The organism is Paenibacillus sp. FSL K6-1318 (assembly GCF_037976905.1).
In the GTDB taxonomy this organism is placed as follows: domain Bacteria; phylum Bacillota; class Bacilli; order Paenibacillales; family Paenibacillaceae; genus Paenibacillus; species Paenibacillus amylolyticus_A.
Map to the genome: position 1 here is coordinate 5,102,171 of NZ_CP150270.1, position 57,671 is coordinate 5,159,841.

The following is a 57,671-nucleotide window of genomic DNA, read 5'->3' on the forward strand; positions in this document are numbered from 1 at the left end:
ACCGTCCAGCACGGTTCATGAGGCCCGGATCTATTTTCTCCGGATAATTCGTTGTACCGATCAGGAAAATGCCTTCTTTTGACGTAGCTCCATCCAGTGTATTCAGGAAAAAGGAACGGACTTCATCCGGCATCGAATCGATGTCCTCAATGATCAACACCATCGGTGCCAGCCGTTTGGCAGCCTCGAACACTTCACGCACCGATTCACTGTTGGTATACTCCGTAATCTGCCAATACGCAGCCGGTCCCGGAATACTTCCAGCAATGGATTTCACCAATGTGGTCTTGCCGTTTCCCGGATGCCCATACAATAAAATGCCTCGTTTGTACGGGATATCGTAATCTCTGTAGAATGAACGATCCGCTTCAAAGAACTGATCCAGCGAACGGAAGATATCCTGCTTGATCTGTGCCGAAAGAACAACATCCTCTCTTCCCACGGAACGAGTAATGGATTCGACATGACGATCGCTGCCATTTCGGGCATCGGTGTATACCGTCACTTTTTTCATATTTTGCTGACGTTCCCGCTCTCGGACACTACCCAGAAATTGCTTCATTTCCTCATCACCGATGGCAAAGACAAAGTCTTCACTGTAGATCCCGTTTTCCCGGAAAAATGGAACCCGCACAAGTGCTACGCCCCATTTCGGATAGGCAAATACGTTGTTGCGAATGGAGTAATGCACACCATAAGTCGGCACATCGCCATCGTCGTCGTAATGCAAGGTCTGAAGCTCCAGATCCTCGAATATGCGGGCTACCAATTCCACTTCGTCACTGCCATTTTGCAAATCTTCCCGGAGTAACTCCCAGTATTCATTGTTCGGGTCAGAACTCGCATAAAGCTTGTATTCAACCCCATAGCGCTGATGGAGCGCCTCACTAATTCCACGGATCAGCCTTGAATAGATGGCGTACCCTTCCACTCGAATTCGGGTATCATGTTGTTCATCATAGGTATAGATCGCCTGCGTTGGATCCGTTTGTTTTTCGTTTATTGTCATTATTTCGCTCCCTTTACCGCTACAAGCGGTTTGCATTTGGCTACAACCTGAGCCAGGCCTGCGCCGGTAACACTGTCTATAATTTCATCTACATTTTTATAAGCCTGAGGTGATTCATCGATAATGGATTCAAGTGAGCGTTGGTTTACCACGATCTCATCTTCTGTACCCACGCCTAGTGCCGAAGCAAAATCTTCCACGGAAACCAATCGTTTCGTTGCTGTCCGCGAACGGATCCGACCTGCACCATGACATATTGAATAATAATTATCAGCACCCTGTGGCTGACCCACCATGATATATGAAGCAGTTCCCATGGAACCGGGAATAAGCGCCGGATGTCCTGTTGCCAGATATGGCTTTGGATTGTCCGGGTGACCTGCCGGCAACGCACGTGTCGCACCTTTACGATGCACAAAAACGGAACCTTGGTCTGCGTGGGATTCCTCCCAGGCATAGTTGTGCATCAAGTCGTATAATGTACGGAATTCACATTTGGAGCCAAACACATCCCGGAATGCTTCGCGAATAGCATACGCAATCAGGTGACGATTGACAACAGCGTAATTCAATGCAGAATACATCATGTTTACATAATGACGACCTTCCGCATGCTCCAGTGGAGCAAAGACCAGTCTCGGATCGGAAGTACCCAGGTTAAGCCGCTGCATGACTTTGGCAATTGCTGACGAACTCATCTGACTGACATAACCACCCCATGCACGAGAGCCGGAATGGATCATAACCACGACCTGTCCATCGTACAATCCCCAAGCTTCGGCGATTTCACGATTCTCTTCAGCGATCTCAATCGCCTGGATCTCGGCAAAATGATTCCCTCCACCCAGTGTACCGAGCTGACGATGCGAACGATGCCACGTCATATCAGGAACGTGATTTAACACATCCTCATCGTAACTGAACTTGCTGCTTTCCACATGTGTCATCGAGGTTGATTTTTTCGGTGTGTAGCTGTCCGGAATATACTTTTTGGGTAAACCATGTAGCCCTTTACGAACGATATGCTCCAGTCTGATATCCGAGTAATGACCTCGCTGGTTCGCCTCCATCGGCAATACTTTCTCAATGGCCTTGACGAGTTTGCGGCGGAGCTTGATGTCTTTCAATTCGTCCTTATGCAGGTTCGTCATATGCACTCGCATGCCACAGCCAATGTCACTGCCCACAATGGAGGGAGATACGTAGCCGCTCTGTGCATCCCACACGGCTGTCGTTCCAATGCATGTACCTACACCGACATGCACGTCTGGTGTGTAACTCATATAAGAAATTCCCGGAATCTGCAGATTATTGTTCGCCATCTCGAACACCTTGTAATCGAGCGAGGAGAAGAGCTGTTGCGCCGCATATACGGTTAGGTCGCCTGCAGGCAATTTCACTTCGTGCCGATAAGCACCTGCGAATTCGTTTGGATTGGTAAATAAATTAAATTCTGTATTCATAAAAGTGTATTATTCCTTCCTGTACGTTCAGCAAATTCGGTTTGCTGATTCATCTGTAAAATAAAAATAAAAAAAGCCATAGGCTAATCGCCCATGACTTCTACTAATGACAATAACGGAGAACAGAACAGCATGAACATGCTGTGTGCCTGTCATCCATTGCTATAATATAAGCGAAGAATGCATATCGATTATAAGCTGCTAAACGATATGCCTATCCCCTATGTCGACCGTATGAGGCCAATGAGACGATGAGCCGGATATGCAGTTGTGTCTAAGTTGCGCCCTGTTTGATTCAAATCATAACCAAGCATCATGTCTCTCGGCCTCCCTTCGTTAATGTTAGTCTTATATTAAGGGGACTCGATTTCATGTGTCAACCCTTTTCTTGGAAATTGGTCCATGGTGCAGATCACATATGTAAACAAAAACAGGAGACTGTCCTAGGACAGCCTCCTGTTTCTCTAATAATAATGATGTTGTTAGCGTAACATGATTATTACAGACCTGCTTGTTTTTCCAACTCTTCAACCGGATTCTCGTCTTCTTTTTCAGGAGCTTTGGAAGACAGGAACCAACCACATACCGCAATGGTGATCAGTACAATATAGAATCCGAATTTCCAAATTTTATTTTCCGGGAAATGCTCATCCAGAACACCCAATGAAGGGTGTGCGAGTGTAATAACTGCCAGCTTAACCCCTACCCAACCTACGATGACAAAAGCCGCAACTTCAAGCCCTGGACGGGAATGAAGCAATTTCACAAAGTATGTGGCTGCAAAACGCATGATCACAAGCCCGATGAATCCACCGAGGAAGATAACGATAAACTGTCCACCGTCAAGTCCGCCAATTGGAGGCAATCCACTTGGTGGCAACGCCACGGCCAAAGCAACGGCAGCCAAAATGGAATCGACTGCAAATGCGATATCTGCTACTTCGACCTTGAAAACGGTCATCCAGAAACCGGATTGTTTTTTCGGTTTCTTAGGCGTTGAATCAGCTGCTTCATCTGTCTTATTTCGACTACCCAGTATCTTTTTAACGATGTGGTTAATCGAGATATACAGGAGATACAGGGCACCGATCGCTTGTACTTGCCATACATCGACGAGGAAAGAGATCAGGAACAACGAACCTAAACGGAAAACAAATGCACCCATCAGACCATAGAACAACGCTTTTTTGCGCTTATCTTCAGGTAAGTGTTTAACCATAATTGCGAGTACCAATGCATTATCTGCTGCAAGTAGTCCTTCAAGAACTACTAAGACGGCAAGCACCCACCCATATTCCAATAATAATGAAACTTCCAACATTGACTCCTCCTTAATATCCTTATGATGTACAAAAAAAAGGACCTTTACCATCGCTGGTAAGGTCCTTTTATATCCACAAAAAGAGACCTTTACCGAGCATGAAAACTTGGTAAAGGTCTCGCTAACAACAAAATTGCTGCCAATAAAGCCGGGGATATGATCCCGAATTGACGACTTTACTGTAAAAGCTACTCCCCTTTAACAGGAATATGTAGTTTTAGTTGAAACAGGTTGTTTAACCTATACCCATAATATTTCATAACGTTAAATAAAGTCAAGCTTTATTTAGTTGACGGTATAACTTACGAAATACAACAAGATCGTAGATCATGTTCCCCAGCGGAATAAAGGAAACGAAGAATAGAGCAATTGGACGGCGCAGACGCCACTTCTGTGAAGTATACAAACTCACCATAAATAACAAGTACATTAAAAACAAAAAACCATATAAATTTCCAAACCATGTGACAGCCTGCGGCATAATCCCGGCATCTCTCAATGGAAAAGCAACAAACAGCAACAATACGTACGAAATGCCCTGCAACCACAACATTAGCCGGAAACGCCCCAGCATAGAATGTAACATCATTTTCCTCCTGCTTCTATACATGTAACGAACTCAATAGTTCCCGTACAGTATATCACAAAAGCCGAATATCTCCGCTTCAATCCATACAGCAGATTATTCCTGCACGCTCATATGGGTGGTTCACCGGCCTGTTCGCAGGAGCCAAATGCTTCTGCTGCTCATAGGATATATGACGAAGATTGTGACCGATGTCGGACAAGGAGGAGCCTGTTAATGAAAATAGCTATGGTTGCACCCGAGAAATTGCCTTTGCCCGGAAACGGATCAGTGGAAATATGCATCCTGGGGATTGCTCGCGAACTTGCACATCGTCATCAGGTGACCATCATAAGTCGTCAAATGGCAGGTCTCGCCACCACGGAGCTAATCGACGGTATCACCATTCAGCGTGTCCCTGCATCAAGTCCTGTTGGGTACACCAAAGCAGCAATACGTTTGTTATCCAAGCAGTCTTATGATGTGATTCAAGTGGATAACAGGCCCCGCAGCATGGCTGCCATAAAACGCGCTTTCCCTCGCACCCCGGTTGTACTCTACCTCCACTCGTTAACGTTCGCGCAACCTGGACCTGCGAGACTCGCATTGATGAAAAAAGCCGATTGGATTGCCGTTAACAGTCAATCCTTGAGACAAAGGCTAGGTCGCCGATTTCCGCTTGTAAAACGCCGAATGAGTGTTGTTCCACTAGGTGCAGATTTAAGCCGCTTCAGGCCTGCTGAGTCCAGTGAAGAACAGCTTCGCCTGCGTACACAATTTGGAATAACTAAACCATTCTCTATTTTGTATGTCGGCCGGCTCATTCCTGGCAAAGGTGTAGATGTATTAATACGTGCCATTGCCCTTCTTCAACAAGAGATGCCTGTTCAACTGGTTGTTGCAGGCAAAGGCCCTCCGTATTATGTTCGCAGACTTCGCGAGCTTGCTCGAAAACAAAACGTTCATATATCCTTCCGCGGTCAGATAAACCATGAATATATCGACCAGTTGTACAGGGCAGTCGATTGTCTGGTCTGTCCGTCTCAAGAACATGAAGCCTTTGGTCTGGTTAATGTTGAAGCGATGGCTTCAGGATTACCCGTCATTGCTTCTGATAACGGAGGTATTCGTGAAATTATTGAATCAGGTAGCAATGGATACCTTGTCACCTCTTATAAACGTCCCCAACGTTTCGCTTCTTGCCTGAACAAACTTGCAAGCAATCCGGCCTCTGCCGAATTGTTAGGGAAGGCTGGCCGAGATAGCGCAATGGCACATTTTAGTTGGGCTAGAACAGCCATACATCTGGAAGCCACCTATACCAGGCTCATCCGAGAATGAGCCTCCTTCCGTTTTACATTTTTTGATCCATTAGAAAGACACTCTTTAGGATGATTAAGCTTTTTCGCGAGATTGCCATCCGGTAATAAAAGAGTCCATTTGCGGAACAGGAATCTGACTCATCTCAATTAACTCCATAATAACCATGTCTCTCATCATGAAGCGCACTTTGGCACACGTTAGTTGATGAAAAACATCATAGAATGCCGTCCCGGTCCAACAACCATGCGGTACGACAAGCGGATCATTAACGATATAACCTACAGCTCCAATCGGGGGAATAACAACCTTAATCGCTTGATGGTCCAAACGATTATCTGGATCTTTGACGAGATACACGGTGTCCCCCACATGTAAAGCTTGCACTCCATGGAAATGGTCCATCCCATACATAGCTGCGAATAATTTGGTGCTCATATCACCTGCTCCTTTTCCTGTATTTCTCCAATATGAAAATTTCACAAAGATACTTCGTTGTCATAATGCTCCAACCACTCCACAAGTTGTCTGCGTATCTCTCTACGAAACTCACGAGGTTCAAGTACCTCTGCCTCGGGTCCGAATTGATATAACCATTTCAAAAATTCTCGGCTGCTATTCAGTGTCACTTCAAATAACAATCCCCCATCCGACATATCCGTCATTCGCGGGCGAACAAACATTTCTTCTTCTTTTATGTAGGGGGCTATTTTCTCAGAGAATCTTACCTTGAAATGGATATTCTCGTCGCCACGGTCAATAGACCATGTGTTCTTCATGTACTGCGTTATGTTGAAATCACCCTTGTCGAATGCGGCATGTGTTCTTGTCACATCCAGAAAGCGGCTAATTCGAAACAATCGAACCTTTTGCAGCAAATGACAGTATCCAATCAAATAAAAACGTTGATCACGTGGAATGAGATAATAGGGATCGATATCCCGGACTGTGATCTCATTTCTTGTCAGCGTATGATATTGAGTTCGAATCGTTTGCTGGCTTAGGATCGCTTCAATGATAGGAATCAGCAAATTGGGATCTTTTCCTTCCTCACGATAAGCTGGCGTGCCCATTCGAATAATTCCCGCAATATTCTCTACAATGTCACTGTTTCTTGATTTTAATTTGGTATGAGCCGACATGACCTTGTCAAAAGCTGAATCAAATTCAGCAGGCAACTTGGAAGTATCAACTACGGATGGAAGCATGGAGAAGACCATCGCTTCCTGTTCAGTAAAGTCTAACGGATACATCGCAAACTCACCAATAAATCGGTATCCTTTGCCGTATCCTTCGTTCATAATCGGGGCGACCCTGTCCAAAATCCGGAGATCACGATATATCGTGCGTACAGTTGTACCGCATTTCACCGCCAACTCCTTGGCGGAAATTCCGGGATTTGCTTGTATAGCCTGAAGTATACGCAGCAGACGAATTAATTTCTCTGTCATGTAGTTTCTCCCCTTCGATATTTTATCGGCAAGGAAAACTAGTTCCTTTAGTACAGAACTAAATCTTTAGTCCCAATATTATTTTCGCACTTTCACCGTTTGTATATAGTTCAATTGCACTCTTACCCCCTTTTAATATACATTCTCTTACTTGCTTGCGTAAAACATTAACCCAAAAGGCCTTATACCTAAGCCTGAAAGCCTATACAATTTTCTAAAAATAATACAAAAAAAGCCCTGATCTCTACAAAGAGACAAGGCTTAATTCGAAATTACTTGTTATGCAACTGTAATAATTGATCCATCACATTCACCATATGCTCACAAAGTTCAGGAATATCTCCCATCTGGTCCTCATTCACACTGCGGTCAAAATATACGTGAGCCGTGACGTTATACGTACTAGGCTGTTCATCAAAGATATATAGGATGTTCTGGCACACCCTCTGCTCAGGCCAGCTCTGCTGCAATATCGAACGAATAGCCGGACACTGCGTCTCAGGCTCCTTCACAATCATGCCAAACCGAAGTTCCAGACGGCAACCCGGATGTGCACCAGGCGTCTCCAGAATCTCAGCTGCAAGCTCCTCAAGGGAACTGCTGAGTACGACCTCGCCTGTTACTTCCAAGCGATCCCTGAGACAGAATTGTAACATGAACTCTCTGGACATTACCGCCATCTCCAGCCGATCTTTACGCCCCGTAATCTGAATACGCTCATCCAGGTTATCCATATCATAGAGATGATTCTCAAACCCGACTTTCAGATTGTCATACACCGTTGGATCAAACATTGAAATAAACCCACTTTCTTATCCTTTAACATGTATTGTAGTACATTCTCATTTTTCATGCGACCTTCGAAACCTCTTGTTCTGGACATTAAAAAAGCCCAGTCACTAGGACTGGGCTTTGGTTAAGCAATGGATCTGGTGAGATCCCTGAGCTTGGTTTATTCTTCGGTAGCTTTTTCTTCAGCTGCTGGTTCAGCTTCCTCAGCAGAAGCTGTTGGCTCTTCCTCAGCCGCTTGTGGCGGCATGACGGACGCGATGATGGATTCAGGTGATGTTACGAGTGTCAAACCTTTATCCAGTTTGATATCCGCAGCAGTCAAGCGATCACCAATGTCCAATCCGCTCACATCAACCTCAATGGAAGTTGGCAGATCCGCAGGCAATCCTTCTACTTCCAATTGTGTTTCTTGTGTCTGGAATACACCGCCAGCTTTCGAACCGGCTGCTGTACCCTGGAAGTCGATCGATACACTTACGCTGATCGGCTTGTTCTTGGAAATTTGCAGAAAGTCTACATGCAACAAACGTCCGTTACGCTCTTGCTGATCTTTGATCAGCACCGGAACCGTTTTACCACCCTCAACATTCAGGTTGAACATTTCGGAGCGGCCTGTGCGTGCCACTTTCAGCATTTCTTTTTCATCTACATGTATGGAGGCACCTTCTTGTCCCGGGCCGTATACGACAGCGGGAACTCGTCCACCTTGTCTTAACAGGCGCAGTGCTGCACCTTTCTTTTCAGTTCTTGGCGTTGCTGTAAGTTGAGCCATTTTTCCGTTGGATTTCATGATTGAACATCCTCCTTCAAGGGATCACTACATTATATTTGTTGGAAAGCGCTAAGGCTTCTCTGGTAGACCATAATGGTCTTTTTTTCTTTGGCCGAATCGTGGGCCATATCTATATTTACCCCAATGATAGAGGATCTCAAACACGAAACAGGACATTTCTTTATTTTTTGGCAAGCTATGCTACGTATAATCAGACTAAAAAAGCAGTCGGAATCTCTTCCAACTGCTGGTTTATCAAGGGTTTTGACGAAATACCTGATGATGTTATTAAAAAGAAAATTATGCACTATTACGATCATCTGCTTTATCGCTTTCGCGAATGATCTGTATCTCATCTGACCCACTTCGGACCGTAATGTGAACATCTCCATCTTCAGGTACGATATCGACGTAACGATCTCCGCATGTATCTTTGGCCTCCCATTCGTTCAATCGAATGATCAATCCCAAGTGGTGCAGACCTGGAGCTACGCGGAAACGGGCTTCAGCAGCATTGCCGATTTGTTCCAGTCGTACCGCTCCGTCTTCCATACCGGTGCCCCATACCCAGACATCCCAACCTTCATAATGCTGGTCTTCCCGCTCGTATCGGAGCGTTACCGTTCGGGAAATCTGTTTATGAATCGTTACGCCAAGCGTTGCCCGGATTCCTCCAGCTTCAGCAATAATATGGGTTGCTCCAGGTGTCATTGCGCGTACGATCCCCGCTGCACTCACTGCGGCCAGTTCCGGATGAGAGGAGCTCCAACGGATATTTGAATCCTGAAGCGGCTGACCGAATTGATCAAGCACCAATGCACGGAAGCGACTGATTCGAGTCATGTACATGACCGGTTCGCCCACAATTTCGATTCGCTCCGCATGCCGATAATCCACCTGTAACATACAAGTTGCCGTTAAGTCACCACAATGGACCATAATGGAGGCTTCCCCACATTCCAGCGCTTCGATTGTTCCATCAGGTTCTATCCGAATAATATCCGACTCAGAAGAAGTCCACGTAACTGGGGCGTTCTCTACCACATTGCCGATGCTGTCCCTTACAATTGCTCGCAGTTGAGTCGTCTCCTTCGGACTGTATACCTGACGCGGAAAACTAATCTCCAGGGTGGCAGGTTCAGTGCCTCCAGCATGCTCTATGTCATACAAAACCATTAATGACCACCGTTCTACCTGAACAGTGCCACGAACGGTTTCGATCAGATCTGTACCTGCCTGATGATCATTGACCACGACATGCCAGTCACCTTCCCCCAGATCCACATGCTGCTGATGTTCCGTTCCGTTATAAATGACCATAATCTGATTCCAGGTATCCTGATTTGCACCATCCTGAAGAATAAAAGCAACCACATTGCCGTCGCCACGAATCACACGAAGGTGATTCCGTACCTGATCAGCATCAATCATACGAAAAGCGGGATGTGTACGCCGTAGATGAATAAGACCACGGTAGTAGTCAAATACCGGTCTGAACCGCGATTTATTGGCCCACGCGATCGTATTCACCGCATCCCCGCTCCGATAACTGTTATGATCACCGGCTTTGGAACGGAGCATCTCATCCCCTGCATGGAGAAACGGAATGCCCTGAGAGGTAAGCAGAATGCCCGAAGACAGCAACGAGCGACGAACCATCTCATGGTCCATTACATCATCCGTATCGACATATCGATACGGATCTGCTGCTTTGACAGCAGACTCCGCACTTCCGCCCCCCACGGGCTGTCCGTCCTTCCATACGGGAAAACCTAATTCATGCCTAAGGTTCATTGTTGTCGCTATTTTATCCCATAAATTGAGATTGTCATGGGCAGTTACATAATTGACGGTTTCCACAGGTGAAGATGTAAAATCATCCAGCGCTCCTGCTAAACCCCTAATAAGCTCATATTCCTGCCCTCCGGCACCCGTGACAAATCCTCTGCCACTGCCATCACTATCGCCCTTGATTGCACTGCGAAAATGATCATTAAATACGGCAAATCCCTGACCTCGCTGGGTTCCTTTTAACGTTTTGCGGTCCAATGGTGAGTATCCACCCGTCCAGGGTTCCCCATAGATCAGAAACGCCGGATCGATCTGTTCCCGCAATTCGCGCGTTAATTCATTCATCGTTTCCGTATCAATCAGGGCCATGAGGTCAAATCGAAATCCGTCCACATGATATTCTTCTGCCCAATATCGGAGAGAATCCAAAATATATTTTCGCACCATGGGACGTTCTGTCGCCAATTCATTGCCTACACCAGAACCATTACTGAGGGTGCCATCCTCCCGATAACGGTAATAATAGCCTGGTACAATTCGTTCAAAAGGTCCCTCTTCCACGCTATACGTATGGTTATAGACTACATCAAGTACAACGCGAATGCCTTGTCTGTGCAGTGATTGAACGAGAGACTTGAACTCTCGGATGCGAACTGCCGGGTCACGTGGATCTGTCGCATACGAACCTTCGGGAACGTTGTAATGCTGAGGATCATATCCCCAGTTGTATGGTGCTCTGACATTTGAACCCACATCTGCCGTAGCGAGTTCGTTGACCGTCTGATAATCCGCTACAGGCATAAGATGCACATGGGTGACGCCCAATTCGGCAAGATGGTCTATCCCAATGCTATTGCCGGCTCGATCTGTCAATCCGGATGCCGTGAATGCCAGATATTTTCCCTTATACGGAATATCTGCATGGGGGTCCGAGGAAAAATCACGGATATGCAACTCATATAACACGGCATCGACAGGACGCAGAAAAGCAGGTTTGACATCCAGGTCCCAATCGACCGGATTGGTACTCTCAAGATCGATAATGGCTGTTCGTTGCCCATTAGCTGTTACCGCTCTGGCATACGGATCAGCAACCACTTCAATCCGCTGATCATCATGGATGATTCGGTACATATAAAAATGTTCTGCCCAATCGCCGTTAAGCTCCAGACTCCATATTCCATCCGCATCGCGCGTCAGAATATGTTCCTGTCCACCTTCATGATCTTGTACTTTGCCACTATCGTTGTAATGACCTTCATCCTCAAAAACCAATATATAAACCTGTTGTGCCGTAGGTGCCCACAATTTAAAAGTACTTGCTGCACGAGTATATGTTAAGCCAAGATCGTTGCCATCGTAACGAAAAGAAGTCCATTCCGGCATCGTTCCCACCGCCTTTATATCCATTAATTTCGTGTTGTCCCGATGTTACGGAGTGGGACGTTGTTTGTCAACCCGGGGTTGTCTGTACTAACATATCGGTTCGATTCGAGTATTCAATTAGCAATCGCTTTCAAAATATAGATATGTAAACAAGCGCCATAGATTGACAGCATTTGTACCTGTCCCGACAAAAAAAGTTCGAAAAAGATAAGAATAATTGCAGATTGAACGTGCTTTGAACGAAAACTATACTTAAACTGCGCACTAAAATGACGGACGTTTAATAAAGATCGAGCAGGACGAAGTCCTCCTGCGACTGAGACACTTCTCTTTAACTCGACACAAAATCCCCTTTCCGTTTGGAAGGGGATTCGTTTTTTATTTTGCACCCAATTTATGGGACATCTTGGACGTGTCCTTGTGAGCACTCTTCCTATTGCGGGCACACCTCATTTCTTGGCAACCATTGTGGCGATCAGGAATACGAATACATCACCGTTATAGATAAAGCATTCACAGTCACCTGTCCATCCTGTACGGTACGTATCACCTCGATGCCTGCTTGTCCTTTTTCTACAACCACATTCCATGTCCCTGTGGGAACAGAGACTGTACGGGTTTCTTTTGCCGCGTTATAGATCACGATAATCCGATCCCATGAATCGCTGACAGCCGTGCCTTCCAGTTCATACGCCAGCAGTCCATTACCTTTTTCGATTAGACGAACATGCTTCTCGATCTCTTCCCGTGTACGAAGCCGAAAAGCCGGATGCTCTCGACGAAGACGGATCAGCCCACGATAATAGTCAAACACCGGCTTGAACTGTCGCTTTTGCTCCCAATGAATGGCGTTTACTACGTCTCCACTCTGGTGGCTGTTGGCATCCCCATATTTGCTGCGAAGCAGCTCATCTCCAGCCGCGATCAGGGGGACACCCTGGGAGGTTAGCACGATACCATTGGCAAGCAGACAACGCCTAACCGTCTCATTCTCCAGCATGTGATCCGGATCAATCTGCAGGTAAGGCTTGGCCTTCTCTACTGCCTCTTCCACACATTCGCATCCACAGATACTTCCATCCTCGTCATAGGTGAGGAAATTCAGCGTATCGTGGAGTCCTTGGGTACGTGCGACTTTGTCCCACAGGTTGAGATTATCATGCACCGTTACATAGTTAATCGTCTCGGATGGACCATCCGTAAAATCCTGAATGGCTCCCCGGACGCCAGTCCACAATTCGTCTTCTTTCCCGTCCGCGCCCGTCGCAAATCCCGTCCCCATGCCATCGCTGTCTCCCTTGATCACTCCGCGGAAATTATCGTTAAACACGGCGAAACCAGCTCCGCGCTGCGCTCCTTTTAGAGTCATATCATGCCCAAGCGGTGAATCCAGTGCACCCCATGGTTCACCATACAGCAATATGGATGGGGATACTTCTGCGTGTAACTCCGCTGCAAGCTGTTTCATCGTAGTGGTGTCGATCAGGCCCATCAGGTCAAATCGAAAACCATCCACATGATACTCCTCTGCCCAGTATCGCACCGAATCGATAATGAACTTGCGTACCATGGCGCGTTCGGTAGCCACCTCATTGCCTGTACCTGAACCATTGCTATACGTCCCATCGGCATTTTGGCGATAGTAGTACCCTGGTACCAGTTTTTCAAACGAGCTGCCTGCCGTATCAAACGTATGATTATATACGACATCCATAATGACACCTATTCCCTTGTTATGAAGGGCAAGCACCATGGACTTGAACTCACGAATTCGTGTCTCCGGATCATCCGCGCGTGAAGCATAGGAACCTTCCGGAACATTGTAATGAAGTGGATCATATCCCCAGTTATAGTTGGAGGCATCAGACGTATCACCATCCACTCTGGATTCATCCACCGTCGCAAAATCAAATACAGGCAGCAGATGCACGTGGGTAATCCCCAGTTCAACCAAATGATCGATCCCCAGCGTGTTCCCCCTTGAATCGCGCAGGCCTGCCTCGGTAAAAGCCATGTATTTGCCTTTATTCGTTATGCCAGATGATGAGTGAATGGAGAAATCACGCACATGCAACTCGTATAAGACTGCATCTACAGGACTAATCAATTCCGGGCGATTATCCTCATTCCATCCAATCGGATGCGTCTGCTCCAGTTTTACAATTACACCCATTTCTCCGTTCATGGTCACCGCTCGTGCGTATGGATCTACCGCAGTCGTTGTATGTCCATCTTTGAAAGTAGGCTTGTACATGTAACGGCAGCTACTTAAATCGCCCTCCAGTTCGAGAATCCATATGCCTTGTTCTTTCTTTTGCATGGGTAAGACCTGCTGTTTACGTTGATTGGGCTCTTCATCCGGGCTCCCACCTGTCAAAGGTGGGTACAGAAGTAGTTCCATCTGAACAGCTAACGGTGACCAAACTTTGAAGAGACAGGCATGTGCTTCTAATGTCACACCCAGATCTCTTCCTTCGTATGTATCTTCTGAAAACAATAGTTCGTGCTTATCCTCTTCAATCATGTATGTTGTTCCCCTCTCGTTGAAAAAATTAATGAATGGATGGAACGAGTGCCCCTTATCTTTATACCCGTTCTGTTGACCAACCATAATCCAAATCACGCAAAAGAAGACAAACGCATGTGGATTCACATAACGTTTGTCTTCTTTAGGAGTAAAACGATGTTTCTCTAATGCGGTACCTGGGATTGGAAATCATTGCGGCTGGATTGATCGGCATGGTACAAGACCACGTCCCCATCTTGCATCGGCCAGCTTCTACCCCGACCGTCTACCGGGCTGTTATCGAAACCTTCCATCTGCCATTGATTCATCAAAGGAGCATAAATATATTGCAGGTGTGGTGCATTCGTATTGCCACTGCGCAATGTTTCGATATTGAAATTAACCACGATGTAACCGTCCCTCAGGAATATCTTTGCCTTCTCATCCAACTGATTTTGTCTGGCGAGCAGTTCTAGATTGGTTCCTTTGGGCACCGCATATACATCTGCTGGCAAGCTATATTCGCCATACCAGCGCTGAATCGCTGCATTTGCCCGATCCACATTAACACCGGAAGGTATATCTGTTTTGGGGCCAATGAGTGTACGGATCTGTGAAGGAAGAATCATCCAGTCATAACGGCCTACCCACGTTTTCTGATGAGAGGTCTGATCCACGAAACGAACCATATGCTCCGCCATTGTACCCTGATTGCGTTCCTCCTCCGACAGTTCATAGGTATATTGATAACGTGCTGTATCACCTAACTCCGTACCGGGCACATTCCTTAAACGTGAATTCAGGATAACAAAGCGTTTTTCTAAATCCTGTGCAGATCCGATACGAATGAGTCGTTCCTGTCCTCGATGGTAGTATAAATCCACTTCTTGCCGGGTGGTGCCATCTTTACTCACAAAAGAGAACGTTGGCGTAATTCGGATACCATCCTGTTTCCCAAACATATTACCCTTGGTCTTCAGGTCAAACTTGAAATGGTAACCGGTCTTCACCACTGCATTTCGGAAACCCTGTACCGGATGACTGCCGGGACGAATAGGCAGTACATAGGGAGCCAAGATACCTCGGGGATCTCCGTCTATACTGTTCCCCCCGGTCCAATAGCTCACACCCGTTGGTTCTGGGCTGCCCATCCGCTTGCGGAACACATTCTCCCAATTGTAGTCTGAGATATCGGTAATGTGGAAATCATACAATCGTCCGATGACCTCCACAGCAACAGTATCTGCTGCCACATGATGGGTCAGATTTGTGTTCGCATCCTGTTGTTCCGTAAAGTTTGCAGGTGCATTTTCGGCGATATTACGGAACTCAATCTGGTAATTCCCTTCATCTACCCACACCGGGAGATAAAAAGGGGTATCCAACTGATTTACCGGAATATCCACCCATGTCAGGGCCGGGATAAATTGGCTTTTGGCAGCGTTATAAACATCGAATGGGAAACGAACCTGTTTGATCCGAAAATATTTTGCATAATCACGGTTTCCATAACCAGGGTAACTTGCTGCATCCAAATGTTGACCTGATGTGGGTATCCTTACTAGGAATGGGCGCTCTAGAATAAGTGCAGCCCTGGTCGGATCAGGCGTGGTCTTCTGGTTATGCGGCTGATCATCTGACACCAAGGCATAGTTCAAAACCGGAGTATGTACCGTCACCGAGTTGATACCCAGAATGGGAAACTTCTGATCCTGCCCACCGTTAACATTGCCAGGCAGCAATCCATACGTAATCTCACCCGTGGTCGGTTGATTAGCTTTGTTCATCAATGTGTTCTTAATCGCCAACCGGTTCTGGTACAGAACATCGTCTCCAATGATGCCAGGCTGTGGGATCGTTCCAGGTCTTGGAGCTGTTTTCTCCACCGGAGCAGGGTTCATAATCGTCACTCCATTAAAGGTTACCTTATCGTTATTAACGGTGTTCTCTCTAACCTCCGCTTCAGCCTTGGATTGAAACAATGACGTTTCATTTGGCGTAGGCGGTTCATCTGAACCACCCGGAACCCCTTCGGTGCCAAGATCAATTTCTCGGCATGATGCAGGTTTCACATGATTGGTAACCGCTGTATCCATGGCCGATTGCAACATCGGCGGTGTATATGGATTGGGCGTCAGAGTCACGATGTCACCATAACCGCCTAGCGCATAGTTAGATACCTTGGCCTCATTTAACTTGTATACCTCCAGGTTATCGATCTGCCAATAGCTATATGTCCGTGTTACTCGCATAGATTTGTCACCAGGAACATCAAGTTCTCTGGGCTCAGGAGGAGTTCCCGGATCCCCCTCACCACTAGAGGGTCTTCCCGGAATCGTCCAGGTTTTATGATAAACCTTCTTCACATTCACGGTATAAGTCACCGTTCCGGTCATGTTGACCCAACGATGCTGGAACAGATATCCCTTAGCCAACACATTGGCATAGAGATCTTCTGAAGTTGGAATACCACGGGTGACATCAAACTTCTCAGCTCCCCGGTCATCTGCCTTCAGCACACCTCGAACAGACGGGTCCATGACCGCTGCTTCAATAACCGTACCTCTACTTGGCGGGCTGATGGTTACAGGGCAAGTGTTCACAGGGTCGCCCCCCGGATCACCACCATTACCGCCTTCTCCATTATCCGTGCACTCCTTCACCTCAAGCACCTGAGTCCCTTGTTCATCCAGTTGCTGAGCAGAATCAAGAAAATGAGCTTGGATAGTGGTGCTACCCACGATCCCTTTCGTCGTGATTTTGCCATCTGCGCCGATCGTTGCCACAGCCGGATTCGAGCTCTGCCACGTCAATTTGGGATGAGCCGTCAGTTTATGAACAGAGCGATCCGGTTTGGTTAGAACTGCTTCCGCCTGTAGGGGTGTTGTATTGGCTTTGCAGGCATTCGGCAGATTCACCACGAGTCCTGGCTCAGACGTGACTGTTATGGTGGCTGTATCCGAGATAAGGTATGTACCATTGTTCCAGATTGCACGCACATTGACCGTGCCCGGACTTTCAGCTTTTAACATCCCTGTTTTCAGTTCAATGCTCGCAATCGTCTCGTCAGAAGAAAACCATTTGATCTCCGCTTCCCTGCGGGAAACGTCGATGCCCCCATTATAATCTGTTTCGCCATAGTTTTTGGTCTTCACCTTGGCTTCCATCTGCTGAGTTTGACCTATGGTAAGAGTAGTATCTGGCGTTACATCGATTTCTTTTTCTTCAACCAGATCGCCCTCCCAAATGATATCCATTGGTGTATGATAGGCTACTATTTGCTTGAGACAACCTTGATTTGTTCTACCACCATTCTCATAATCATTCCACTCAGTTACCTGGTGTGAACCTCCTGTTTTGGTAATGATCTTTACGACAGTACTACCTTCTCTTATAACTGTAGTACCTACCCCTGTATAGAACAACTGCTTCATACTTGTTTGATAATCTACGCTCTTAATACGAATGTTTTCTACCATCCGCTGTGTAATTCTTTGAGATTGGAATTCTGGCCATTGTTCAGCTGGCCATCTGGAAAAATCAACTTCGTTAGGTATATCCCTCTCAGCTGGGTACGGTTTAGAACATGAATTAGAATTAAGGTTCTCCGAGAGAGTTGGTCCAGAAGTATGGTCTGCCCTGAAATTACCATTATCAAGTTGATACCAGTAAACACCTGGATTCGCCATTCTTTTTTCAGATTGTACAGTATTAGATATTTTTTGCTTTTTAGGTCCATACGAATCTGAACTTGAAGCTTCAATTGAGGATGTGAAATCAAAAAATAGCATATAAATAAGAAACATTGAGATAAAAATTAAGGATTTCTTCTCAACATGGGCACACAAAAATATTTCCACCACCATTAAGTTTGACTTACATATTCTGAATTTTTAGTATATTTTCACTTTTTTGATTGAAGGAATATGCTCCATTTTTACCATCTAAAACGGATGTAATCCAAAATCTCTTCTTCACATCTTTTTTTATCAAATCCCTTGAACTTTCTGGAATAGTAACTAAGCCATTCTTGGATGCTTGCTTAAGGTCCAATCGATTAAACTGTAAAAAACCATTGTATAGACCGCCATTAAAGGTGATTAGATTGGATTTCTCAATTTTTGATGTAAAAGATATATCTGCAAAAGCCATGTAATTACCTTTGAAAATATGTGTTTCTGGACCGATAAATAATGGTGCATAGATGCCTTTCGCTTTACCTTGAGTAACATCCACGACGATATATCGATGAAGCGTAACTACACCAGACTTATTAGACAAATTAGTTTCTTCTTTAGATATATCACTTACTTTAACTGAATTTTTAGTATACCTATAATTACTAATCGTCGTTAGATTCGTACCCGTCGTGCCGACCTCTCTCATCTCATTCAGGTCACTATACTTCCCGGCATCCGTGCCCTCCACATCCATATAACGCAGCAAAATGGCTGACACTTCTGCACGAGTGGTGGAATCCGCTGGTTTTAATGTGCCATCTTGAAATCCACCGACAATGCCTGTTCCACGAACGAGGGCAAGATACGGAATCTGCTCGGCACGAATGGTGCCGCGGTTCACTTCTGGTGTGGGAAGTAGCGTGTTTTTTGTATCGTTAAAAGCATCCTGGAAACTGCCCCCGGACTTCATCAGTCCATTAGCAATCCACTTCATCATCTCGTATCGCGTCAGCTCCGCATTCGGATTGAACCCTTTGGCGTAATCCCCAGCGTTAATGAATCCTTGTCCGACAAGCTGGCTAACCGCCGCTTCCGACCAATGTCCCTTGAGATCGGCAAAGGGATTCTGCCCCTCTACCTTCTCTAGTCCAGTCGCACGGGCAAGTATGGTCGCATATTCCCCACGCGTGATTTTGCCATTTGGACGAAACGTTCCGTCTTGGTAACCAGAGATCAAATTCTTTTCATAAGCTTTGGCAATCGTCGCTTGGGCCCAGTGGCCTTTAATATCTTTGAACTTGCTAAGGGCCGTGTCACTTGTTCCAGATGCAGCTATCGCTGTTGAGGTCAGATGTACGGGTCCAACGGGCAATAGTGTTCCTGCCAATACAACTGTCGTTAACAACCCGACGATGCAAACATTCCGTTTTTTCTTCTTCTCATGCCCTTCGATCTGCTTCTTCAATCTACTCACGCTCCTATGTACCTTAGTATGGGGGGTCTTTGCTTAGTCAACCTAGTTACTTCTCTTCACAACCAAAACCTAAATTTGCCATAATAATCAATATTCTACCATGTTGAACTAGGCTTTTGGTATTATTTTTCGCCCATCCCCATCACTTCAAGGCGTGCATCACTCCTTCCATAGACCTACTTCATTCGCTTAAAAAAACAAAAAAAAGCCATGAATCCGCAGATTCATAGCCTTATGCTTTAAGGGTGTGGTCTTTCTTATGATATTGGAAAATGAACTCACTCATAGAATAAACCATATCATTCCATTTGATCAACCCTTTTTTATTCCATCCAGTCTTATTTTCCGTTTAACTCCTTGTAGGATGCTTCCAGTTCCGTGATCAATTGATCACCACCAGCTTTTCTCCAGCTCGCGATTTCCTGCTCCCAACCTGCGTCATCGATTTTACCCATAATATACTTGGTCTGCGCATCCCAGATCATCTGATCCAACTCCTGACCACGCTCAGTATAGATCGCCGAAGACAGGGTGAGTGCCGGATTGGCGATGGCATACTGCTCATTCTCACGCGCCATCTTCGTTCCTTTCATGCCAATCGGAACATCGACTAGTTCAGGAACGTTATAGCCTTCTATGCTTAACAGATTATCCCGATATGGTTTCACTTCACGCTGATAAGCGTCAAAATCCTTGAGTTCGGTTTTCCCATCAGCAGTCTTGGTGTAGTGAACATCGAGCAACCCACGGAGCTGCAACGCGCTCAATTCCTCATCCATCAACTGATCCAGGAACGTGAGAACCTGCTTCAATTGCTCCTCATCCGTTACGGACGCCTTCGGGATGACCAGCATTCCATAGTTTCCTGGCTCCCCGGCGATTCGAATACCATCGGTTCCCTGGAACGGAGCCACATCAATTTCTCCGTCCGGAGCATTAGGCGTAAGCCGTTGCTGAGAGGACTTTCCGTTCTGGGCCACACCATTCAGCTTCATGCCAACCAGGCCCGAATCCATTTTTTTGTCCGCATCGGAAGGGTCAAGGGCAGGGAAATCACTATTAATTAATCCCTCGCTGAACAGTCGCTTGAAGAGCTTCATCGTATCCACATATTCGGTGGTCAGGAACTCCGGAGTCAATTTCCCAGCATCGTCCACACCCCATTTGTTAACGCCGCCAATACTTACAGCGATCCGTGTCAGTGGGGAAGAGACACCCTCATTATACTTTTTGAAGAGCAGTGCACCGTAGGTATCCTCCTTACCATTCCCGTCCGGGTCATCCTTGCGAATGGAGCGCATCACTTCATACCAGTCATCCAGCGTTTTCGGTATATCCAGCTTCAACGTATCAAACCAGTCCTTGCGATATACGATAGCGGTCCGTCCAATATCCCGGAAGTTCGGAATACCGTAGACCTTACCTTCAATCTTGATATTGTTAAAATAAGCCTCGGATTGGGCAGACAGGTTCTTATAATCCTTCAGGTAAGGCCCCAGTTCCCAGAACAGTCCCGTTTTGGCGGCATTAAACGTTGTCGGTACGTAATTTACACGCATAATGGTAGGCATCTCACCTGAAGCAACCATAACGTTCACTTTATCATCAAAAGCAGACTGCGGAATCCACTGTACATTGACATCCGTATTCGTATATTCCTCAATCTTCTGTTCAATCCCGTTCTCCTTGGCGGGTATATCACCTACCTGCATTAAAGAGATGGAAATGGGAAGTTTACCTTCCCCTGCAGCAGGCGCTTTCTCTCCCCCGCAACCTGCGAGCAGCCCAGCGGACATTGCACCAATTACAACGATTCCGCCTAAACGGGACATTGGACCTCTTGGACTCATGAACCATCTCTCCTTTTGGATAAGGTTATGTACACAGACCACTCCGATGACAGAACAACCTTCAGATCGCTGTTATCCCCAGATTTTTTGATTCCCTTTTAAAAAGGGGAAAATCCGGGGATAAAGGCGAACGCTTCGCTTCCTCAGATTATTTCTGCCCTCTCCGTTCTCATGTACATGTTAGTTGGACTTGTAAAGTTCAATCTCCACCCCTGCCAAAATGAACGGAGCGACCGATTTCGGATCATTGATCCGAATGGATTCAGTCACATAATACTCGTAAGACCCATCACGATACGGGCTTCCTCCGAGACCGGCTCCGCCGTTACACTGCGTCAAGGACAGCACGCCTTCACGGTCCGTTTGTAACAAATGCTGCAGCAGACCCTGATACCCTTTTTCAGCAACTGCTTTGAACTTGCCACTCAGATATCCTTTACGCACACCCTTGGCCAATGCATAGACAAACATCGATGTCCCGGAAGCCTCCAGATAGTTCCGCTCACGTCCCGGTTGATCCAGCAGATGTGGCCATAGTCCGGTCTGTTGATCCTGCACATGCACAAGTGCATTTGCTACCCGTTCGAAGATACCCACAATCTGTCCGCGCTGCGGATGATCTACGGGGAGGTGATCCAATGTATCCACAACCGCCATCACATACCAGCCCATCGCCCGACTCCAGACATGTGGAGAACATCCGGTCTCTCCCGAACTCCAGCGTTGCTCTTTGCTCTCATCCCAAGCATGGTACAAGAGACCACTACGCGGATCACGTGTGCGTTGCTCCACCAGCAAGAGCTGAAGGGCAGCCTTGTCAAACCACTTCTCTTCCCCTGTCACTGCGCCATACTGAGTCAGATATGGAGTAGCCATGTACAATCCATCCAGCCACATCTGGAAAGGATAAATCTTTTTATGCCAGAATCCGCCTTCACTTGTATGTGGCTGTCCCTTGAGCTGAATCATAAGCAACTCCGCAGCTTTGCGGTACTTCTCTTCTCCCGTTTTTTCGTGCAACAGGAACAACGATTTCCCCTGGTTGATCTGATCCAGGTTATATTCCTCGATCGTATAGGAGCGAATCGAGCCATCTTCCTGCACGAAATGATCCATCAGCTCACGGATGTAGTCAAAATACTTTTGCTCCCCCGTGTGCGTATACAGCTCCTCCAGCGCTTTCAGCAGACAGCCGTTCTCATAATGCCATTTGGGGTACAGCTCATGATTGCGATAACTTTCCATGAACTGCTGTGCCATGCGCACGGATGTGAATTGCAATGTTTCCTTCATGATCAAGCCTCCGCTTCCGGCTCCTTATTGAGCCTGTTTTTTGTAATCTTCGGCATATTCCTCACGAATCTTGTTTCCACCCGCATTGCCCCAATTCTCGATTTCCTTTTCCCAGCCACTTTGATCGATCTTGCCCATAATGTATTTGGTTTGTGCATCGGCAATCACCTGATCCAAATCCGCCCCACGGTCACCATACGTTGGAGAATATAACGTCAGCGCAGGGTTTGGCACAGCGTGCTCCGCCAGTTCCTTGGCAAGTGCCGTACCTTTTTCGCCCAGTTCGGTATCCTTCAATTTCGGTACGTTATATCCTTCGACATAAGGAAGGTTGTCACGATAAGGCTTCACTTCACGCTGGAATGCATCAAAGTCACTCATTTCCACCTGATCTTCGCCCACTTTGGTATAATGTTTGTCTTCCATACCACGCATCAACAGGGTAGCCATCTCAGGGTCCATCAATTTATCCAGGAAGGAGAGCAGATTTTTGAGTTCTTCTTCCGATTTCACCGTTGATTTAGGGAATGCCAGAATGCCGGAGTTACCCGTCTGTCCTGCAACACGATCTCCGTTCGCTCCAAGCAACCCAGCGATGTCTACCACACCATCGGGATTGTTTTTGGACAGACGCTCTTGCTGACTTTTTCCGTTCTGCGCAACACCAACACGGATACCGACAACACCGGAATCATACTTTTTCTCCGCTTCCGTAGAGTCGAATACGGCAAAGTCCTGGTTCAGCAGTTTCTCATCGTACAAACGTTTTAGCAGATCCAGCACCTGCATATATTCCGGTGTCATGAATTCCGGCGTGAAGCTGCCATCATCTTCAACTTTCCACTTGTTAGGTGCACCAAAACTTACGCCAAGGCGTGTTGTGAAGGAATATTGGTCCTCATTGTATTTTTTGAAAAGCATTAGTCCAAACGTATTATCCTGACCATCTCCATCCGGATCGGAGGTTGCCAGTGTCTTGATCGTTTCATACCATTCATCCGGTGTGGCTGGTACCTTAAGATTCAGCTTCTCGAACCAATCCTTGCGATAGATTACCGTAGCACGCGCAATATCCGAGAATACAGGAACCCCATAGATTTTGCCCTCTACCTTGATGTTGTCAAAAAAACGCTCGTTCTGTGCCGACAGATTTTTGTAGTCTTTCAGCAAAGGTCCCACTTCCCAGAACACGTCATTGCGCATCGCGCTGGTCACCGTTGGGTTATATTGCACCTTCACAATTTTCGGCATATCGCTTGAAGCGATCATCACGTTGATTTTGTCATTGTAGGCCGAAGCCGGAATCCACTGGATATCCAGTTTGGTATTGGTATACGCTTCAATCTTTTGCTGAACTTCATTGCCTTTGCTTGGCACATCACCCACCTGTGCAATAGCTATGGACACATTCTGTACGCCGCCCTCGGCAGCCTGACCCTCATCTGATCCGCATCCTGCCAGCAAACCTGTCACCAGTGCCAGTGTGCTCAAGACAGCTACGGCTTTCTTTTTTGTTGCTTTCATAACTTGAAAACCTCCCTTTTTTATGCAGTCATAGTGAACTGACTTTGAACCATGTGCCGACTCAACCTTTCACCGAACCCAGCATCACGCCTTTAGCAAAGTGCTTTTGCAGGAATGGATATACCAGCATAATCGGAATCGTGGAGAATACGATAACGGCCATGCGAATGGTAAGTGGCTGGATCTCGGTCTCTTCAATACTCGTGTCTCCGATTCGGCTCTGTGCCAGAATGACAATCTCACGCAGCCAGACTTGGACAGGCCACTTCTCACTATCGTTGATATAGATAACAGCGCTGAAGAAACTGTTCCAGTGGGCCACCGCGTAAAAGAGTGAAAATGTTGCCATCGCTGGCATGGACAACGGCAGTACAATCCGGAACAATACGCTGACATCGTTACATCCATCAATTTTGGCTGCATCCTCCAGTTCGTCGGGAATGGCCTGGAAGAAGTTTTTGAGTACGATCAAGTTAAATGCACTAATAGCGGTAGGCAGCATCAGCGACCACAACGTATCCGTCAGGTGCAAGGATTTCACGACAAAGTATGTTGGAATCATCCCGCCACTGAAGAGCATCGTGAACAATACACCGAGCAAAATGGGCTGGCGTCCACGCAAATATCTCCTGGAGAGCGGATACGCCATAAGTGACGTAAACAGCAGGTTAATAAAGGTACCGATCACCGTAATATAGACCGATACACCCAGACTGCGAATCAAGGTATCTGTAGAGAAAATGTAACGGTACGCAGCCAGAGAGAACTCTTTTGGAAAAAGAATGAATCCTCCCTTAGCCACTTCATGCGGACTGGTAAACGAGACAGCCAAAATATAAATGAACGGGATGACCGTCACGATTCCAATCAACAGCAGCAAGCCGTGATTCACAAAATCAAAGATCCGGTTGCCCCACGTTTTATCCTGTTGCATCTTAATGTTCACTCCCGTCTGGTGAAGAACGTCTGCACCCGAGGGTTAGTAGACGCCTTCCTCCCCGAATTTTTTGGCCAGCGTATTGGCACCAAGGACAAGCGCCAGCCCGACAACCGATTTGAACAACCCGACAGCAGCACTATAACTGTACTGTGCCTGGGTAAGACCCTTCGTGTACACGTAGGTATCGAATACCTCGCCCACATCCCGGTTCGTCGGAGTCAGCATCAGGAAGATCTGTTCAAAGCCTGTATCCAGGAAATTGCCCAGACGCAGAATGAGCAAAATGACGATCGTACTGCGAATGGCCGGCAACGTAATGTGCCAGGTTTGGCGCCAGCGGTTGGCACCATCAATCCGTGCAGCTTCATAGAGCTGTGTATCCACACCGGAAAGCGCCGCCAGGAAGATAATTGTGCCCCAACCAACCTCTTTCCAGATGGATTGTCCGACAATCATCGTTCGGAACCATCCGGGTTCAAGCAGGAACGCCACTTTTTGTCCAGTCAGGTTATAGAGCAGTTCATTAATGGCACCGCCCTCGGTTGTGAACAGCATGTAGAACACACCGACAACAACAACCCAGGAAACAAAGTGTGGAACATAGACGAGCGTTTGTACAAATCGTTTGAACCGTTCACGGCGAACTTCATTCATCATGAGTGCCAGTACAATCGGCAGTGGGAAAAAGAATACAATGTTATAAATGGCAAGCAAAAACGTATTCCGAAATAATGTCCAGAACTGCGGTTCTCCGAAGAAACGCTGGAAATGTTTAAACCCTACCCAGTCACTTCCCAAGATGCCCTTGTAAGGCGTGTAATCCTGAAAAGCCATCGTGATGCCATACATGGGTATGTATTTGAAAATAACAAAGTAAAGCACACCCGGTATTAACATGATATACAGCCACCGGTTTTTGATAATGTCTCTCCACAGCAGGTTTTTGTCACTGCGGGTAGCGGGCCGTGTTCGAGCCGCCGTTTCGGCTTTCATATTGTCTTCCTCCCCACATTGGAAACGATTACAAAATATCACTTCCTGAATTCATGTCTTCATTGTGGAGGATAAACGAATGACTGGCTATCGTCTCGTTTTAGCCTTTTGTTTTCCCTTGTGCAGCAAGGCTTTAGCCCGTTTACATCACAGAATTTAAAGGAGCAATGAACTGCTTTCAACCTCCATATTCCTGTCTTAACTTCATGGAGAAAAGCGGTCCTCTTCCTTCATCCGGACATGAAAAAGCCTGCCTGCCATGGCGGGCAGAGCAGGCTTGTTTTATCGCTGCTGCTCCCGGTACTTGCCGGGGGTCGTTCCTGTGATTTTGCGAAACGTACGGATAAATGCGGTTGGATTGGTATAGTTTAATTTCTCGGCAATTTCCGATATTTTAAGATTCGTCGTTTGCAGCCAGGTCTTTGCTTTTTCCATACGATACTCTGCGAGATATTCCGTAAAATTGACTCCGGCTTCCTTCTTGAATACCCGACTTAGATAGACAGGATGAAAATTAAGCTCAGCGGCACAGGCTTCCAGCGACAACTCACGATCATAACGTTCCTCGATCAAACGAATCATACGCCTTGCAATATTCATGTATTGGGATTCTTCCTGTTCTCGCCAGAAACGGATGACGGGCAGGAACAGCCGCTTGCGGAACCAATTGGTCATTTCATCCAATGTGGACAACTTCAGCAAATGTGCCATGGATGCTTTTTCACCCAATACTTCGGCTACATCTCCGCCTTGCTCCTGCACAAGCTGATATACACGAGACAATAACTGAACCATAATGACGGGGTATTCACTGAAATGAAGTTTCTTGTCTGCAAGCAGCCCCAAATATTGCTTAAAGTAGGCGTCCGTCTTCTCTTCATCTCCTTGCTTGAGCGCAGAAGCGAGCTGATCCTCAATCATGCGTAACTGGGTATACAACGCAGCCTCCATCTGACCTCGTGGCTGTATATCCTCGTAATGCAAAATAATACGGCTGCCCAGACTCACCCGTCCTTGCAGTGCCTCGCGGCTCTCCTGAACTGCTCTTGGCGTATCTCCAATACAAGTGTAAGAACGACTGATGCCGATACTTACGGGCAGATTCAGATAGGTCACGACACGTTCGCGAATCCAGTCTGCCTGGGTATGCATCCATTCTTTCAGCTTCACCTCATCCGTCAGTTCGGAGGCAAGTACGGTGACCTGAGCATCGTCCAGCATGACGGGGGTGAAACGAACTGCCGAAGGAAGGAGCTCACCTACCATATTGTTGACAGCAAATAGCAGCAGATCCCGATCCTGTTCCTCATATCGGGTTCCTTCCAAGGTATCCATCTGGAGCATGAGCACGCCAAGACTCGCCCACCCTGTCGGAAAATCATACAATTCTCCCTGATATCTGAAATCCTCTTCCGAGATTTTGCCTGTTAGCAGCTTGGTCATAAAAAACTCCTGGAGGTGCACATGCTGTCCCTTCATCTGCTCACGCATCGTTTTCTCCGAACTGAACAACGTTGACAGCTGCTCCTCGATATAGATAAATTCATCCTGACGCCGCCCTGATGGAGCAACTGGAGCATCCAACCCCTTCGTAAACTGCAGCAATCTGGAGATCGGTGAGTACATCCGCCGGCTGCCGTATATGGCGACCAGTCCCGTTACACACAACATGACCAGCGTAGCAACGCCGGTAACCAATGCAATTTTCTGCGACTGAGCCGTGATCTGCCCTAGAGATACAACGGACACGTATAACCAGCCATTAAGCGGAGACTGCCTATAGCTGACCGCAACCTGATTACCTTCCACCTCTGCACTAAAAAATCCCTCTGGCTCCCCCGTCGTCTGGACGATCTCGTGGATTTCTTTATTTAAAGTGTCATATTTCGTACCTTGCCGGGTATCATTCAAAAAATATTTCTGTTCCCGGTCCAGAACGTACAAGTCCCCGGAATTCGGATTGCGACTCAGAAATGTACTAAGCTCCGCGTCAGCAATATCGATGACCAGAAAGCCTTTGGGTTTCACATTCGTTGGTACCATCGGAATCTTGAATACCATGCTTACCACATTATCGGATGATATAAGGGTAGGTGCCTGTTCGGGTGTTAATTCACCCATGCCTGCTGACACAGGTACACTTTCTTTGGCAGAACTCGCATTCTGAGTGACCCAGAACAAACTGTTGGTATAGGTCAGATAGGAGCCAATCCGGTCTCGAATGCTGAAATCATCCAATTTACCAAAAGAACGCATCGAAACAACCCAATCTTCATCCAGATTAACCAGATAGGCTTGGTCAATGTTCGTAACCGCTTGCAAGTTGTTAAAGCCGGAAGTCAGATCACGAATCTCCTGAAACTCGCTGCTGTCTAGTGGTTTCTTCATCGCTTGTAGTACCAAAGGCGAATTTACATACTGGATGGATGATAATTGCAGGCTGCGCAGAACTTGTTCTACCCGCATTTGGGTCTGATGCAATATCTGAAGATTGCTCTCACGCACCTTCTGCTCAATGTCACGCGATGCAATCGTATACGAGACGGAACCAATAACAATGACTGGAAGGGCTCCGAGGATCAGGGTAAAGCAGAGCAAACGCAGTAAATACTTAGGCAAGAAGAGCATCCTCCTTCTTATAAAATCGCTTTCATTGGATTATTTTACTATTGTTATTTTAAAACCCATTCTTATTCAAGTCCACTCATTTATTCTAAAGGTTGACTTCAAACCAATTTCCAGTTTATATTGGTTGCATATTCCTCAATCAAAGGAGAGATTTTTAATGTCGGTGAATGTTCTTAACTAACCAAGTTTCATATTCAGGAGTTTGGCCTTTCATTGCGCTTGTGCCCTTATGGCATACGTGTATTTCATGATGCGCCAGATCCCTGTACTTAGTTAAGAACAGCGGATATCATAAATCGCCTCCGGGATTGTCATTGTCCGGGTCTATTTCCGCGCTGAGTTCAGCGCGGATTTTTTAATATAGACCTGTAGTGGACTCTGCTTTCCCATACGTTTAGGGCGGAGAATGACGTTTGTTCATTCTCCGCCCTTTTTGCGTTTTCCAGGAATATGTTTCAGCGCGTCAACTGAATTCCCAATTCAAATCCAAGGAGAGATTACGCATGAATGAAAACACATTAAACAGTTTGGGCTATCCACAAATTCAAAAAAACGTTGCAGACTGCGCCCTGTCTTATCTGGGCAAACGTTATGCCCGAGAACTAAAACCGATGGCAGATGCTCACCTGATCCAGATTCGCCTGGAAGAAACAGCGGAAGCCGCTGCGTTAATTCGTTTTGGCGCCAGCATCCCCCTCCCTTCACTGGACGGAATGGAAACCATTATGGATCTGCTTGGCACTGGTTATCTATTCAGTGAACGCGACTTCAGTCATCTCGCTCAGTTCCTGCGGAGCTGCGCACAACTCATGAAATACATGGAGGGCAAATCAGGGGCCGCTCCCACCGTCAGTCGTTATGCAGCATCCATGATTCTGATCGCACCTTTGCTGAGTGAGATCGAACGCTGCATCCATAGTGGACGCATTCAGGATCAGGCGAGCAAGGAACTGATTCGAATTCGTAAAAAAATGACTGTGAATGAGGAGCGTATGAAACGAAAGCTTGATTCTCTGGTGAGTAAACATCGATCCATTATGCAGGAACATGTCATCAGTCAACGGGGAGCAAGAACAGTTCTGCCCATTAAGAAAGAGTTCCGTAAACAGGTGAAAGGCAGTGTGCTGGATGAATCCGGAAGCGGGCAAACCGTATATATTGAACCTATTGAGTTAGTAAGTCTGCAGATGGAATTGGCCGCTCTACAAGCGGAGGAGTCCCGAGAGGAGATGAGAATTCTCGGTGATTTAACCTCCCTGGCCGAATCATATAGCCGTGAAATCGCTCTGAACACCGAAACGGTAGGTGTGCTGGACTTCCTCTTTGCCAAAGCCAAATACGCGGCCACTATGGATGGGCGAACCGTTCGAGTCAATACAAAGGGCCACATCAGCCTTCAACGTGCACGTCATCCATTCATGGGTTCTTCCATGGTTCCCCTTGATTTTGCCATCGGCAGAACGTATTCGTCGCTCATTATTACTGGCCCAAATACCGGTGGTAAAACGGTCGCACTCAAAACACTTGGTTTGCTAACCCTGATGATGCAATCGGGGTTGCTTATTCCGGTGGAGGAAGGTGGCGAGATGGCTGTTTATAACGAGGTATCAGTTGATATTGGTGACGGGCAAAGTTTGGAACAAGCGCTCAGTACGTTCTCCGCACATATTCGCAATATGATTGGCATACTGGAACAGGCCAATCCATCGACGCTGGTGCTCATTGATGAGATGGCTTCCGGCACAGATCCCGGTGAAGGCGTTGGACTGTCCATCGCCATGCTGGAGGAACTGCACAGGCGCGGAGCAACCGTTGTGGCGACAACACATTTTGGTGAAATCAAACATTTTGCAGCTGCCACGCCAGGATTCGAAAATGCCCGTATGGAATTTGACACCGTTTCTCTCCAGCCGCTGTATCGATTGCGTATCGGAGAAGCTGGTGAGAGCTATGCTTATTCCATCGCATTAAAGCTGGGCATGCCACAGCGCATTATCGAGCGATCCAAGTCCCTGTCCGATCAAAGTATTTCGAGAGATCGTACATTAGGGTTCACGTCACCTCCTGTGGAAACTCCGGTCCTGACGCCTGCTGGTTCCGTTACAGTATCAGACAGCCCAGTAGAGTTGTCCAAACGGGATAAGTGGAAGCAACCAAAAGATTCATTAGGTCTCCACAAAAGAACAACACCCAGAGAGTCACATCCCCCTGCTCCTGCCCAAAATTTTCGCAAAGGGGATCGGGTATATGCAGCCTATCTTAATCAGTCGGGCATCGTCTGTGATGTGGAGGATAGCCGTGGAAATATCGGGGTCATGCTCAGAGGACGCAAAGTCAAAATCCATAAGAAACGCCTGACTCTGCATATATCTGCCAATGAGCTTTATCCAGGTGACGATTATGATTTGGACATTGTGCTAGAAACAAAGGAAAATCGAAAGAAGCGTAAATTGATGGGACGCAAACATGTGGAAGGCCTTCAGATCGAATTACCGCCTGAAGAATAGCCGATGGGAGAAACAGATGTAGTGGAATGGAACTCATATACACAATGAATTCCATGATCACCAGCACATTTCTGTTATACTGGGACCAGTATGTTTAACTTCAGCTCGTAGCTATTCACAGGGAGGGAGGAACCCAATGTCTGCAGAACAAGACAATCAAGAGCGCAGCAATATCGATGTTCTTGTCTGCCCAGTATGCGGGGAAGCTAATCGCTGTTCCTATGCCGCAGGACATCCGCATTCGGAATGCTGGTGTAACCGGGCTACTTTCCCCGAAGGTGTATTTGACCGTATTCCGGCAGAGCAGCGCCGAAAATCGTGCATATGTCAACGCTGTTTGGATGACTATACCGATAAACACCAACCAAAAGAAGAGCCACACAGTTAACAACTGTATGGCTCTTCTTCATTATGCATCATCTATACTGTTAGCTGGCGAACACTGCTCTTACATTTGGTTATACTGGGCAACAGCCTGTTCCAGCACCGGATGATGCTCATCCATGGACGTATAATGATGGAGTGCAGCCACAATCCCCTTCTGGCGGATCATGTCCTGCAGTTCGACTGCTTCCGGATCATCGGAGACATCGAATTTGCAGGCAGCTGCCATGCCCATAGCCAGATAAGTCGTTTCGGTTCCATCCGCATAGGCCTGAAGGGCTGGGCGAACCAGACGATCATTCGGAGACAGCTTGCGCAGCGGGGAACGACCAACACGAGTAACCTCATCAGTGAGATACGGGTTGACGAACCGTCCTAATATTTTGACAATATACTGCTCATGCTCTTCTGGGTTGAATCCAAATCGTTTCACCAGAACTTCTCCGGTTTCCTGCAAGGCACCATATACAATGGATTTCACCTTTTCATCGGCAATAGCCTTCTGGATTGTGTCATACCCATGCACATTACCGATGTACGCAGCAACGCAGTGTCCTGTGTTAACCGTGAACAGCTTCCGTTCGATATACGGCTCCAGATCATCGACATATACGATGCCCTCAACCGGTTTGAATGCAGGAGCCATCTGGGAACGATCCACTACCCACTCGTAAAAAGGCTCCACCTGTACATGCAACGGGTCTTCATGATGCTGAATAGGCACGATCCGGTCTACGGCCGAATCTGGAAAATAAACGTACTGATCCGCAAGGGAACGTACCTCTTCATTGAGCAGAGCATATACATGCTCTTTCAATTGTGTACTGGCTCCAATGGCGTTCTCGCAAGCAATAATGTGAAGAGGGTTTTGAGCAGGACCGGAACTCAGTCTTTTCTCAAGTCCCTTCGCAATACCTGGTGCAATATGCTTCAGTACGCCCACGCCCACTGCGGTTGTAATCAGATCAGCTTCCACCACGGTTTGGGCAACCGTCTCCAGCTGGGTTCCATCGATTGCATTTACACCTGTTACGGTCTCCTGATCCTTGCTCTCATTGGCCAGTTCCACCGTATACTGCCCCCGTTGTTGGAGAGCTGTTACCAAGGTCTGATTTACGTCGGAGAAAATCACCTCATACCCTGCACGGGAGAGAATTAATCCGATAAACCCGCGTCCAATGTTACCTGCGCCAAAGTGTAGGGCCTTCATAGCTCCATTTCACTTTCCAGAATAGCAATAACTTCTTCGGCAGTTTTAGCCAAACGCAGGGCCTCCATATTCTCATCTTCAGCACAGATCACCGCAATGCTAGTCAGGATCTCCATATGTTCCCCGCCTTGAGCCGCGATGCCAATCACCATATAAGCCTTTTCTTCGCCAAAATCAACGCCCTGTGGATACTGAATGACAGAGATACCTGTGGATAAAATGAAAGCTTTGGATTCCTTCGTACCGTGCGGGATCGCAAGTCCGTTCCCTACATAGGTCGAGACAATCTCTTCACGTTCAATCATCTTCTCAATGTAATCAGCGGTAATATGTCCCGCATCCTTCAGAATCTGTCCTGCCATACGAATCGCTTCATATTTGTCCTGAGCCGTTGCATTCATGATGACTTTATCTGTTGTTAACATACTCATAATGGTTGACCTCCAATTTCGGTTTTACTGCGATAAAATCCAACAAGTTCCTGGGACAGGTAATGAATGAGTTCATCCCTGATTCCCTTTTCCAGCAATGTAATCATCTCTTCCTGCAATAACAGGGCGCTGATCTCACTGAGAACCTCCAGACTTTCCTTGGATAATTCCCGGGGACCGAGCATCAAGAGAATATGGGTAACTCCTGCCGGATCATCCGGCGTACGAAGGAGTGGCTCCGTGAGCTGAAACAGACTGATAGACGGCCTGTAGATCCCCTCACTTCGTGTATGAAAGAGCGCAAGTCTTGTGCCGGGAATCTTCTGACTCCCCACTGCCTCACGTGCCTCCAACCGTTTTGCAATCTCCTCCGGCTCCTTCAATACACCAGATCCATGGAGTACATTGCACATCGCATACACGGTTTTATAGAAACCAATATCTTGGTTATCCAGCGGATACACCTGAAACTTGCCAATAATTCGGACGATTTCAATCAGTGTAGCTTCCATTCCGTCAGGGTCCGAGTAACGACTTGTCGTCTGAACCTCTGTTTCACGGGGCTTGTTATGCTGCTGTTGTAGCGTTGTGGTTTTAATAAAATGACGCAGGCGCTCGCTCTCTTCTGCCGTAAGCAGTGGACTCACTTTGTAATACTGATGCTCATCCATCGGCAGATCGACAGTGGATAACACCAGATCATATTGATCGGTAGGTATCCGGGCAGCTTCATACCAGGACACGCTGTCCATGATTCGAATCTCGGGAATCTCCTTGGACAATCGGCTGGAGAGCATACGTGATGATCCAATTCCGCTTGTACACACGATGATGGCCCTGATTTCCCGTTTCAATGCACGTAACCTCTCAATGGAAGCTCCAAAGTGCATGACCAAAAAACCAATTTCCTCATCCGGAACGTCTGTGCCTGGCCAAGCTTGAAGCACGGATTTTTTGACATCTTCGAAGAGTAAATCATAATCCTTGCGAATCTGCTGCAATAGCGGATTACGAATCATCTGTTGTCCTTCAATTCGCTCCATTACAGGTTCCATATGACCAAGTAAACCTTCACGAAGCAAACGATCCTCATGAAAGGCATAATGCGTTCTCGCCTGCATCTGATCAATCAATGAATGTACCCTGTCCAGTAAAATCAAGTCGTCTATTGGCAACAGCCGCGAAGAGTGAATCCGTTGCTCTGTCTCAATTAATAGTCTGTGAAAATAAGCTTGCTCATCTTCGGAGAATGTCAGCCCCAGCTGGGTGGATAACACACCACACAAGCGGGATGCCATATAAGGTGGAACCTTCATATCATCCTGCTCTGCAACTTCATCCCCCGTTTTCTCTCGTGGAGACATACGGCCAATGCCAAAGCCTTTACGAATACGTACAACCGCTACGGATAATTGAATCAGCAGCTTCATGTATTGGCGTTCTGGGATGTTCTCCAGCCATTCGATATCTGGTTGCCATAACGCATTTTCGACCGTAAGCACATCACCGTGTCCGATCATATCCAACAGTTTTTGGTTTACGATGGAGCCCCCTTGTTCAGGCTGTCTTCCGAACAAGTCAGACTCATCCAAAAATTCCAGTGCAAGTGCAGCTATGGCTGTGCGATGAATCGTCTCACTTCCGTTAATCTTGACACCATATCCACGTCTGCGAACCAACTTTAGTCCCGCCTGACGAATCCGTGATTCCAGATCGTCCAGATCCGTGGTTACGGTAGATACAGTCACTTTCAGATCGGAAGCCAGGGCGAGCAACTTTACAGGCTCCGGTTCATCAAGCAGGATGCAAAGCATGAAGAGCTTACGCTCTTCCGGCGTAAACTCTACGTATTCTTTACCCTCCAATTGCTGGCGCAATACAGCCAGATCATCGGAACCAGCATCGATTCGGATACCGGTTCCTGATTTTTTTTCCAGCTTCATTCCCAGGGGTTCAAGCCATTGTTCAATCATTTGAAGCTCCCGGTGAACCGTTCGGGTACTGACCTTTACTTCAACGGCGATTTCGCCGGCTGTTACTTCATGTGGATGCTCTAGCAAGAACTCCACGATTTCACGTTGTCTTTTGGTAATACTCATATCTCAGCCTCCGGCTCAGGGAAAACAAATGCGTGCAATTACTTCAGACGTTCAACGAGCGCATCGTATTCCGGGCTTTTTAGGAAGTTGTCGATGGATATATGTTCTGCGTTCGGCGCAACGGAGCGAGCACGATCCGTTAATATTTGTTGTGTGATGACCACATCAGCATCCGGCGGAATATCACTGATGGCCGTGTTGGTCACCGTAACGTCAATCCCCTCTGCCTTCATCTTCTTGCGTAGAATGGACGCGCCCATGGCACTAGATCCCATGCCTGCATCACAGGAGAAGACAATTTTCTTCACATCTGTTTTAACTGTAGAAGAAGCCATATCCGCGGCTCTGTCTGCTTCACGTTGGTTAGCCGTAATGCCAGCGTTTGGCACAGTTCCTTGACTCTTCATGTCTTTCATCCGGCTGGATGCAGACTCCAGATCTTCGTCCTTTTGTTTACCCGTTTTCAGCAACAGTGCTGCCACGAGGAAGGAAACGACTGCTGCTACAAGAACCCCTGCCAGCATCGGCAGATATCCACCTTTTGGTGTTAAAAGGAAATATGCGATAATACTACCCGGTGATGGTGCTGAAACGAGCCCTGCTCCGGTAAGCATGAATGTTAATGTACCTGCGACGCCACCCGCAATTGCGGCAAGAATCAGAATTGGTCTCATCAAAATGTAAGGGAAGTAGATCTCATGAATTCCCCCGAAGAAATGAATGATAACGGCACCTGGTGCAGAAGATTTGGCCATTCCGCGTCCGAAGAAACAGTAAGCAAGCAAGATACCAAGTCCCGGACCCGGGTTGGATTCAAGCATGTATAATACAGATTGCCCTAATTCTCTCGCTTGATCTGTTGCAATCGGTGTGAGAATCCCGTGGTTGATTGCATTATTCAGGAACAATACTTTACCCGGTTCAATAATCAGGTTGACCAGCGGTAACAAGCCCAGATTCATTAAGCCTTGTACCCCGGCAGACAATACTTTGCTAATCGCTTCTACAGCAGGCCCGATGCCCAGTAGTGCAATAATCCCCAAGATCCCGCCAATAATACCGGCTGAGAAGTTGTTAACGAGCATTTCAAATCCAGCTCTAACTTTGCCTTCAATGGATTTATCGAACTTTTTGATAATCCATGCTGCCAGAGGTCCGGCAATCATCGCACCGAGGAACATTGGAATATCACTACCCACGATGACCCCGATGGTCATAATGGCACCCACGACGCCACCACGCTGACCATGCACCATCGTACCCCCGGTGTAACCAATTAACAGTGGCAGCAAATATTTGATCATCGGATCAACTAGCTGTGCAAGCGTTTCGTTAGGGAACCAGCCTGTTGGAATGAACAGCGCCGTAATTAATCCCCAGGCGATGAACGCTCCCATATTCGGCATGACCATACCACTCAGGAATCGGCCAAAACGCTGCACACCAACCCGTAGTCCACCTTTGGAATTGGACGATTGGTCCAAATTACTCATTGTATTATCCTCCTTGGATCAAGTCATTATGTTTATGAAAGGGGTATCATTTCTCCCCTGCTGTAATCCTAAGCGAGAATGCTCTCCTGTTCAATCAAATGAAAGCGTACTTTCGTCATGAACAATGATGACAACATTAGGTTATGTAATCGTTTTAATTGATGCATAATGGCTAAACCCATTGGTACATAAGGCTTTTCTTGCCTATGACTTTTATCATTTCCAAAATCAATTTCTAACCTGTAGCTTGTTCCAATCGGGCGATTCACATCCATAATCTGCTTCAATCTGCATTTAAAACCATCCTCGGAAAACACAAAAAACCTGTGCAAGCCTCAGGCTCACACAGGTCGAAATAATATGAAGCTCTTTTCATTTTGTTATAAAATATATGTTAATAAGTACAAGTTCGTTGTTACTATTCTTCCGTATGTTTACGATACGCGTCTGCATTCATCAATGTAGACAATGCTGCTGTCAGATCTCCCTCAACGCGAATCTCAATCATCCAGCCTTCCTCGTAAGGAGAGCTGTTCACAAGCTCAGGTGAGTCCTGCAACGAATCATTCACCGCAATAATGGAACCCGTAACTGGAGAAAACAAGTCCGAAACCGTTTTGACCGATTCGATCGTTCCAATGCTATCTTCTGCTTTTACATTGGATTCAAGGTCAGGCAATTCCACAAACACAATGTCACCCAGCTGATGCTGCGCGAACTCGGTAATGCCAATACGTACAGTATCCTCCCCTACGGTTTGCACCCATTCGTGCTCTTCACTGTACAGGAAATCACTTTTCAATTCGCTCATCGATATCCGCCTCGCTTTTCATTAATGAGTGCATGCGTTCTTTGACCTTAACCTTTTTCCCAGAACATAGCGTATGATATTTTCGAATCAAATGTCAAGATACCTCACAATTTATTTAATAATTGCCTCCTCAAACCGTAACCTGAATACACTCTTTCTACATATACTGGTGAATATTAGAATAGTAAGCGTAGTCTTTAAAAATACACGAACAATAAAACTTAAAATTCAATAAATATTCGGTTTTAAATCATTTTCTATGATATCGTTCTTGACATCAGTAGTGGATTCACGTTTTAATGAGAGGAGTAAATGTGTTTATTGGACTATGTTATACCCGCGGATGAATGTAAAGGGAGAGATTACCCGTGACACCCGATTCGGGATGTGCATGAGGTAACGCCGAAGGAGTAAGCCACCGATAAGCGGGGGTGAATCTCTCAGGCAAAAGGACTTTTACGGGACGCAACTCTGGAGAGCATCTATTCGCCCTGTGCGGGCGTTATGATCACCCAAGGGGAAACCTGCTGCACAAGGCGGCGGGGTAACTCTCAGGTACAAGGGACAGAGCCTTAGAATACAGCGTGCTACTTGGCATGCCGGTTCTTTGGCCTGTCCTTTTCCTTTTTCCCAAAAAAAAACGAAAAACAGGATTCAAATCGGCGCTGTCATAGCTGCCTTACCATACTTATCTTACGAAAAATCTCTAGATGAAAATTTAAAAATACCCTGGTTCATTGATCCACGATTGTATATTCGGCCGGTTAACGGTCCATGACGAGGTGATTTGATGTCCGATTTGCTTAGAACACCACTCTTCCCACTATATCAGCAATATGAAGGCGTACGGTGCATTGATTTTGGAGGCTGGGAGCTTCCGGTGCAATTCAGCGGAATCCAGAAAGAACATGAAGCGGTGCGTGAGCGTGCTGGACTGTTCGATGTATCCCATATGGGCGAATTCACGGTACAGGGTGAGCAGGCTGAAGCGTTCTTGCAACAAATGACGACCAATGATGTGACCACGCTGGTTCCGGGTCAAGCCCAATACACTCTGATGTGTTATCCAGATGGCGGTGTGGTGGATGATCTGCTCGTGTATAAGCTGGAAGATCAGCATTATATGCTTGTCGTTAACGCCTCCAATATCGATAAGGATTGGGCATGGCTGCAAGAGCACTTGATCCCTGGCGTAAGCATGACCAACGATTCGGAGCAGACGGCACTTCTCGCCCTGCAAGGTCCACTGGCTGTAGATATTATCGGAAAAGTTACAGCTACGGATGTATCCACGATTGAACCGTTTCGTTTTGTGCAGGACGCCGAAGTCTGTGGAATTAAATTGCTGTTGTCCCGTACCGGTTATACCGGTGAAGATGGCTTTGAACTATATGTTCCTGCGGACCAGGCCGCTGCGGTGTGGAATGGATTAATGCAAGCTGGTGAAGGTTACGGACTCGTACCAACCGGACTTGGTGCCCGGGATACGCTGCGCTTTGAAGCGAGGCTCCCCCTGTATGGACAGGAATTGTCGGCAACCATCTCTCCGCTCGAAGCTGGCGTTGGCATGTTTGTGAAGCTGAATGCCGGACCTTTTATCGGATACGAAGCCTTGTTACAGCAAAAAACTGACGGGCCTGCCCGTAAACTGGTCGGCATCGAAGTGCTAGAGCGCGGCATTCCCCGGCCCCACTATCCGATTTACGCCGAAGGCGTACAGATTGGCGAAGTGACTACAGGCACACAATCACCTACATTGAAGCGTAATCTGGGGCTTGCCCTCATCGACAGCAAATACGCTGCGCTGGGAACCCCGCTTGAGATTGAGATCCGCGGCAAGAAGCTGAAAGCCGAGGTCGTGAAGACCCCTTTTCATAAACGGACACGTACGTCAAAGACACCTACTCAAGGAGCTGATCAAGCATGAGCAAGCACCGTTACATTCCCATGACCGAGCAAGATCAGAGCGCCATGCTCGCAACCATCGGTGTGGATACGCTGGAGGATCTGTTCCAGGACATTCCAAAAGAGATTCGTTATCAGGGCGAGCTGCCCGTATCCTCCAAACTCGATGAATATGCGCTGACACGTCACATGTCCAAACAAGCTGGCGCCAACGCCAATTTTGAAACACACGCCAGCTTCCTCGGCGCAGGTATATATGATCATCATGTTCCTTCCGTCATCAATCATGTCATTTCCCGTTCCGAGTTCTACACCGCCTACACACCTTATCAGCCTGAGATCAGCCAAGGTGAACTACAGGCGATTTTCGAATTTCAATCCTACATCTGTGAATTAACCGGTATGGCTGTTGCCAATGCCAGCATGTATGACGGTGCAACTGCCTTTGCGGAAGCAGGAAACTTGGCCGCAGCAGCAACGCGTCGCAAACAGCTCATCGTATCTCGTACCGTTCATCCAGAAGCGCGTCAGGTATTGCAGGCATATGCGCATGGACTTCGTCTGGAGATTGTCGAGATTGGCTATAAGGATGGCGTCACGGACTGGGATGCCCTGCAAGCTGCCATATCGGACGATACCGCAGCGGTCATGATACAGAGCCCGAACTTCTTTGGTGCCGTGGAAAATGTGAAGCAAGCCGCTGACCTCGTGCATGCGCACAAGGGCCTGCTCGTTGTAAGTGCTAACCCGCTATCGCTGGGTCTGCTGGAAGCCCCAGGCAAGCTGGGTGCCGACATCGTTGTTGGCGATGCGCAGCCCCTTGGCATCGCCGCTTCACTCGGCGGCCCGACATGCGGATATTTCGCCGTATCCCAGCCTCATATGCGCCGAATTCCTGGCCGAATCGTAGGCCAGACCACCGATCGCAACGGTAAACGTGGCTTTGTACTCACGCTGCAAGCGCGTGAACAGCATATCCGTCGCGAAAAGGCGACGTCCAACATCTGTTCCAACCAAGCTTTGCTTGCGCTCAGCGCATCTGTATATATGTCCATCATGGGTAAACAAGGCATGATCGATGTCGCGGATCTGAATCTGCAAAAAAGTCATTACACCCTGAATACATTAACTGCGATTTCCGGCGTTAGCCTAACGTTTAATGCACCAACATTTAATGAATTTGTGATTAAACTTCCTGAAGGAACCGACGTGGATGGCCTTCAACTGCAACTGTTGGATGCGGGCTTTATTGGCGGCTACGAACTTGGACGTGATTATCCGGAGCTTGCCGGACATATGTTGATTGCTGTTACCGAACGACGCAGTAAGGAAGAGATTGACGAATTCGCACGAGCATTGGAGGGATCGCTGTGACTCAGGAAACGACGACAACGACAACATCGGTACAAGGACAATCGGAAACAGGCACCTCTTTCTCCACTTCTGCTCAACCTGAGACGGATAAAACATTCCGTGCACAGACCTTATCTCCTGCTCCGGAACAATCATTGATTTTTGAACTCAGCAGTCCTGGACGTGTCGCTTATTCCTTGCCAGAATGTGACGTTCCTCGCCAGTCTGCCGATACGTTGATTCCCCGGGAAATGCTCCGTTCGGAAGTAGCGGCACTGCCGGAAGTGTTCGAGGTAGATGTTATCAGGCACTATACTGCGCTGTCCCGTCGCAACTTCGGTGTAGATAACGGATTTTATCCCCTCGGCTCTTGTACGATGAAATACAATCCAAAGATTAATGAGGATGTAGCCCGTTACAATGGATTCGCCAAAATCCATCCGTACCAACATGAATCCAGCATTCAAGGTGCACTTGAACTGTTATATACGTTGCAAAACGACCTTGCAGGTCTGACAGGTATGGACGCTGTGACCCTGCAACCGGCCGCTGGTGCCCATGGTGAATGGACTGGACTCATGATGATTCGTGCCTACCACGAAGGTCGTGGTGAACAACGTACCAAAGTTATCGTGCCCGATTCTTCTCATGGTACCAACCCGGCAAGTGCAACCGTTGCAGGATTTGAGACTGTGACAATTCCGTCCCGTGCAGATGGACTGGTTGATCTGGACGCACTCCGTGCAGCCGTCGGTTCGGATACAGCAGCATTGATGCTGACAAACCCGAATACACTTGGCTTGTTTGAGAAAGACATTCAGGAAATTGCATCCATCGTGCATCAGGCTGGTGGCTTGTTGTATTACGATGGAGCCAACTCGAATGCCATTATGGGTATTACCCGTCCGGGTGATATGGGCTTTGACGTGGTGCATCTGAACTTGCACAAAACGATGAGTACGCCTCATGGCGGTGGTGGACCCGGTGCCGGACCAGTCGGCGTGAAGAGTCGTCTGATTCCGTTCCTGCCTAAGCCGATGGTCATTAAGAACGAACAGGGCGTATATGCACTGGACCGTGAAGGAGATCAATCCATTGGTCGAGTGAAAGCCTACTACGGCAACTTCGGTATTCTGGTACGTGCCTATGCCTACATTCGCACCTATGGACCGGAAGGTTTACGCCGTGTCTCTGAATGTGCGGTACTGAATGCCAACTATATGATGGCCCGTCTTGCACCTTACTACGAGATTCCATATCCAGGCGTATGTAAACATGAATTCGTCATGTCTGGTCGGGGATTGAAGCAGTATGGTGTACGTACACTGGACGTTGCCAAACGATTGCTTGATTTTGGATATCACCCGCCTACGGTGTACTTCCCGCTCAATGTAGAGGAATGCATCATGATTGAGCCGACGGAAACCGAAAGCAAAGAAACGCTGGATGGATTCATTGATACGATGATACGGATTGCCAAAGAAGCGGAAGAGACACCTGAATTGGTACTGAACGCACCTTACGGTACACCGGTTACTCGTCTTGATGAGACAACCGCGGCCCGCAAACCTGTACTGAACTGCGCTTGCAGTTAAGCACTCAGTGAATTACTAATCCATGCTCTTGCTGATGTTAACTACATCAGTAAGAGCATTTTTTTTGGTTAGACATTACAGGACCTTTCTTCTCGTACTCCCCTTCTAATTCCTATACGTTCAAGAAACAAAAAAAGCCAGTACCCGCTGTAACAGCGGATACCGGCAAAATCACTGCATGAATGCAGCTCATTATCGGAAAAAGAAAAAACCTTAAGTTCCGGAGGAAACCCCGGCAAAATTACGCTTGAATGCTTTGAACCAATTCAACAACTTGTTCAGCTGTTTGCATATCCAGAGCTTTAGCAGCCAGTTCCTGCATATCCGCACGGGACAGCTTGGTGATTTGACTACGAGCTGGCAGAATGGATGTTGCGCTCATGCTGAACTCATCCAATCCAAGACCGAGCAGCAATGGAATTGCTGTTTCGTCTCCTGCCATCTCACCACACATGCCAACCCATTTGCCTTCACGATGCGCTGCATCGATAACCATTTTAACCAAACGCAAAATGGCCGGGTTGTAAGGTTGGTACAGATATGCCACTCGTTCGTTCATACGGTCAGCAGCCATTGTGTATTGAATCAGATCGTTCGTTCCGATACTGAAGAAATCCACTTCTTTGGCAAACTGATCCGCCAGAACTGCAGTCGAAGGAATTTCGACCATGATTCCGAGTTGAATGCTGTCAGAAACAGCAATACCTTCAGCAACCAGCTTCTCTTTCTCTTCGAACAAGACAGCTTTTGCTTCACGGAATTCACCGAGTGTTGCGATCATTGGGAACATGACACGCAGGTTTCCATGTACGCTTGCACGCAGCAATGCACGCAATTGTGTACGGAAGATATCCAGACGGTCCAGACACAGACGAACTGCGCGGAAGCCGAGGAATGGATTCATTTCTTTTGGCAGATCCAGGTATGGAAGCTCTTTGTCTCCACCGATGTCAAGTGTACGAACAACGACAGGTTTGCCTTCCATTTTTTCCAGTACCGCTTTGTAAGCATTATACTGAATATCTTCGGAAGGAAGCTTGTCTCTGCCCATGTACAAGAACTCGGTACGATACAGACCAACAGCCTCGCCACCGTTCTCCAGAACACCCGTTACATCATTTGGTGTACCAATGTTGGCTGCAAGTTCAACGTGAACATTGTCTACCGTTACCGTTGGTTCATCACGAAGTTTTCTCCACTCTGCACGTTGTGCATCATACTGTTCCTGTTTGGTACGGTATTCAGCAATAACTTCATCAGTAGGGTTAACCAGTACGTGACCATCCAGACCGTCAACAATAATCATATCGCCTTGTTTCGCTTGAGCCAGGATGTCCTTGGTTCCAACAACAGCCGGAATTTCAAGAGAGCGAGCCATGATCGCCGAGTGAGAAGTACGTCCACCAATGTTGGTTGCAAAACCTTTAACAAATTGACGGTTCAATTGAGCCGTGTCGGAAGGCGTCAGATCCTCCGCAAGCACGATTACTTCTTCATTGATCTCAGCCGGACTCATGAAGTCGATACCAAGCAAGTGATTTAGCACACGTTTGGTAACGTCACGCATATCTGCTGCACGTTCCTGCAGGTATGCACTCTTCATGTTCTCGAACATGGAGATAAATTGCGATGCCGTTTCGTTCAAAGCAAATTCTGCATTGATCATGTCATCTGCAATTCTAGCTTTAACCGGATCAATCAGTTCCGGGTCATTCAGAATGAGCAAATGCGAAGCAAAAATCTCAGCTTTTTTCTCGCCAAGCTCTTGTAAAGTACGCTCTTTGATCGCCTCAAGCTCAGCCTGGGATTTACCCAGAGCTGAGTCGAGTTTCGCGATCTCTGCGTCAACGTCGTTAATTTGGCGTTTTTCTACAGAGTAATCAGGATGCTCCAAGATAAACGCCTTGGCGATAGCAATACCCGCCGAAGCCGCGATCCCGGAGACATTAAGCATTAATTTCGCCCAACCCTTCGTTAACCATAACGTCAGTCAAAGCTTGAAGAGCTTCAGCTTCGCCTTCGCCTTCAACGATGATGCTGATAGTGTCGCCTTGTTCCAAACCGAGGGAAAGAACGCCCAGGATGGATTTCAACGTTACTTTTTTACCGTTAGCTTCTGCAAAGGATTCTGCACCTTTGAATTTGTTAGCTGTATTAACCAGGGCTGTCGCCGGACGTGCGTGGATACCATCTTCGTCTGTAATTCTGAATGTTTGTTGCATTACAATCATCTCACTTTCAGTAATTTGGTTTAGGCATTGCATATATTTACACTTGCTTGCCATCGTCGTAACACTTCTTATTTTATCTCAATGATTGGCTGATCGCCAACTTTCAGCACTCCACTCTTCTTCAAGGTCACTGTGGAGCCCTCTGGCAGGTTGGTGAAAATAACTGGTGAAATGATCGAAGGAGCGTTTGCTTTGACATACTCCAGATCCACTTCCATAATCGGCTGACCAGCCGATACCAGATCACCTTCCTGCACCAGTACGTTAAAGCCTTGACCTTTCAGCTTCACCGTATTGACACCTATATGAACAAGCACTTCCTTGCCACCGTCAGACATGATACCCACGGCGTGTTTGCTTGGAAATACATTAAACACTTTACCATATACAGGAGAAGTTATTGTGCCATCATGTGGCAAAATAGCGAATCCATCACCTGTCATTTTCTCAGCAAAGACCGGATCAGGTACGTTCGAAATGTCCAGCAACTCACCGTTGACTGGCATTACGATATCCTCAGCAACGATACGTTCGCCTTGCTCACCTTGTGCCTTCTCCTCTTCAGGAGTTGGTTTAGCAGCTACTGGCGTTGGTGCTGGTGTTCGTCCTGCAATAATATCCTGCATTTGAGATTTAATCGTATCGGAACGTGTTCCGAAGATGGCTTGAACATTATTACCCACTTCAAGCACACCAGATGCACCCAATTGTTTCAAACGATCTTTTTTCACATTGGATTTCTCATTCACTTCAATCCGCAAACGAGTAATACAAGCGTCCAGATGTTTGATATTCTCTTTGCCACCAAAAGCTTCGAGAATGTTATGAGGCAGATCATCCGTTGAACCGGAGCCTCCGCCAGACGCTGTTTCAGGCGTTGCCTCTTCGCGTCCTGGTGTTTTGAGATTGAATTTGCGAATGATCAATCGGAAACCGAAGTAGTAGATCACTGCAAGAATCAAGCCGACGATAATCACGTCCCACCAAGGTGTACGGTTCGGAATAATACCGAAGATCAGGAAGTCAATGAACCCACCGGAGAAGGTCATACCGATCTTGACACCCAGAATTTGCATGGTCATGAAAGACAAACCTGCAAAGATACAGTGTACTGCAAACAGGATTGGAGCTACGAACAGGAACGAGAATTCAAGTGGTTCTGTGATCCCTGTCAGGAACGAAGTCAACGCTGCCGAACCCATGATACCTGCAACATACTTTTTGTGTTCTGGTCTTGCTTCATGGTACATCGCAAGAGCAGCCGCTGGCAAACCGAACATCATGAACGGGAATTTACCAACTTGGAACGTTCCCGCTGTGAGGTCTGCACCATCACGTAATTGATTGAAGAAGATCTGCTGGTCTCCACGAATGACGTCTCCAGCTTTGTTTACGTACTCACCGAACTCAAACCAGAATGGGGAGTAGAAAATGTGGTGAAGACCGAACGGAATTAATGACCGTTCCACGACTCCGAAGATGAAGGCCGACAATGTCGGGCTTGTATCTACCATGAAGTGAGACACAGCATTCAATCCATTTTGAATCGGTGGCCAGATAATCACCAGAAGCAACCCGATTAAGAGGGAAACAACCGAAGTGATAATCGGAACAAATCGTTTACCTGCAAAGAAACCCAGGTAAGACGGCAGTTCGATTTTGAAAAATCGATTGTAACACAGCGCGGCGGCGATACCTATGATAATACCTCCGAACACGCCTGTACTTAATGTTGGGATACCCAGGATGCTGGCATAACCCGGTACTTCGCCGATCATTGCCGGGGTAACCCCTACTGCGGTACCCAGTGTGACGTTCATGACCAGATAACCGATGATGGCTGCAAGACCTGCAACCCCTTCGCCACCGGCCAATCCGACGGCTACACCGACGGCGAACAGCAATGCCAGATTATCAAATACGATCTGACCTGCGTTCATCATAATTGTTGCGATCGAGTTCACCCAAGGGGTGTCGAGCGCCGTTACATATTGCAAAAAGTCTGGATTAACCAACATGTTACCAATTCCGAGCAGCAAACCTGCCGCAGGCAGAATGGCTACAGGCAACATGAGAGCTTTACCGACTCTTTGCAATACACCGAAAAGCTTTTTAAACATCGCGTCGTATTCTCCCTTTCGTCTAAGTTGTGTGTCGTGATGCAAGCAAGGGGACACAAAAAAGGCATGAATTAATAAAGTGAACTGTACCAACCTTGGGGTATAGCATACCCTGTACAAGGAAAGAACAATCACACTCTAGTTAACTCATGCCTGATCGAGTCAGTAACACGTCGCTTTTGTTTATTCAGTTGCTTGATTACGGAGACCATTGTAGCACCAGTTCTAATCCATTGCAAGCCTTTACAGCAAAAAAATCAATCCCGCATTCCATCATTGGAATGATTTCACTTATTCTCTTCTTCTTTCCGCTGATACAGCCGTTGAAGATGTATGGTCAGATAGCCTACTTCCGCAGGATAAACAGGCAGACTCAGCCTTTTCTCCATCACTTTGGTCAGCTTCCATGCAAGCGAGTACATTTCGGGGTACTCCAACTTAAGCAGCGAATCCAATTTATGAAGTTCTTCGACTTTGTCTCCACGTCGAACACGCTCAAGTGCGAATCGAAGATGAGTCAGCAAACGGGAGTAGTCAAGCGATTCCGTTTCAAACGAATAATCGAGTTGGTCGGACACCAGGCTCACCAAATCGGTGATCAGCTGTGAGTGTTCACGTACCTGGGATATATTCTGGTTGGTCATTGCGCTATAGATATGAAGGGCAACAAAACCAATCTCGTCCATCCCCAAATCTACACCCATTTTCTCCTTGATCAGACGAACAGCGTATTCTCCCATCCGATATTCTTCAGGGTAGATCTCACGAGTTTCATATAAAAACGGGTTCTGTATGACAATTCCTTGCTCCTTGCGTTTTAATGCGAAAGAAATATGATCGGTTAATGCAATATGGATATGTTCATTCAGCGGAACGTCCGTACGCTCTGCAATATACGTAATGACTTCGTTAATAATCTCGATCAACGCTTCATCCACCTGTGGAAGAAGCTGCTTGTACTGCTCTTGCTCTTGCTGGTTTCTTAAAATGAACATCTTCTCTACAGCCATCAGTGGAATAATGTCATTGGTTTTCCTGTTGAAGCCGATGCCTTTACCAATCACGACGACTTCCCCATGTTCAGGATGTTGTGCGATGATTACATTATTATTTAGCGCTTTGGCTACATGCAGGCTACTCAAAGTTTGCACCTCTTTTTCACACCATCTTAGATGTGATAAGTCACACCCTAGTTAAGAACGAAAAGACATCCGGAGCAGGCAAATCGCGCCGGACGTCTCGCTTAAAAAGTAACAAAAATTCGCCTTAAGGTCAATAGAGCAACCATGCAACATTCGAAGTGCTTCTTACTCGTCAACCCCAGCTCTTTCCACAATCTTGTCGATTATCGAAGGAGTTGTAACTGCCTCGCTCTGTTGGATGGCAACCGGCGCAGGTGTTTTGGTCTTGGTAAGGCCTTTAATCAGCTGTTCTACATCGATGCCGGATACGCTCTTGAGCATCTCTGGTGCCGTAGCCATTAACTCGGTAACATAGTTACTAACCCGCGTGGCACCTTCACCTTTACCTGTATCTACCACAGTCAGTTTATCAATGGATGCAATTGGCTCTGCAATTTTGCCAGCCAGTTCAGGCAACATTTTGACAATGATATCGAGTACAGCCGCTTCGCCAAACTTCTGGAACGCCTCGGCCAGTTTTTCCTTCGCTTCTGCTTCCGCAAGACCACGTAGACGAATAACCTCTGCATCTGCTGTACCTTTGGCAAGTTCCGCATCCGCCATAGCCTGACCTTCAAGTCGCTTCTGTTCAGCGGTTGCCTTGGCATGCGTTTCGATCGAGTACTGTACCGCATCGGCTTCACGCATTCTCTTGGCTTTATCCGCTTCAGCCGCCTGCTCCACCGCATAACGATCCGCTTCGGCCTTTTTCTTCACTTCAGCGTCATATTGCTTCTCACGTACGACGATTTCTTTTTCTTGCAGATCGATCTCACGTTCTTTACGAACGAGTTCAACCTTCATTTCTTCTTCCACCACGGTCTGTCTCGCACGAGCTTCATGGATATGGTAAGCCTGGTCAGCTTCCGCTTTGGCTGTATCCTGATCCCGCTTAAACGTGGCAACTTTCAGTTCTTTCTCTTTGGCTGCCTCAGCGATATTGGTATCCCGCAGCAACTCCGCTTTTTGACCCTGTTCTTCCGCGTTGGCCTTCTGAATACGTGCATCACGCATCGCTTCCGCTTCAGCTATCTCGGCATCACGCTTCACAGCAGCAATTCTCGGTTTACCGAGAGCATCCAGGTAGCCCTGTTTGTCACGAACATCCTTGATGGTAAATGAGACAATTTGAAGGCCCATTTTCTTCAAATCTCTAGCTGCTACGCCTTGAACCTCTTGCGCAAACCGATCCCGGTTCCGGTATACTTCTTCCACCGTCATTGTACCGAGGATGGCCCGCAAATGCCCCTCCAGTACCTCCTGTGCTTCGCTTCTCAGCGCTTCTACAGGTTTACCGATGAATTGCTCAGCTGCCGTAGCAACGTCCTCTACAGCGCCCCCAACCTTGATAATAGCGACACCGTCAGCAATAACCGGAACACCTTGTTCCGTGTACACTTCAGGTGTGGAGACATCCAGCTTGTGGGACAATAAGGAGATAAACTCGGATTGCTGGAACACTGGCAGGATAAATGCACCGCCACCACGAACAATCTTAATTTTTCGGCCAGAATCATCATCGGAAATATTTTTGCTACCCAGGAATGATCCCGTAACGATCATCGCCTCATCCGGTCCAACCGTTTTGTATCTCGCCCAGAAAGCCAAACCTAAAATTAGAATGACTCCGACCACAACTATAGGAATCAATAAAACATCCCAATTCAAATTCAAATTATCCATTCCACATCTCTCCCCTTATTCATTCATGATGAGTGCTTAAACTACTTAGGTGATTAGAATACTTTATAAATCTTTAAGTACATTTTCATCCCATTCCGACACACGCAGCACGCCATCTACAACATCCACAACAACAACACGCGCTCCCGCCGCAATGGGGAGGTGTTCAAAGCTGGATGCTGTCTGAATCGTACTACCGGAAGCAAAACGAATCATCACTTCACCAAAACCTTTTTCCGGCACCGGAATGGTAATTTCCCCAATTTTCCCGGATAACTCTTTCATTGAAAATGCAATCGAGACATCGCTGTTACGCATCGGTTTGATATATGCGAAGAATACCAGCATGGCTGCAGCAATACCTATAAGCAGGGATAATATTAGACCCGACATCGCACTTAATGAACTGTAACGTGTCAGCATAATGCCTGCCCCACCAAAGGTTGTAATGGAACCAGCTAACACAACGGGTTTAAAAAAATCAAGACCTGGCATTTCGAAGGCTCCGTCCAGCAAGCCATCAATCAAGTCACCCAGCACAAGGCTGACAACCGCAAATATTGCTCCTCCGATTAGACACCCCCAATAAATCGTCTCCATCCCCTGTTCCTCCTCTCCTCTGCCGCAAATTCATCCTAACTGGGCATTCCACATGTAAATAAATACGTAACTAACCTCAAAATGTTTCAAAATCTTTCCTCAAATGTATTCTGGAGCCGATAATGGGTATTATCACGACATTCTGTTCTTCTTGCTTCTTGTTCCTCCATCATTCACGTGTACAGCCCGAATACATGAAAAAACCGCAAGCCTCCATGAAGGAGACTTGCGGTTTTTGGACAACAGCATGTGTCTGTTCACTTATCAGTGATAATTGAATTACAGAGAAGCCTTGTAGATGGATACAACATCTTCCCGTTGCAATTTCTTGAAGTTACCAAATGGGCCGAACAACATGGCTTTATCAGCCATAACATCAATTTGGCTATCATCGATATCATAATCAGCCAAACGGTTAGGAGCACCAATGGATGTCCAGAATTTGCTGAGTGCATCAATGCCTTCTTCGGCAATCTGTCTGTCCGACTTACCTTCAGGACTCACTTCAAACACATTGATCGCGAGACGTTTGAATCGGTCCACATTGACATCCAGGTTATGTTTCATCCAGTGCGGGAACAAGATCGCCAGTCCGCCCCCATGTGGGATATCATACACTGCGGATACCGCGTGTTCGATATTATGTGTTGCCCAGTCTCCTGCGAGACCCATATTCAGCACGCCATTCAGTGCCATTGTTCCGCAATACAAAATCGTTTCACGCAGTTCATAGTTCTCCAGATCTTCAACCAGACGTGGTGCTGCTTCCATTACGGTACGCAGAATCGTCTCACAGAAGCCGAGTTGAACCGGCGTGTTGGCATCCAGATGGAAGTAATGCTCCAATACGTGGGACATCATGTCAACCATACCGTATACCGTTTGGTCTAGCGGAACAGTGTATGTATTCACCGGATCCAGGATGGAGAATGCAGGGAATGAATATGCGCTGCCCCAGCCCAGTTTTTCTTGTGTATCCTGATTGGTAATAACAGAACCAGAGTTCATCTCTGAACCCGTTGCTGCCATCGTCAATACGGTACCAAGTGGAAGAGCGTCTTGTGCAACAGCTTTACGCTGAGCAAAATCCCACATGTCGCCATCATATTTAGCACCTACAGCAATAGCTTTGGAGCAGTCCAGTACACTACCGCCACCTACAGCGAGAATCAGGTCGATGTTATTTGTTTTGCAGAGGTCTACCCCTTTATGCACCGTAGAAAGACGCGGGTTCGGTTCAACGCCTGCCAGTTCAGTCACTTCTGCTCCAGCTTCCTTAAGCAAACCGATCACTTGATCGTACAGTCCACTGCGTTTAATACTGCCGCCACCATATACAAGCAGAACCCGTTTACCGTATTTCGGCACCTCTGTTTTCAATGCTTCCAGTTGTCCTTTGCCGAAAATCAGTCGGGTTGGATTATAGAATTGGAAAGATCTCATATCTATTGTCGCCTCCAATGGAGTTTAGAATTTTAGTGCAACTCCAATTATAGTACCCCGTTTATAGAAAAACAAATCGATAGCCACTCACTTTATATCAACCCGTTAATCTCCAAATGGGCTCTAAACATCTCGCTTGTGGAAGGCAAATCCTCAGAGCCCACCCATGTTTCAGCCGACCATAATCCAGCTTGTTTGAATGCTCGCGGACAATGGATAAAGCATTCTTCCACATCAACTATGACAGCCGCACCAATCGTTTTACCGGTCCAGCCCATACTGGCGATAAATTCTTCATCCTTGGTAATGGACGCTGTACCATTAATGCGCAGCACTTCATTCAGACCCGGAATCAAAAAGAGCATTCCGATACCAGGGTTAGACAAGATGTTTAACAAGGAGTCTATCCGCCGATTGCCTGGCCGTTCGGGATAGACGAGCCGGTATGTATCATATACTTTTACGAATCCTGCTCCGTCGCCCCGTGGTGACACATCACTCTTTCCATCACGATCGGACGTGGAGAGGAAAAATAATGGTGACATGGATACAAAGTTCTGAACATGTGAATCCACAAATGAGATTGCCTTGTAACGCACATGTTCATGCGGTTCACCCACCATGCTTTGCAGTTCTTCTGCGTCTGTAATCAACGGAATATTCAATGCCTTCTTTTCCAAATCATTACCCCCATTCCCTCAATTCATTGTGGTTCTCTAAGACTTCTCCCTATTATAACTGGCCCGGAAGTTCATTCCAATGCGCATAAATGACAAGAACACCAGCCCTTACATGGGGCTGATGTTCATCGTTATACCTGTTTATTCAGTGTATCCCATGCTGCTTACAAAACGACGGAAAGCTTGGCGTCCTGCTTCATCATATTTGTAGACACCTGCATGCTCCAGAATCTCGGCAAATTTCAAGCCGACTTCTTGCTGTACAATGGCAACGGCTTGTTCTTTGTCCAAGTTAGGACCAAACCGTTCAATCAATTCTTCCGCCCAGCCCAGATGCTTGTTCAACACATGATCAGAAGCTTTCGCTGCTTCAGCAAGCTTGGCATCGCCAGCGAGGATATCCGCGATACTGTCCAGCTCTTCTTTCAAACGACCTGGCAGGATTGCAAGCCCCATCACTTCGATCAGACCAATGTTTTCTTTCTTCAGATGGTGCATTTCACGGTGCGGATGGAAGATGCCTTCAGGATGCACATCATTCGTACGATTGTTACGCAATACGAGATCCATCTCGTAGCCACCGTCTGCACTACGACGAACGATTGGTGTTACCGTATTGTGTGGTACTTGCTCCCCGTCCACTTCACTGAACGCTTCGATATCCACAGCTGAATCACTGTAGACCTTCCACGCTTCATATACAGCGTTACCTGCTTCAAGCAGCTCTGCAGGATCGTGTGAAGCCAGACGCATCACAGACATTGGCCATTTTACAAGACTCAGTGTAAGTCCGGGTGCATCGCCATGACGGAAGACCGCTTCAGGCTGTGCATTTTGAATGGCGAATGTATGACGACCACCTTGGAAATGGTCATGTGTCAGAATCGATCCACCTACGATCGGCAGATCCGCGTTAGATCCGATAAAGTAATGCGGGTACTCCCCAACAAAGGCAAGCAACCTGCGCAGGGTATCCTTTGTCAGTTTCATCGGCACATGATCATGATGGAAAATGATGCAGTGCTCGTTGTAGTACACATACGGCGAGTATTGGAACAACCAAGGCTCGCTGTTAAGCTCCAGCGGAATGACTCTCAGATTCTGGCGGGCCGGGTGATTCACCCGACCAGCATAGCCTACATTTTCACGACACAACTGGCATTTAGGATATACCGGAGGCGGAAGCAATTTCGCCATGGCAATTTCCTTGGGACTTTTCTCCGGCTTCGACAGGTTGATGGTAATCTCCATGTCTCCATAGGCGGTGTCCTGTGTCCAGTAGACGTTCTTCGCGATCCGATCCATCCGAATGTAGTTGGAGTTAATCGACAAGTCATAGAATTGAGATGTGGCCGCCTCAATGCCTTCCGTCTGCTCCGTGTGGCGGAATGCGCGAACCACTTCGGATGGGCGTGCCATCAAATGACCCATGATTTTGGCATCCAGCAAATCACGGAACGTATCGCTATTTTCAGGAATAAGTCCAATCGTGAATCCATAATCAATCAACGTATCCAGCATCGCCTGTGGGCCATCGGGCACTGTCGTGTCCAGTTCTCCGGCATAGGGCTCTGAGAATCCGAATTGTTCCAGCAGAAGGTTGCGGCTATAATCCCAATCCGCTTCCTCGATTAATTGTTTCTGCAAGGCAAATGCAACCAGACGTTCAATGGCATGCAGTGCTTCCTGCTGCTCCGGTGTCCGCTCTGTGGCACCTGCTGCAATATGAGTCTGTGACATAAGGTGTTCGCCTCCTAGTTTTTTCCGTAGCCGTCAGGACGTGATTGGTGCCAGCTCCAAGCGCTTTGAATGACATCTTCCAGATTGGTCCATTTCGGATTCCAGCCCAGGACAGATCTCGCTTTTGCAGATGAAGCTACCAGCACAGCCGGATCACCTGCACGACGTGGCTCCTGTACAACCGGGATATCGAGGCCAGTCACTTTTTTAGCTGTTTCGATCACTTGTTTCACCGAGAATCCTGTACCATTACCGAGGTTGAACACATTACTGTTCTCACCTTTGCGAAGATAATCTACTGCACGCAGATGCGCATCAGCCAAGTCGCTCACGTGGATATAGTCACGGATACATGTTCCGTCTTCTGTAGCATAGTCGTCACCAAACACGGCAATGTGCGGACGTTGTTTCAAAGCCGTTTGCAGCACCAGTGGAATCAGGTGACTCTCTGGCTGGTGATCTTCACCAATTTTACCGCTGTCATGAGCACCAGCTGCATTGAAGTAACGCAGGGAAACGTATTTGATATCCTGAACTTTATCGAACCATGACATCATGCGTTCCATCATCAGCTTTGTTTCGCCATATACGTTGGTCGGCTCTGTACGATCACTTTCTTCGATTGGCACTTTCTCAGGCTCACCGTAGGTAGCTGCTGTAGAGGAGAAGACGATGCGGCGTACGTTCGCTGCATTCATCGCTTCCAAGAGACAGAGTGTACCAAACACGTTGTTGTCATAATATTTAACCGGGTCTTTCATACTCTCGCCTACAAGTGAGTTGGCCGCAAAGTGAATGACTGCATCGATTGAATTTTCAGCGAACAGCTTCGCCAGAATTTCTTTGTCACGCAGATCCCCTTCATACAACTTACCACCGAGCAACGCCTCACGATGCCCTGTCTGCAAGTTATCCAGTACGACAACCTCTTCCCCACGTTCCAACAATGCTGCTACCGTATGAGATCCAATATAACCTGCTCCACCTGTCACCAAAATTGCCATTTTACTTCGCCTCCTTCAATTCTTTAACACCGTCACCTACGCCGCACACATAAAAATCACCTTTGAGACGGGTACGCGCTTCATATGCAGCGCCCACTTCGCTTACAAAACGCTCGACATCATCTTCATGCACAAGCGATACGGTACAACCGCCAAATCCTGCGCCAGTCATCCGGGCACCGAGCGTACCTGGAATCCGCTGAGCTTCTTCGACCATAACATCCAGCTCATCACAGCTTACTTCATACAAGTCGCGAAGCGATTCATGAGAAGCGTTCATCAGCTTGCCGAAGGTTTCCAGATCATTGCCTTGTAATGCTTCGACCGATGCGAGCACACGTGCGTTCTCTTCCACGACATGCTGTGCACGCTGTCTTACTTTCTCATCCTTGATCTGATCCTGTAGCGTTACGAACTGCTCTGGCGTCAATTGAGCCAGGTAATTCAGTGCAGGCAGCTGTTCCTTCAAGATGGCAAGTGCCTGCTCGCATTGGGAGCGACGTTCATTGTATGCCGAATCCACCAGACCACGACGTTTGTTCGTGTTACCGATGACCAATTTGTAGGAACCTGTGCGGAAAGGAACCTTTTCATATTCCAGTGTGTCACACATCAGCAGAATCGCGTGATCCTGAGCACCGTTTGCGACAGCGAACTGATCCATGATCCCACAGTTGACACCTACAAACTCATTCTCCGCTTTCTGGGACAGAAGTGCCAGTTGAACCGTATCAATATCCGTTACGCCCTCCAGAGACTGAATCGCGAATCCGGTGAGTACCTCCAGAGATGCAGACGATGAAAGTCCTGCCCCGTTCGGAATCTCCCCATGGTACAGGAAGTCGTACCCTTTCGTTACATTCACACCTTTGCCTTGCAATTCAACCATGACACCAACAGGATAGTCGATCCATTCTCCGGTTTTCTCTTTACCGATGGTGGAAGTATCCAGTGCTCCTTCATAAGACATGTTCGTGGAAGCCAGTTGCAACTTGTTGTCCTGACGCTCACGGATAATTAATGTAGTTCCGAATTCAAGTGCTGCCGGAAGCACGTATCCACCATTATAGTCAATGTGCTCACCGATCAGATTCACACGCCCAGGGGCATGAAATACACGGATGTCCGCTCCACTCTCTCCGTACTTCTCAATAAACTTTTGTTTCAATTCAGTTACGTTCACTGCTGGTGCACCTCGCCTCGTTGTTGTGGTTTTCTTAATGTTATTATATAGGAAAGCGATCCCTCTTGTAATGCAACCATGTGTGTTTCATATGGATAAATGTGACCTTAAGGCGTATAATGATCGGAGCATCCCGGAAAGAAGGAAACGACCATGGCAGACACATCCAACTCCAAGAAAGACCCTCTTGCATCTTCTATAGATAAAATACAGGAATCACCTTCCGGTAAAAGTGGAGCGCTCAGTTATTCGGTTGCCTCCAATCCCGTCTATTATGAACAAGGGGCACTGCATGTCCTGTTTGCCGGAGCAAGCCAGACACTTCCCGGTCACGCCCTCGGACCCAAACTCTTTGATTATTATCTGCTGCATTATGTAGAAAAAGGGGCAGGTACGTTCCGTACCGAACTGCACACCTACGAGTTATCCGCAGGTGATTGCTTCCTTATTCATCCCGGTCAACTGGTGAGCTACCAGTCACATGCCCGCAACCCATGGCAATACCGCTGGATCGCCTTCACGGGCAGTCAGGCTGCCCAGCATGCCGAGGAGGCCGGATTCCGCCCGGAGAAGTCCGTTTTTCATGCCGGACCCTCTTGTGGAATTTCCGATTGGCTATCCGTGATGCAGGATGCTTTTGCCGAGCGCAAAGAAAGCTCCCATTTTACATCACTGGGTACGTTATATATGATTCTAGCCGAAGCGCAAAATCACCTTTCGCAGGGCCAAACCTTAATTCCAGGTGAATCCTCCATCCGACGTACGGTGAAACAGATGATTCAATATATGTCTACCCAATATGCCTACCCTGTCTCCATTGAACAAATGTCCGCGAGTCTCGGGTACAACCGTGCGTATCTATCCCGTATTTTCAAACAGGAAACCGGACTTTCGCCAGTCACTTATCTGCTGAAACTGCGGATCGACAAGTCGCGCCAACTCCTAAGGGAACGCCCGGATCTGTCCATCGAACAGGTATCTGCATCGGTAGGACTGCCTGACGCACTATACTTCTCCAAACAGTTCAAACGATTTCATGGTGAAGCGCCCAGCTTGTATCGAGAAAAAATACTGTCCCGCCCGCCACATCAAGGGTTACAGAAGAACGCTCAACACAACAAACGGTAAAACAACATGACGGACGGAACCATATACGACAAAAAAGGTGCATTCCGCCATTATGGCTAAGATGCACCTTTTGCACTTTATTTATTTGTCATCAGGCTCCGGAGACAGAATGGATTCAATCCGTTCCAATTC

The 57,671-nt window shown here is 47.2% G+C and carries 42 protein-coding genes and 1 riboswitch (2 of these 43 running past the window's edge); of the genes, 7 read left to right on the forward strand and 35 right to left on the reverse strand.

Translation table 11 applies throughout. The features are described from left to right. The 4 genes from NYE45_RS22690 to NYE45_RS22705 all read right to left on the reverse strand — a co-directional run. Positions 1-1,009 carry the 5' portion of an AAA family ATPase gene (locus tag NYE45_RS22690; RefSeq protein WP_036617070.1) on the reverse strand. 296 nt of this gene lie to the left of the window's left edge, so the window shows 1,009 of its 1,305 coding nt (coding positions 1-1,009); its start codon is at positions 1,007-1,009; its stop codon lies beyond the left edge, outside the window. After that, entirely contained in the window at positions 1,009-2,472 is a 1,464-nt protein-coding gene (locus NYE45_RS22695; RefSeq protein ID WP_340014113.1) for an RtcB family protein, read from the reverse strand. The genes NYE45_RS22690 and NYE45_RS22695 overlap by 1 nt, the downstream gene beginning before the upstream one ends. Before the next feature lie 499 nt (positions 2,473-2,971). Next, the gene (locus NYE45_RS22700; protein WP_076333690.1) at positions 2,972-3,790 is read right to left on the reverse strand and encodes a TerC family protein; all 819 of its coding nucleotides are present in this window, start codon (positions 3,788-3,790) and stop codon (positions 2,972-2,974) included. A 277-nt stretch (positions 3,791-4,067) separates the two neighbouring features. Next, positions 4,068-4,379 (reverse strand): DUF3817 domain-containing protein, encoded by a 312-nt coding sequence (locus NYE45_RS22705; RefSeq protein ID WP_340014114.1) that lies wholly within the window; start codon positions 4,377-4,379, stop codon positions 4,068-4,070. A gap of 216 nt (positions 4,380-4,595) precedes the next feature. Between NYE45_RS22705 and NYE45_RS22710 the strand changes: the two genes are divergently transcribed. Beyond that, on the forward strand, positions 4,596-5,699 hold the full coding sequence (locus NYE45_RS22710) for a glycosyltransferase family 4 protein (RefSeq protein ID WP_340014115.1): 1,104 nt from the start codon (positions 4,596-4,598) through the stop codon (positions 5,697-5,699). A gap of 54 nt (positions 5,700-5,753) precedes the next feature. On the opposite strand, the gene NYE45_RS22715 is transcribed toward NYE45_RS22710, so the two are convergent. From NYE45_RS22715 to NYE45_RS22780, 14 genes are all read right to left on the reverse strand, one after another. Next, on the reverse strand, positions 5,754-6,116 hold the full coding sequence (locus NYE45_RS22715; RefSeq protein WP_340014116.1) for an HIRAN domain-containing protein: 363 nt from the start codon (positions 6,114-6,116) through the stop codon (positions 5,754-5,756). A 41-nt stretch (positions 6,117-6,157) separates the two neighbouring features. Next, complete coding sequence (locus tag NYE45_RS22720) at positions 6,158-7,129, reverse strand: WYL domain-containing protein (protein ID WP_340014117.1); 972 nt, start codon at positions 7,127-7,129, stop codon at positions 6,158-6,160. A 272-nt stretch (positions 7,130-7,401) separates the two neighbouring features. Further along, a complete protein-coding gene (locus NYE45_RS22725; RefSeq protein ID WP_340014118.1) occupies positions 7,402-7,923 on the reverse strand; it encodes a hypothetical protein in 522 nt (173 codons plus the stop codon). Between the two features lie 158 nt (positions 7,924-8,081). Next, positions 8,082-8,711, reverse strand: coding sequence for a 50S ribosomal protein L25 (locus NYE45_RS22730; RefSeq protein WP_062835831.1), 630 nt, complete (start codon positions 8,709-8,711; stop codon positions 8,082-8,084). A gap of 282 nt (positions 8,712-8,993) precedes the next feature. Beyond that, the gene (pulA, locus tag NYE45_RS22735) at positions 8,994-11,870 is read right to left on the reverse strand and encodes a type I pullulanase (RefSeq protein ID WP_340014119.1); all 2,877 of its coding nucleotides are present in this window, start codon (positions 11,868-11,870) and stop codon (positions 8,994-8,996) included. 475 nt (positions 11,871-12,345) lie between these two features. Continuing rightward, positions 12,346-14,394 carry a type I pullulanase gene (gene pulA / locus NYE45_RS22740; RefSeq protein WP_340014120.1) on the reverse strand — a complete coding sequence of 683 codons (2,049 nt, stop codon included), beginning with the start codon at positions 14,392-14,394 and terminating at the stop codon, positions 12,346-12,348. Positions 14,395-14,561: 167 nt separating this feature from the next. After that, complete coding sequence (locus NYE45_RS22745; RefSeq protein ID WP_340014121.1) at positions 14,562-17,633, reverse strand: DUF5704 domain-containing protein; 3,072 nt, start codon at positions 17,631-17,633, stop codon at positions 14,562-14,564. Positions 17,634-18,252: 619 nt separating this feature from the next. Continuing rightward, positions 18,253-19,521, reverse strand: a complete 1,269-nt coding sequence (locus NYE45_RS22750; protein ID WP_340014123.1) for an S-layer homology domain-containing protein — start codon at positions 19,519-19,521, stop codon at positions 18,253-18,255. A 347-nt stretch (positions 19,522-19,868) separates the two neighbouring features. Next, on the reverse strand, positions 19,869-21,380 hold the full coding sequence (locus tag NYE45_RS22755; RefSeq protein ID WP_340014125.1) for an extracellular solute-binding protein: 1,512 nt from the start codon (positions 21,378-21,380) through the stop codon (positions 19,869-19,871). A 180-nt stretch (positions 21,381-21,560) separates the two neighbouring features. After that, positions 21,561-22,673: a glycoside hydrolase family 88 protein gene (locus tag NYE45_RS22760; RefSeq protein WP_340014127.1), complete on the reverse strand. Its 1,113-nt coding sequence runs from the start codon at positions 22,671-22,673 to the stop codon at positions 21,561-21,563. 24 nt (positions 22,674-22,697) lie between these two features. Beyond that, the gene (locus NYE45_RS22765) at positions 22,698-24,197 is read right to left on the reverse strand and encodes an extracellular solute-binding protein (RefSeq protein ID WP_036674498.1); all 1,500 of its coding nucleotides are present in this window, start codon (positions 24,195-24,197) and stop codon (positions 22,698-22,700) included. A 61-nt stretch (positions 24,198-24,258) separates the two neighbouring features. Continuing rightward, positions 24,259-25,131: a carbohydrate ABC transporter permease gene (locus tag NYE45_RS22770; RefSeq protein ID WP_062835838.1), complete on the reverse strand. Its 873-nt coding sequence runs from the start codon at positions 25,129-25,131 to the stop codon at positions 24,259-24,261. 45 nt (positions 25,132-25,176) lie between these two features. Next, positions 25,177-26,130 carry a sugar ABC transporter permease gene (locus NYE45_RS22775; RefSeq protein WP_017686861.1) on the reverse strand — a complete coding sequence of 318 codons (954 nt, stop codon included), beginning with the start codon at positions 26,128-26,130 and terminating at the stop codon, positions 25,177-25,179. Positions 26,131-26,412: 282 nt separating this feature from the next. Then, the gene (locus tag NYE45_RS22780) at positions 26,413-28,749 is read right to left on the reverse strand and encodes an AraC family transcriptional regulator (RefSeq protein ID WP_340014128.1); all 2,337 of its coding nucleotides are present in this window, start codon (positions 28,747-28,749) and stop codon (positions 26,413-26,415) included. Positions 28,750-29,261: 512 nt separating this feature from the next. Between NYE45_RS22780 and NYE45_RS22785 the strand changes: the two genes are divergently transcribed. Then, a complete protein-coding gene (locus NYE45_RS22785; RefSeq protein ID WP_340014129.1) occupies positions 29,262-31,265 on the forward strand; it encodes a DNA mismatch repair protein MutS in 2,004 nt (667 codons plus the stop codon). A 136-nt stretch (positions 31,266-31,401) separates the two neighbouring features. Continuing rightward, positions 31,402-31,653, forward strand: coding sequence for a cysteine-rich CWC family protein (locus tag NYE45_RS22790; protein WP_340014130.1), 252 nt, complete (start codon positions 31,402-31,404; stop codon positions 31,651-31,653). 60 nt (positions 31,654-31,713) lie between these two features. Here the strand turns inward: NYE45_RS22790 and NYE45_RS22795 are convergent, their stop codons facing one another. From NYE45_RS22795 to gcvH, 5 genes are all read right to left on the reverse strand, one after another. Further along, positions 31,714-32,859: a mannitol-1-phosphate 5-dehydrogenase gene (locus tag NYE45_RS22795; protein ID WP_340014131.1), complete on the reverse strand. Its 1,146-nt coding sequence runs from the start codon at positions 32,857-32,859 to the stop codon at positions 31,714-31,716. Next, a complete protein-coding gene (locus NYE45_RS22800) occupies positions 32,856-33,290 on the reverse strand; it encodes a PTS sugar transporter subunit IIA (RefSeq protein WP_017686856.1) in 435 nt (144 codons plus the stop codon). Before NYE45_RS22800 ends, NYE45_RS22795 begins: the two co-directional genes overlap by 4 nt. Beyond that, a complete protein-coding gene (locus tag NYE45_RS22805; RefSeq protein WP_340014132.1) occupies positions 33,287-35,389 on the reverse strand; it encodes a BglG family transcription antiterminator in 2,103 nt (700 codons plus the stop codon). The genes NYE45_RS22800 and NYE45_RS22805 overlap by 4 nt, the downstream gene beginning before the upstream one ends. A gap of 38 nt (positions 35,390-35,427) precedes the next feature. Beyond that, positions 35,428-36,882: a PTS mannitol transporter subunit IICB gene (locus tag NYE45_RS22810; protein WP_340014133.1), complete on the reverse strand. Its 1,455-nt coding sequence runs from the start codon at positions 36,880-36,882 to the stop codon at positions 35,428-35,430. A gap of 418 nt (positions 36,883-37,300) precedes the next feature. Beyond that, the gene (gene gcvH, locus NYE45_RS22815) at positions 37,301-37,693 is read right to left on the reverse strand and encodes a glycine cleavage system protein GcvH (RefSeq protein WP_145150142.1); all 393 of its coding nucleotides are present in this window, start codon (positions 37,691-37,693) and stop codon (positions 37,301-37,303) included. Between the two features lie 343 nt (positions 37,694-38,036). Then, a riboswitch (glycine riboswitch) is annotated at positions 38,037-38,159 on the forward strand. A gap of 324 nt (positions 38,160-38,483) precedes the next feature. Here gcvH and gcvT point away from each other — a divergent pair. The 3 genes from gcvT (at position 38,484) to gcvPB (ending at position 42,546) form a co-directional block, all read left to right on the forward strand. After that, positions 38,484-39,620 carry a glycine cleavage system aminomethyltransferase GcvT gene (gcvT, locus tag NYE45_RS22820; RefSeq protein WP_340014135.1) on the forward strand — a complete coding sequence of 379 codons (1,137 nt, stop codon included), beginning with the start codon at positions 38,484-38,486 and terminating at the stop codon, positions 39,618-39,620. Continuing rightward, on the forward strand, positions 39,617-40,972 hold the full coding sequence (gene gcvPA, locus NYE45_RS22825) for an aminomethyl-transferring glycine dehydrogenase subunit GcvPA (RefSeq protein WP_340014136.1): 1,356 nt from the start codon (positions 39,617-39,619) through the stop codon (positions 40,970-40,972). The genes gcvT and gcvPA overlap by 4 nt, the downstream gene beginning before the upstream one ends. Before the next feature lie 134 nt (positions 40,973-41,106). Continuing rightward, the gene (gene gcvPB / locus NYE45_RS22830) at positions 41,107-42,546 is read left to right on the forward strand and encodes an aminomethyl-transferring glycine dehydrogenase subunit GcvPB (protein ID WP_340017426.1); all 1,440 of its coding nucleotides are present in this window, start codon (positions 41,107-41,109) and stop codon (positions 42,544-42,546) included. Between the two features lie 241 nt (positions 42,547-42,787). Here the strand turns inward: gcvPB and ptsP are convergent, their stop codons facing one another. The 11 genes from ptsP to NYE45_RS22885 all read right to left on the reverse strand — a co-directional run bounded on the left by ptsP (position 42,788) and on the right by NYE45_RS22885 (position 56,411). Beyond that, positions 42,788-44,500 (reverse strand): phosphoenolpyruvate--protein phosphotransferase, encoded by a 1,713-nt coding sequence (gene ptsP, locus NYE45_RS22835; protein ID WP_340014137.1) that lies wholly within the window; start codon positions 44,498-44,500, stop codon positions 42,788-42,790. Next, the gene (locus tag NYE45_RS22840; RefSeq protein ID WP_036617010.1) at positions 44,493-44,768 is read right to left on the reverse strand and encodes an HPr family phosphocarrier protein; all 276 of its coding nucleotides are present in this window, start codon (positions 44,766-44,768) and stop codon (positions 44,493-44,495) included. Before NYE45_RS22840 ends, ptsP begins: the two co-directional genes overlap by 8 nt. Positions 44,769-44,845: 77 nt before the next feature. After that, complete coding sequence (ptsG, locus tag NYE45_RS22845; RefSeq protein ID WP_264928674.1) at positions 44,846-46,897, reverse strand: glucose-specific PTS transporter subunit IIBC; 2,052 nt, start codon at positions 46,895-46,897, stop codon at positions 44,846-44,848. A 287-nt stretch (positions 46,898-47,184) separates the two neighbouring features. Further along, positions 47,185-48,039, reverse strand: a complete 855-nt coding sequence (locus tag NYE45_RS22850) for a PRD domain-containing protein (protein ID WP_062835850.1) — start codon at positions 48,037-48,039, stop codon at positions 47,185-47,187. A gap of 165 nt (positions 48,040-48,204) precedes the next feature. After that, entirely contained in the window at positions 48,205-49,761 is a 1,557-nt protein-coding gene (locus tag NYE45_RS22855) for a flotillin family protein (protein WP_062835851.1), read from the reverse strand. 63 nt (positions 49,762-49,824) lie between these two features. Beyond that, positions 49,825-50,361: a hypothetical protein gene (locus tag NYE45_RS22860; protein ID WP_017686844.1), complete on the reverse strand. Its 537-nt coding sequence runs from the start codon at positions 50,359-50,361 to the stop codon at positions 49,825-49,827. Between the two features lie 279 nt (positions 50,362-50,640). Further along, entirely contained in the window at positions 50,641-51,804 is a 1,164-nt protein-coding gene (locus NYE45_RS22865) for an iron-containing alcohol dehydrogenase (protein ID WP_340014138.1), read from the reverse strand. A 92-nt stretch (positions 51,805-51,896) separates the two neighbouring features. Next, positions 51,897-52,484, reverse strand: a complete 588-nt coding sequence (locus tag NYE45_RS22870; RefSeq protein ID WP_340014140.1) for an MSMEG_1061 family FMN-dependent PPOX-type flavoprotein — start codon at positions 52,482-52,484, stop codon at positions 51,897-51,899. 141 nt (positions 52,485-52,625) lie between these two features. Further along, positions 52,626-54,224 (reverse strand): UDP-glucose--hexose-1-phosphate uridylyltransferase, encoded by a 1,599-nt coding sequence (locus NYE45_RS22875; RefSeq protein ID WP_340014141.1) that lies wholly within the window; start codon positions 54,222-54,224, stop codon positions 52,626-52,628. Positions 54,225-54,238: 14 nt separating this feature from the next. Beyond that, positions 54,239-55,228 (reverse strand): UDP-glucose 4-epimerase GalE, encoded by a 990-nt coding sequence (gene galE, locus NYE45_RS22880; protein WP_017686840.1) that lies wholly within the window; start codon positions 55,226-55,228, stop codon positions 54,239-54,241. Between the two features lies 1 nt (position 55,229). Further along, positions 55,230-56,411, reverse strand: coding sequence for a galactokinase (locus NYE45_RS22885; RefSeq protein ID WP_340014143.1), 1,182 nt, complete (start codon positions 56,409-56,411; stop codon positions 55,230-55,232). Positions 56,412-56,564: 153 nt separating this feature from the next. On the opposite strand from NYE45_RS22885, the gene NYE45_RS22890 reads away from it, so the two are divergent. Beyond that, entirely contained in the window at positions 56,565-57,539 is a 975-nt protein-coding gene (locus NYE45_RS22890) for an AraC family transcriptional regulator (RefSeq protein ID WP_339166899.1), read from the forward strand. Positions 57,540-57,620: 81 nt separating this feature from the next. Here the strand turns inward: NYE45_RS22890 and mgrA are convergent, their stop codons facing one another. Continuing rightward, positions 57,621-57,671 carry the final stretch of an L-glyceraldehyde 3-phosphate reductase gene (gene mgrA, locus NYE45_RS22895; RefSeq protein ID WP_076333654.1) on the reverse strand. The gene runs 957 nt beyond the window's last position, so 51 of the gene's 1,008 nt are visible here — the last part of the coding sequence; its start codon lies beyond the right edge, outside the window; its stop codon occupies positions 57,621-57,623.

Coding starts and splice junctions, on each gene's coding strand:
- gcvH (WP_145150142.1), bottom strand. CDS start 37,693: ATGAGCGAATTGAAAAGTGATTTCCTGTACAGTGAAGAGCACGAATGG.
- pulA (WP_340014120.1), bottom strand. CDS start 14,394: ATGATTGAAGAGGATAAGCACGAACTATTGTTTTCAGAAGATACATAC.
- NYE45_RS22875 (WP_340014141.1), bottom strand. CDS start 54,224: ATGTCACAGACTCATATTGCAGCAGGTGCCACAGAGCGGACACCGGAG.
- NYE45_RS22695 (WP_340014113.1), bottom strand. CDS start 2,472: ATGAATACAGAATTTAATTTATTTACCAATCCAAACGAATTCGCAGGT.
- NYE45_RS22745 (WP_340014121.1), bottom strand. CDS start 17,633: ATGGATATCATTTGGGAGGGCGATCTGGTTGAAGAAAAAGAAATCGAT.
- NYE45_RS22790 (WP_340014130.1), top strand. CDS start 31,402: ATGTCTGCAGAACAAGACAATCAAGAGCGCAGCAATATCGATGTTCTT.
- gcvT (WP_340014135.1), top strand. CDS start 38,484: ATGTCCGATTTGCTTAGAACACCACTCTTCCCACTATATCAGCAATAT.
- NYE45_RS22770 (WP_062835838.1), bottom strand. CDS start 25,131: ATGCAACAGGATAAAACGTGGGGCAACCGGATCTTTGATTTTGTGAAT.
- NYE45_RS22810 (WP_340014133.1), bottom strand. CDS start 36,882: ATGAGTAATTTGGACCAATCGTCCAATTCCAAAGGTGGACTACGGGTT.
- NYE45_RS22720 (WP_340014117.1), bottom strand. CDS start 7,129: ATGACAGAGAAATTAATTCGTCTGCTGCGTATACTTCAGGCTATACAA.
- ptsP (WP_340014137.1), bottom strand. CDS start 44,500: ATGCTTAATGTCTCCGGGATCGCGGCTTCGGCGGGTATTGCTATCGCC.
- NYE45_RS22795 (WP_340014131.1), bottom strand. CDS start 32,859: ATGAAGGCCCTACACTTTGGCGCAGGTAACATTGGACGCGGGTTTATC.
- NYE45_RS22785 (WP_340014129.1), top strand. CDS start 29,262: ATGAATGAAAACACATTAAACAGTTTGGGCTATCCACAAATTCAAAAA.
- NYE45_RS22855 (WP_062835851.1), bottom strand. CDS start 49,761: ATGGATAATTTGAATTTGAATTGGGATGTTTTATTGATTCCTATAGTT.
- NYE45_RS22805 (WP_340014132.1), bottom strand. CDS start 35,389: ATGAGTATTACCAAAAGACAACGTGAAATCGTGGAGTTCTTGCTAGAG.
- NYE45_RS22860 (WP_017686844.1), bottom strand. CDS start 50,361: ATGGAGACGATTTATTGGGGGTGTCTAATCGGAGGAGCAATATTTGCG.
- NYE45_RS22890 (WP_339166899.1), top strand. CDS start 56,565: ATGGCAGACACATCCAACTCCAAGAAAGACCCTCTTGCATCTTCTATA.
- NYE45_RS22760 (WP_340014127.1), bottom strand. CDS start 22,673: ATGAAGGAAACATTGCAATTCACATCCGTGCGCATGGCACAGCAGTTC.
- NYE45_RS22755 (WP_340014125.1), bottom strand. CDS start 21,380: ATGAGTCCAAGAGGTCCAATGTCCCGTTTAGGCGGAATCGTTGTAATT.
- pulA (WP_340014119.1), bottom strand. CDS start 11,870: ATGCCGGAATGGACTTCTTTTCGTTACGATGGCAACGATCTTGGCTTA.
- NYE45_RS22775 (WP_017686861.1), bottom strand. CDS start 26,130: ATGAAAGCCGAAACGGCGGCTCGAACACGGCCCGCTACCCGCAGTGAC.
- NYE45_RS22840 (WP_036617010.1), bottom strand. CDS start 44,768: ATGCAACAAACATTCAGAATTACAGACGAAGATGGTATCCACGCACGT.
- NYE45_RS22705 (WP_340014114.1), bottom strand. CDS start 4,379: ATGTTACATTCTATGCTGGGGCGTTTCCGGCTAATGTTGTGGTTGCAG.
- gcvPA (WP_340014136.1), top strand. CDS start 39,617: ATGAGCAAGCACCGTTACATTCCCATGACCGAGCAAGATCAGAGCGCC.
- NYE45_RS22725 (WP_340014118.1), bottom strand. CDS start 7,923: ATGTTTGATCCAACGGTGTATGACAATCTGAAAGTCGGGTTTGAGAAT.
- galE (WP_017686840.1), bottom strand. CDS start 55,228: ATGGCAATTTTGGTGACAGGTGGAGCAGGTTATATTGGATCTCATACG.
- NYE45_RS22710 (WP_340014115.1), top strand. CDS start 4,596: ATGAAAATAGCTATGGTTGCACCCGAGAAATTGCCTTTGCCCGGAAAC.
- NYE45_RS22730 (WP_062835831.1), bottom strand. CDS start 8,711: ATGAAATCCAACGGAAAAATGGCTCAACTTACAGCAACGCCAAGAACT.
- NYE45_RS22765 (WP_036674498.1), bottom strand. CDS start 24,197: ATGAAAGCAACAAAAAAGAAAGCCGTAGCTGTCTTGAGCACACTGGCA.
- NYE45_RS22800 (WP_017686856.1), bottom strand. CDS start 33,290: ATGAGTATGTTAACAACAGATAAAGTCATCATGAATGCAACGGCTCAG.
- NYE45_RS22715 (WP_340014116.1), bottom strand. CDS start 6,116: ATGAGCACCAAATTATTCGCAGCTATGTATGGGATGGACCATTTCCAT.
- NYE45_RS22865 (WP_340014138.1), bottom strand. CDS start 51,804: ATGAGATCTTTCCAATTCTATAATCCAACCCGACTGATTTTCGGCAAA.
- ptsG (WP_264928674.1), bottom strand. CDS start 46,897: ATGTTTAAAAAGCTTTTCGGTGTATTGCAAAGAGTCGGTAAAGCTCTC.